The sequence below is a fragment of the Rhizobium sp. S152 genome (assembly GCF_030380735.1).
Lineage (GTDB): Bacteria > Pseudomonadota > Alphaproteobacteria > Rhizobiales > Rhizobiaceae > Rhizobium.
Window position 1 is genome coordinate 225425 of the sequence record NZ_JAUDRZ010000008.1, and the last position, 55017, is coordinate 280441.

Below are 55017 nucleotides of genomic sequence, written 5' to 3' on the forward strand. Positions count from 1 at the left end.
CGCTATCCGAATGTGCGGTTGATCTTTTTCGCTGCTATTCTCATTCTGTGCCCCGTCTGGCGTACGATCATCGTGTCGTTCGACTGGAGTTCTCCGGACCAGTCCACGCCATATACCTACCTGGCCTCGGAAACACGCTTCGACTCGATTGCCTGGGGCGCCTTGTTCGCGTTCGTTGCGCAACGCCCGTGGCGCATTGGCGAAGCCGCGCGCTGGGCCATGGGCACTGGCGGGCTTCTCCTGTTTCTCGTCGCCTTCCTGGTTCGCGACCCTGTCTTCCGCGAAACCATCCGCTACACGTTGCAGGGCATCGGCTTTTTCATGGTCTTCGCCTTCCTGTATCTCGGCAAACGCGAACTCTCGCTGATGCCGATCCTGGAAATGCCGCTTTTGCGCACGCTCGGGGTCCTCTCCTACGGAACCTATCTCTGGCACATGGAATACCCGTTTTTCGTCGAAAGGATCTTTCCTGATCTCGCCGACCAAATCGGAACCTCGGGCCAGATCATCTATGCTCTGATCGGCATGGCGGTCAGCTTTGGCGCCGCTTATCTCTCCTATCGCCTGGTGTTCACGCCGGTGGCCAGGATCAGATCGCAATTCGGACGGCACAACCCGCTTTCCGCAAGCTCGACCGCAGTCTGACGCCGAGTTCGCGAACGACCTGCTCTAACCGCGGTTTCCGATCTGGAACACGCGCAAAGACGAATGGATTTTGGAAGTGATCCTGAAGAGAACTGGTGCTGCCGAGTGGGATTGAACCACCGACCTCACCCTTACCAAGGGTGTGCTCTACCACTGAGCTACGGCAGCGAGGACCAGACGCTGCAACCGAACCGGCTGCGTTGCGTGAACGGAGGCGCTATTGCCATAGCTGGATGATAAGCGCAAGTCGCAATTTCATCTTCTTGCAGATTATGCGGTTGCCACTTTTGGATTGTCGCGTTTTCGGGTAAGGCTGCGGCATGAGTGAAGACACCGAAAATGCCCAGTCGGGCCGCAAGGCGGCCATCGAGCGCCAGGCGCAGCAGCGTCGCGATCGGGCGGCCGAAAAATTGCGGGAAAACCTTTCCCGCCGCAAACAGCAGACGCGTGCGCGCCGCTCCGGCCAGGCCGACGAGACAAATGGACTACCCGCCGCAAAAATGGACGAATCGTAATGTTCCGTCCGCTTCGAATTGAAGCCTCCGCGGATTTCGTCTACACCCGCATCCTTTTAAAAGACAGAGTTTCAGGAAAGGCGGGCATCGCCCGTAAGCGCACATGGATCGTATCAGAATTGTCGGCGGTAATGAGCTGAATGGCATCATTCCGATTTCCGGCGCCAAGAATGCCGCCCTGCCGCTGATGATCGCCTCGTTGCTGACCAGCGATACGCTGACGCTCGAAAACGTGCCGCATCTGGCCGACGTCGAGCAGCTGCTGCGCATTCTCGGCAACCACGGCGTCGATGTCGCAGTCAACGGCCGTCGCGAGCGCCAGGACGACGCCTATTCGCGCACCATTCATTTCACCTGCCGCACCATCGTCGATACCACCGCTCCCTATGAGCTGGTCTCCAAGATGCGCGCCTCCTTCTGGGTCATCGGCCCGCTTCTGGCCCGCGAGGGCCAGTGCCGTGTCTCGCTGCCGGGCGGCTGCGCCATCGGTACGCGTCCGGTCGATCTCTTCCTGGATGGTCTGACGGCGCTGGGCGCGACGCTCGATATCGACAGCGGCTATGTCAACGCCACCGCTCCCAAGGGTGGCCTGATCGGCGCCAGGTACACCTTCCCGAAAGTTTCCGTCGGCGCAACGCACGTCATGATGATGGCCGCCACGCTTGCCCGCGGCACGACCGTGATCGGCAATGCCGCCCGCGAGCCCGAGGTTGTCGATCTCGCCAACTGCCTGATCGCCATGGGGGCCAAGATCACGGGCGCCGGCACCTCCACCATCACCATCGAAGGCGTCACCTCGCTGTCGGGTGCCCGCCACCGCGTCCTGCCTGACCGTATCGAGACCGGCACCTATGCCATGGCGGTCGCGATGACCGGCGGCGATGTCGTGCTTGAAAACACCGACGTTGCGCTTCTGGACACAGCGCTTGAAACGCTGCGCCGCGCCGGTGCGGAGATTTCGCCGACCAACAGCGGCATGCGGATCCGTCGCAATGGCGCCGGCATCAAGCCGGTCGATATCGTCACCGATCCCTTCCCGGGCTTCCCGACCGATCTCCAGGCGCAGTTCATGGCGCTGATGACCCGCTCGAGCGGCATTTCGCACGTGACCGAAACCATCTTCGAAAACCGCTTCATGCACGTGCAGGAGCTTGCCCGCCTCGGCGCCAAGATCTCTCTGTCGGGCCAGACGGCGAAGATCGAGGGCGTGCCGCGGCTCAAGGGCGCGCCCGTCATGGCGACCGACCTGCGCGCCTCCGTGTCGCTCGTCATCGCCGGCCTCGCCGCCGAGGGCGAGACCATGGTGTCGCGCGTCTATCACCTCGATCGCGGCTTCGAGCGTCTGGAAGAGAAGCTGACCCGCTGCGGTGCGATCGTCGAGCGCGTCAGCGAGTAACGGAAGGGCGGCTTCGCCCTTCATCCCGGTTGCGCATCGCGTTGCCGCGTCCTATGTCCGTTGTCTGACGCATCGCCATCCCGGCGATGCCGTGGGATGGGGTTTTGCCTGCATGACTGACCTGAAGCTCGTTGCACTGGACGATGAAGACCTGGGCGTGCTGTCCGCGCATATGCAGGACAGCGTCTTCAAGGTCGCCGATATCGCCTGGTCGCCGCGCGACGCGCAGTTTTCCATTGGAGCCAACCGCTTCGTCTGGGAAGAAGCCGCGAGAAAGCGCAAGGGCTTCGAGCGCCGCCGCGCGGCACTTGTCTTCAAGCGGGTGCTCGCCGTTCGCTCTGTCGGCATCGATCGCAAGAACCGCGAGGAAGTCCTGTCGCTGCTCGCCGTCCGCTTCGCGCAGAAGGGCGAGGGTCCCGATGGGACCATCGAGCTTGCGCTCTCGGGCACGGCAAGCATCGCCCTTGATGTCGAATGCATCGAAGTGCAGCTTGCGGATATTGGCGGTGCGTGGGAAACCGCATCCAAACCGCGCCATCCCGGCGCCTGAGCGCATATCGTTTTAACGGAATAGCAAGAGGAAGACAGGCGTTGGCAATCTGGCTGGATCAGACATCGGATGGTTTCGAACAGCGCTTCGCTGCTTTTCTGACGACCAAGCGCGAAGTCTCGGAAGATGTGAACGTCGTCGTTCGCGGCATCATCGATGACGTGCGTAACCGCGGCGACGGCGCGCTGGCCGAATATTCGCGGAAGTTCGACGGCGTCGATTTCGCCAAGACGCCGATGCGCGTTACCGAGGCCGAGATCGAGGCTGCCGTCGAAGCCGTACCGGCGGAAGTTCTGGGCGCGCTGAAGGTCGCCGCCGTCCGCATCGAATCCCACCATCGCCGCCAGTTGCCCAAGGACGATATCTACGAGGACGACATGGGCGTCGGCCTCGGATCGCGCTGGACGGCGATCGAGGCGGTCGGTCTCTACGTGCCGGGTGGCACGGCGAGCTATCCGAGCTCGGTGCTGATGAACGCGATACCGGCCAAGGTCGCCGGCGTCGATCGCATCGTCATCGCCGTTCCGACCATGGGCGGTCTGGTCAATCCGGCCGTTCTGGCCGCGGCCAAGCTTGCCGGCGTTACCGAGATCTACCGTATCGGCGGCGCGCAGGCGATCGCGGCGCTGGCCTATGGCACGGAAACCATCGCGCCGGTGGCCAAGATCACCGGTCCCGGCAATGCCTATGTGGCGGCCGCCAAGCGCCATGTCTTCGGTACCGTCGGCATCGACATGATCGCTGGTCCGTCGGAAGTGCTCGTCATCGCCGACAAGGCCAACAATCCGGATTGGGTCGCGGCTGATCTGCTCGCGCAGGCCGAACATGACGTCAGCGCCCAGTCGATCCTGATCACCGACGATGCCGAGTTCGGCCGCGCCGTCGAGGCCGCCGTCGAGCGCCAGCTTCAGACGCTTAACCGGGCTGAGACCGCCGCCGCCAGCTGGCGCGACTTCGGCGCGATCATCCTGGTCAAGGATATCGAGGCATCCATCCCGCTCGCCAACCGCATCGCGGCCGAGCATCTGGAGCTTGCAGTCGCCGAGCCCGATGCACTGGTCGACAAGATCCGCAATGCCGGCGCCATCTTTGTCGGCGCCCATACGCCCGAGGTGATCGGCGATTACGTCGGCGGCTCCAACCACGTTCTGCCGACGGCGCGCTCGGCGCGCTTCTCCTCCGGCCTCTCGGTGCTGGATTTCGTCAAGCGCACCTCCATCCTGCGGCTCGGCCCGGAGCAGCTTCGCACCCTCGGCCCGGCGGCGATCGCGCTTGCCGTTTCCGAAGGGCTGGATGCGCATGCCCGCTCGGTGGCGATCCGTCTCAACCTGGAAAAATAGGCGATGGAGAAGGGCGACTTCCGGCTCTGCGACGTTGTCCTGGACGACACCATCGGCCGGTCGACGCCCGATGTCGAGCACGAGCGCGCGGTCGCCATCTTCGACCTGATCGAGGAAAACAGCTTCACGCCGATCGGCCATTCCGGCGGCCCCTACAGGCTGAACATCTCGCTCGCCGATTCCAAGCTGGTCTTTGCCATCGCCACCGAGGGCGGCGAGGCGGTCGCTACTCATATCCTGTCGCTGACGCCCTTTCGCCGCATCGTGAAGGACTACTTCCTGATCTGCGAAAGCTATTACGAAGCCATTCGCTCCGCCTCGCCAAGCCGTATCGAGGCCATCGACATGGGAAGGCGCGGCATCCACAACGAAGGTTCGCAAACCCTGAAGAACCGGCTGGGCGGAAAGATCGACATCGATTTCGATACCGCCCGCAGGCTCTTCACGCTGGTCTGCGTGCTTTACTGGCGCGGATGATCGCCATGGAAACTGTGGGAACGACGGGCGAGGGGGCAATGCCGGGGGCGATCCTCTTCATTTGCGGCATGAACGCCATTCGCTCGCCGATGGCGGAGGTCATCGCCCGTAGCATGCTGCCGTCGAATACCTATATACGCTCTGCCGGCGTGCGCGCCGGCGAACGCGATCCCTTCGTCGACGTGGTGCTTGATGAGATCGGCCTGTCGCTGGGGCGGCATCTGCCGCAAAGGCTGGAAGAACTCGAGGACGATTATTTCGATCTCATCGTCTCGCTCTCGCCGCCGGCTCATCACGCAGCACTGGAATTGACCCGCTCCACCGCCATCGATGTCGTCTACTGGCCGATGCCGGATCCGACGGTCGTCCAAGGCACGCGGGAACAGATATTGGAAGGCTATCGCGATGTCCGGGATCGCCTGACTGGCTTGATAGAGAGCCAGTTGGTCCGCCGAAATGGCATAGCCGCCCAGTCGGCGTGAAACAAATAACGGAAACCCGATCAATTCGGTTCACAAACCTCCCCTGATTGTGTAGTTTCCGCCCAAATTTTGAGGCGGCCACAGCCGTCATCTCAACCGATAGGAAGAAAACACCTGTATGCCTAAAGAAGAAGTTCTCGAATTTCCGGGTATCGTCACCGAACTTTTGCCGAACGCGACGTTCCGCGTAAAGCTCGAAAACGAGCACGAGATCATCGCTCACACGGCCGGCCGTATGCGCAAGAACCGCATCCGCGTTCTGGCGGGCGACAAGGTTCTTGTGGAAATGACGCCTTACGACCTGACCAAGGGCCGTATCACCTATCGTTTCAAGTAAGCTTGGCCTGAAAGCCGTGTCGGCTTTCGCTCCGTCTGCCCGGTGGTCGAGGATCCATGGCTCTCAAATACAAGCTCATTCTGGCATCCGGCTCGCCCCGCCGTGTCGATCTGCTCAATCAGGCAGGGATCGAACCATCGCGCCTGATGCCGATGGATATCGACGAGACGCCGAAGAAGTCGGAGCACCCGCGCTCGCTGGCCCGCCGCCTCTCCACGGAAAAGGCGGAAGCAGCCCTTGCCGCGATCAAGGGCGACATGACCTGGAAGGGCAGCTACATCCTGGCCGCCGATACCGTCGTCGCCGTCGGCCGCCGCATTCTCGGCAAGGCTGAGTTCGCCGACGAGGCTTCGGCCTCGCTCTACCTGCTCTCCGGCCGCAGCCACTGGGTCTATACCGGCGTCTGCCTAGTGACCCCCGATCGCAAGATCCGCCAGAAGATCGTCGAGACCAAGGTGCGCTTCAAGCGCCTCTCCGGCTTCGAGATCGAAAACTATCTCGCTTCCGGCCAGTGGCGCGGCAAGGCCGGCGCCTACGGCATCCAGGGATTGGCCGGAACCTTCGTGCAGAAGATGGTAGGCTCCTACACCAATGTCGTGGGTCTGCCGCTTTACGAGACCATCCTGCTTCTGACCGGTGAGGGCTTCGACGTCCACACCAGATGGCCCGAAGGCTGAACCTGCCGGGCCAGAACCCGAGAGACGACCATGTCCGACGAAAACAAGGTGAGTGCCAAGGTCGAGCCGCTACGCAAGGCAATGCCATGCCCGGAATGCGGCAAGCCCTCTCATCGCGAACACTACCCCTTCTGCTCGAACCGCTGCCGAGAACTCGATCTGTCGCGCTGGCTGAACGGCGCCTACGCCATTCCTGTCGGCGAGGACGAAAGCAAGGCGGAATACCCCGACGAGGAATAGCGGCCGCTTGTCCACAGGGAAGCCATTCATTTTGCTTGGGAATTCGGAAAATTTAGCAGGCTGTCAAAAAACTCTCATTTGGCGCTTGCCATGTCCGAACAAGATGTTATAACCCCGCTCGCTTCCGGGGAAAACCAAACCCCAGCGGTTCTTCAAAGCAGGGACCGGGCCGAAGTCGGTAAGCCCAGATAGCTCAGTTGGTAGAGCAGCGGATTGAAAATCCGCGTGTCCGTGGTTCAAATCCGCGTCTGGGCACCACTCTTACTTAAATCAAAGCGGCAGATGTTTTTTCAGAGGTCATCCAGTTAGCTGTCCTCGTTCCAGCGGACTTCTAGGCGTCCACCGAGTACTATTGCTGCTCGCCCTATGGCCTTATAGTTGGGGTAGTCACTACGGTAGCCGCGGGTCTGGAAATAACGCTTTGTTCCGGCTTCTTCATCCAGATCACGCATGGTCCATTTTATGTCATAGCAACGTCTTCTGCTTTGATCGAGCGAGAGTATGCCAGTAATCTTGTAAGGCTTTTTCGTTCGTCGATAGCCGTAGTATCGCGCGGCGGATTGAATTTTCTTCCATTCTACACCAGGAAAGGCCTCGCAGATTTCATCTCTATGTGCAGCGGGATATAATTTGCGTAATTGTTGCCGTGCTGCCCATTGCCAACTCTGTCGCGCCGGCACTAAGCCAAGCCTCTGACAACGAGTTTGTATTGCCTTCTTGGATCGAGTGTCCAGAATCTGGCATAGTGCAAAATAGTCAGGATAGAAGATCTGGCAGATCTTGTCTTCGTCGCTACTCCAAATTTTATGCCCGCTGATAGTGAAGCCTGAACGTAACAGCCTTAATCGCGCGCGTTCAGCTGATGCTACATTCTTTGCCAAGTATGCCAGATCCATCGCTGGTCCCCATCGTATGGTGGCTTCTATGGCTTTTTCACACTCATAACGCGGTAGGAATTGAAGGTGCCGGCCTTGTCGGTAAAAACGTCAACGAGCGGTTTGGGCAAACCGTTTAGTTCTCGAAGTTTATAGGCAAGTTCTGCAAACTCTAGCCTGAGCCTATCAATCTCCTGCATGCGCACCTCAAAGATGCGTGCTTCAATTTCTGCTTTCTGGCGGAGAAGATCATCTAGTTCGGACATTGACGAAGCTCCAATATCGTGTTGCTTTGATTTTGCTGAGAAGTGGCAGCGCGAAGCGCGAAGAACTTTGCTCATGAATGTCTCTAGGGGTGTTTCTTTGCATTTGTGTGAAGTCATTGTTTGCGGAAACTGTGCTCTTTCCGAATGATGTTCCGCTTGATATCTCAATTAATTGTAGTTACATTAAATGACGAAAATCGTCTGGGATGAACACAAGCGGCAAGCCAATCTAGAAAAGCACGGTTTTGACTTTGCTGATGTCAGCGATCTCGATTGGGCGACCGCGCTCATCGAGGAAGGCGGCTTGGACGCCCTGGGCAAGAGGCGGCTGAAAGCAATTGGCTATTTCCACGATGGAACGGCGGCTGTAACTTTCATGACTCTCGGAACGGAAGCTGTCTCGATCATCAGCTTTCGGCCTGCGAGCGCCAAAGAGAGAAAGAGACTTTCATGGCCCCAAAGACAGAGAGAGTGAAGACGTTCGAGCCGGGCCGAGGCTATACCAAAGACGACTGGGACGCTGTCGACTTTCCGGAGCTGACAGATGATGAACTCGCACGCATGCGTCCCGCGAGCGAAGTGCTGCCGCCTGATTTTTTCAAGGCCATGGATGAGCATCGCAGGTCGCGCGGACGTCCACCACTGGAACATCCGAAGAAACAGATCACCCTGCGGTTGGACGAAGATGTTGTCGCCAAGTTTCGCGCGGGCGGCAAAGGTTGGCAGGCTCGAATGAACGAGGCTTTGCGAAAAGCCGCGGGTATCTAGAAGTTCGGGAAGGGCACTCAGGCTACGTGGTCAATTGCCAACCAACGCTCGGTCTCAAGCCATCTTCCGCAACACATCCAATAGCGTCTGCGCGTCATCGTTGGCTCCAAGCGTCCGCAGGCGGTCTTCCGCGAGGTTCATGATCGCGTCGACGGTCTCGCGCTCGCCCCAGCCGGCCTTTCCGGCGGCGTCGAGGAGATCATGGAATGCGAATTGCAGTGCGTCCTGGCAGCGGACGTCCCGGTCGGGATCGTCGCTGGCGACGAATGGCCTGTAGATGTCTCTCATCTCATTCCTCCGCGTGACCTGCACGCGCCAAGTCTAGTCGATTGCAGTTTAAGAAAGTGCTGATGAAGCGTGGCGGCTTTAGGGACGCGTGAGCCCATTCTTTATTTTATTCGGAAGTGCTAATGCTGTTGGCGTCAACGGAGGGGACATCCAATGCCACGCATCTCGAAACTGTACTTCAAGACGGCGATCATCTTCCTGATCGTCGGGATTGGCATGGGCCTGAACATGGCGATCTCGCAGGATCACAGCGTCATCGGCGCGCATGCGCATTGCAATCTTCTGGGTTGGGTGACGATGGCCATCTTCGGCGGCTATCACGCTCTCAATCCGCGAAAGGCGGAAAAGCGCATCGCCTTTATCCAGTATTACGTCTACACGGCAGGCGTGACGCTGATGGTACCGGCGCTCTATCTCATGCTGCTCGGCAACATGGCGATGGAGCCGATCGTGGCCGCCGCCTCGCTCATCACCTTCGCCGGCGTTCTCATCTTTGCCTTCATCATTTTCTCGGGCGAAGACGTTTCGGTGGCGTCGCCGCGCAATCCAGTTGTCAACTGACCATCGGTCGGTTTGCGTTTGAAGGTTTTCTTGTCCTGCGTGGGCGGTGCCTGTGCTCATGTCGAAGCGCGTGTTGCGTTCAGTGAACGATCTGGATGCGGATTCGCTCTTTCTCCGCGTAAGTATGGCATTCGTCGGCGATATCGCCGACGAAGATTACATCGCCATCGGAATCGAACAGACCCCAGCACGCTTCGTCGTCCACATAGACTTTCCTGACATAGCCGAAGGGCTCGGCACTCAGATATACATTGGGCGCAACGGCAACAGTCGAATGTTCTCGCATGGAATGCTCCAATGAGTCGTTTCTGTTTTAGTGCACGTGCATATTGCCTGCGGATGCTGGCGCGGAGCTATCCTCAGAAATGGGCGGTCCAAACTGGGGTTGACGGGAAGACGATCTCGGGCAGGCGAGTCGCGGTGGATTTCCCGGCCACGACCTTCCGGCGCATTGCCGTCGGCGCACGGAGCGCTTATCTGAAGGCAATCATTTTGATCAAAGGATTTCCCCATGGCCGATCTCAAGGCTCGTACCCGCCCCGTTGGCGCAACCGCCGTACTTGGGCGCACCGGTTTCCCGCACGTAACCTCAGCCACCAAGGGCGAGCTTGATATCGTCACCTCGCCGTCGCAGCCGGGCTTCAATCCGCTGGATCTGCTCTACGCCTCGCTGTCGGCCTGCCTGGTGTTGAGCGCGCGGATGGCCGCGAGCCAGATGGGCGTGCTCGACAAGATCGCCGACATCACCGCCGACGTCACTGGTGTGAAGGCGACGGAAGGATTGTCCCGCGTCGAGACCTTCAATATTGTCTTCTCGATCAAAGGCGATATCGACGAAGAAACCCGCCATAAGATCATTCATGCCGCCGAGGACGAGATCTGCACGGTCAGCAACACCATTCGCGGCAACCCGTCCTTTTCGACGACGATCGCGGAGTGATCCGGGCGCGGCCGGCCGGCAGGCGGGAATAAGAGGTTCTTGCCTGCTTTTGTCGCGCACCGGCTATCTCGCGAAGCGGGCTTCTGCTAATCGGCTGGTCAGATCGCGCCGCCTGAAGCAATGGGCGGCGCAGAAAGCACCGAGTTCATGTCGCAGCCCGCCTCCACCGTCTCGCAATCCGCTCCGTCAGGCAATCGCATCGCTCTTGCGGCGCTGATCCTCGGAGGTGCCGCTATCGGCGGTTCGCCGATTTTCGTCCGCCTTTCCGAGGTTGGTCCGATGGCCACCGCCTTCTGGCGCGTGGCGCTGGCGCTAATCCCGATCTTCATCTTCTCGATCATCAAGCGCAAGAGTGCAGGCCCGGCACCGAGCACCCTGGCCGACTACGCCCTGCTGATCCTCCCGGGCGCCATCCTCGCCCTGGACCTTGCTGCCTGGCATCTGTCGATCACCATGACCTCGGTTGCCAATGCGACCCTGCTCGCCAACCTCGCTCCCGTCTTCGTTGCCCTGATCGGCGTCGCCTTTCTTGGGGCGTCGGTCACCCGCATCTTCACGGCGGGTCTGGTGCTGGCGCTCGTCGGTGTCGTGATCCTGAAGGGCGGTCCGGCGGCGCTCGGCAATGGCGATCTCAGGGGCGATGCCGTCGCGATCGTCGCAGCGGTGTTCTATGCGGGCTATATCCTGGCGATCGGCCAGCTGCGCAGCCGCTTCGATACGCTTCGGATCATGCTATGGAGCACGGCATCGGCCGCCGTCTGCATCTTTCCGCTGGCTTTCTTCTTCGAAGGTAACCTGTTGCCGGCAAGCGTCTACGGATGGTCGATCGTTTTCGGTCTCGCCTTCATCAGCCATGCCGGCGGGCAGGTGGCGATTGCCTATGCGCTCGCCTATCTGCCAGCCGCCTTCTCGTCGCTGACGCTGCTCCTGCAGCCCGTCGTCGCGGCAATCCTCGCGTGGGTCCTCCTGAACGAACCCCTTGGGCCGATGCAGGCCATCGGCGGCCTAGTGGTGCTCGCCGGGATCGCAATCGCCCGGCGAGGCTGATTTCAATCAGGCAACGGCCGCATGGCCGACGCGGCGCGCATCGAGAATGGCGAGCGCCTCGTCCACGGTCGCGGCCAGCTGCGCCTTGTCCGTGTTGCAGGTGTTCCACGCCTCGATGAAGCTGCTGGTCTTGCCGTAGCTGTTGTCGAGCACGCAATGGTCGGCGCCGATCAGCAGGCACATGATGTGGCCATGCATGCGGTCGGTGATCACCTGCTTGGCCGAGCCGAGCAGTGCCACGCCGCGGTCGAAGCGCTGCTGGGCGCGCTCGCGATAGGCGAGCTCGGTCATTTTCGCGCGGCCACCGATGCGGCCGCTGAGCAGGCCCTTCAGAATGGCCGCATGCTTGGTCTGGCGCTGGAAGTCCGCGGGCTCGTCCGGCCAGTCGGACTTCACCGTGCCGGAGCGCATCGTCGCCGCCGTCAGGTCCTGAGCGCCGCCCACTTCCTGGTCTTCGCGGAGATTGAGTAGCAACTCGTGCTGTGGCGCTGGCTTGGTGACAGGGCCGATGCAGAATGCCATGTCGGGGCACATGCGCACTTCGCACTGGAACCAGCGCTGCGCGAAGGCGAGGCTCTTCTTGTCGCGCACGAGCAACGTGAAATTGCCATGCCGCTCGATCGCGCGCGCCGTGCTATCGACGTTTTCCTGGTCCTTGAAATGGATCGTCTGCGGAAGCTGCACGATCGGACGTCCCTTGTGCCGGTCGAGCATGCCTTCGCGGAACTGCCGGTAACCGGCCCAGATGTCGCCGAAGTTGCCGCCGCCATGCAGGAAGATGCGCCCGTCGCCGATGGCACCGAGCATCCGCTCCTCGCTATAGGTCGGAATCTCGGTCACATAGTTCGGACGCGACCGCTTGCCGTCGAAATAGGCGAGTTCGCCGAGCCAGATAGCGCTGTCGCCGATATTGTAGTGGTTCGGGAAGTCCAGCAGCGCGTAGCGCTCGGATGGGTCGAACAGATCGGAAAGGCAATTGGCGATCAGGCCCTGAAGGCGGCTGATGATCGTAATATTGGATTCCATGAAAGGCTCCTTGTTTCAGGGACAAGAGGTCCGGATGAGAGGATGCGGCGTCATGCCTGCGCCCGCTTGCGTAGCGGATTGAGCGACATGGCGAGCGCGATGTAGGGGCGAATGGCGGACCGGCCGAAGACCGGCAGGAAGGCGAGATAGATCACGGCGCCGAGGCCGATGCTGACGCCGAGCGCGAGCCAGCGGTTATGGATGTGCTCGACGATCACGGGATGGGCGAACCAGACGCAGACAGCCATCAGCACCGAGCCGCAGAAGGGCAGGGCGACAGCCTTCAGCGTGCTCTTGGCATCGATGCCGGCAAAGCGCGCCAGCACATACTGCTGGTACGGCATGGTGAGCCAGGCGCGGATCGTGTAGCCGGCCGCAACGGCGACCACGCCATAGGGCACCAGCAGCCAGGTCAGGATCAGCGTGGTGACGAGCTGGAGTGCCGCGACCGAGAGCACCGATTCCGCCTTGTTGACGGCCGAGAGCGCCGAGGACGCGAAGAAGTTCATCACGAAAGGCACGGCCATCAACACCAATACCGTCGCGATATCGCCGGCATTGCCCCACTTGTCGCCGAACAGCATGGCGATCATGTCGGTGGAAAGCGCGCCGAAGCCGAGCAGCAGCGGGATCGCGCCAAGCGCAGCCGCGCCGACTATCTTGTTGTAGGCATTGCGGAAGGCGACGCGGTCGTTCTGCAGGCGCGACAGCGTAATTAGCGAGACGCTGCCGATCGGCGCGAGAACGGCCTGTCCGATCAGCTCGATCAGCCGCCAGGCGATACGGTAGCGACCGACTTCAACCGGCCCGTACCAGCGCGAAATGAAGATGTCCTGCACGCGGGCAAGCAGCATCCACATCAGCTGCGTGACGACGAGGCTGACGCTGAACAGGAAAACCGAACGGAACATCGGCACGTTGAAGCGGAACTTCGGCATCCAGGGGTAGGAGAACCAGCCAAGCAGCACGGTGACGATGGCGTTAACCGCGGTCTGCGCCACCAGCGCCCACACGCCCCACCCCATGAAGGCGCAGGCGACCGCCGTGATGCCGGAAAGCAGGCTTGCCGCGATTGCCTGTCCGGCGAGGCTCTTGTGGCCGAAGTCGCGGGCAAGGCGGGCGTTATGGATAACGGCGAGCGAGGAAATCGGCAGCAACGGCGCCAGCCAGCGCAGGATGTTGGCAACGGCCGGATCGCGAACGAGGTCGCCGTAATAGGGCGCAAAGACGAAGACCAGGCCGGCCACGATGGCGCTGAAAGCGATCGTCGCCCAGAAGGCGGTATCGGCAAGCTCTTCGTCGAGTTCGAGCTGCCGGGTCACGGCATCACCCAATCCGGCATAGGCGAGCACGCGGCCGATCTCCACCAAAAGGCTTGCCAGCGCGAAGGTGCCGAAATCGCCAGGCCCGAGGATGCGCGCGAGGATGACGAAGATCACGAAGGTGGCAATCGTGCTCCAGGCGACGCGGATCACCGACCAGAGGACGGACAGCGCGGTTTTTTTCTTCAGGTCGGCGTGGGCAATTGCCGTATCGGGCATTCAGTATCCAATCGACTGTGCGCGCGCAGGGCTGCGCGTTCGTTCAGGTGGTGGTGCAGAACGCTTAAGCTGTGTGTTCCGTCTTCGGGCCGCGCCAATAGGCGAGCATCCCCACTAGGTTGTCGCGCAGCTGGCTGCGGTAGGTCAGTCCCAGGTCGTCGCTGAGCTTGCGGCGGCCCATCGCTTCCATGATGGCCTGCCGGATATCCCAGCGTAGCATGCCGCGCATGTTGGAACGGCGGTCGAACAGGTACTTCGCGTAAAGCGCGCCGTTGCCGAAGGCGTAGCCGCTCTGAAGTTTCTTCACGTCGGCGATCTCGCGCCGTCCATGAAAGTGCTTAACAGCAAACTCTGGCAGATATTCGACACGCACGCCGGCATTGAAGGTCCGGTGCACATAGTCGGTATCTTCGCCTGAACGGAAGGTGGCGCCGGCACCGAAGCGGGTGTCGAACAGCCCGACCTTGTCGATCAACCCATGCGGAAACGCCATGTTGGCGCCGTGGATGAAGCCGCCGGCATGCAGGTCGCTGGTCAGCACCGCCGGCTCGAGTTCCGGCTTGATGGTGATAGGCAGGTCGCGCGCGTCCCCAAGCTCGATGCGTCCGCCGCGCATCACCATCTCGGTGTCGCTGGCGAAGAGCGCGGCGAGCGTTGCGAAGTAATCCGGGAAGATCTCGCAATCGTCGTCCGTGAAGGCGAGCACGCGGCCGCGGGCGGCCCTCATGCCTGTGTTGCGGGCAACGGCGAGGCCGGGCCGGCCTTCGAAAATCAGGTTGGTCTGGATCGGCGCCGTCAGCGCCCATGTGCTGACGATCTCGGAGGTGTCGTCGGTGGAACCATTGTCCACGAAGACGAGTTCCAGTCGCAGATAGGCCGCGTGGCTGGCGGCAACCGAGACGGCATCCAGGCAGTTCTTCAGTCCATAGGCCCGATTTCTCGACGAGATGATCAGGCTGATGTCCACGGGCCGAGGAGGCATGCAATTCCCCTTCTGCTATCGATGTCGAGGCGAGGATAGGGCGCAGGCCCCGCTTCGGCAAGGAGCTTTTTGCGTTGCAGCAAAATAGAACAGTTGCGGGTAAAAGCAGAAGAATGTGGTGATTTCTAGCCTCAAGATGAGGCATCCGTACTCATCTTTGGAAAACAAAAATAGAAATGTAATTTATGTTTGATTTTGTGTCTAAAATATATTTGCAAAAGTCAATGAATAGTAAGTTGTGTCGGAAATGAAGGTAAAAATAAGAAAAAGTGCGTAATGTATACTTATTATTCTGCGATCTTTACAATAAATATATTTTTGACGATGTATAGATCGTATCAGGGAGTGTTGTGCGAAAGGCCGATGCGGAAGAAGCGGACCTATCCTAGAATATTCGGCGAGAATGCAAGTTTAACGAAAGTTCACGCGCCAGCTTTGTCATGACCCGCTGCCGCGCCGTCAGCGTATTTTCTCAAAGTATCGAAACCGGTGCGCCCTGCTATGCCTCGATCGACAAAAATGACGGCGGGTGATGGTCGCGCGTGGAATCGGTTGGACCGAGCCCACACGCGAATCGCTTTCAGCGTTAGCGCTCTTCTCCGGCCAGCCACTTCTGGATGATCGGCACATCGGCATCGCCAAGATCGTGTCCGCCGGGAATGATGTCCGAATCAACCGTGGCGCCCGATGTCTTCAACCGCGTTTCCAAATCGCTGGCATATTTTCCGTAGGCATCCGTCTTGCCGCTGATCACGAGCAGGTCGGTTCCCTTGAGGTCGGCCTGCGGGAAGGCATTGAGGACGGGCATGGAGCGAAGCAGTACCGCCTTGTGCACGAGGTTAGGGTGCAGGTAGAGCAGCGAGTTGAGCAGGTTGGCCCCGTTTGAGTAACCAATGAACACGATCTTCTTCGGATCCAGCCCGTAGGATTTCACGGCGCCGTCGACAAATGCCGCGAAAGCCTCCGCCTCGCTCTTGATATCATCCTGATCGAAGGAAAAGGGCGTGATGCGCTTATACCAGCGCGGAATGCCTTCTTCGGTCGCGCGCCCGCGCACGCCGAGCAACGTGGCGCGCGGCGCCACCTTGTGGAGCAGCGGCATCAGCGTGGTCTCGTTGCCGCCCGAGCCGTGCAGCAGCAGGAACACGCTGCCATCCGGATCCGGCGGCGTATAGAAGCGGTGTACGAACGGCAGGTCGCGATAATTGACGCGCGGTTCGCCCGGCATCGAGAACTGCGGCAGCACCACCTTCAGGTCCTTGAGGTCGGTAATGGCGTCCTTCGGAACGAAGAGCTTGCTGCCGAGCGTCGGCGTCGGCTCGTCCACGGTCATGCCGGGCTTGTCCGTTGCCAGTTCGATCAGGGTGCCCGCCGGCTCGCGCACATAGAGCGAGCGGAAATATTTGCGGTCGTGCATGTTGGCGGCCGGTGTTCCGGCATCCGAAAGCGATTTTTCGACCCGCAGAAGTTCCGCGTCATCAGCCGCTCGGAAGGCGACATGGTCGAACGTGCCGGTGCCCGGCGCGCCCGGCCAGAAGCCCTTGGCATTGCGCACGTCAATGATGTCGCCGGATTGCGAGACGAGCCGGTCGATGCTGCCATGCGTGGCGTGATGCTTGTAGTCGAAATGCTTTTCCAGGAAGCCACGGCTTTCGGCCGGCGCTTCGGTGAGCATGGTCGCGCCGCGGACGCGCTGAACGGCGTGCTCCACCGGTATGCCTGCGCCGTCCCAGACGGCGGGCGACGTCAGCTGGCTATTGCCGGCAAGCTTGACGATGATGTTGTCGGGGTCCTTCAGCCGTAGCACCGGCTCGCCGAATTCGTCGGCAGGGCCTTCCGAGCGCAGGCCGAAACTCATGGCACGCGTCAGCCAATAACCGATGCTCGACGGATTGATCGCCAGAGAAAGCTCGTTGATCTGACCATAGCCAGCGCGGCCGGGCGAGCCGTCTTCCCAGACGAGGAAGGTCACCAGAGAGCCCGGCGTGCCTTCGGCATCGCCATAAAAGAGATGCAGCTGCGTGGCGTCTTCGAAGCCGGCGGTCTGCTTGACCAACCGCATGCCTAGGAATCCGGCATAAAAATCTACGTTCGCCTGCACCTTGCGGGTGATGAGCGTGATGTGATGAATGCCAGAAACCATTGAAGAAAGCCCGGATTGAAGTGGGGGCGCCGCAAGCGCCAGGATCAGTGTCAGTATAGGTATCATGCCGTTACGTTGCGAGGTTGCCTTCAAGGTTCTTCACATAGAACTAGGGCACTTTTGCGCTGCAGCAAACCATTCCGCCCGGCATGTCGGCTCGAGTGCGCAAAAAGGGCGCCGATCTCGCGATCGGCGCCCTTTTATATTTCGCATGAGCGAAGAGCGCTTCAGCCGGCCGTCTTGCGCGGCTCCGGCGGAATGATCTCCGCCTTTGCTTCGTTGCCGGCGACGACAGCGCGATGGCGCGTACGCCAGTCACCGAGGAACAGCAGGATCGGCGCTGCGATGAAGACGGACGATGCAGCCGCGACCAGAATGCCGAAGCACATCGGGATCGCGAAGCTTTCCACGGCGCTGCCGCCCCAGATCGCCATCGGCAGGAGGGCGAGGAAGGCGGTCGCGTTGGTGTAGAGGCTTCGTGCCAGCGTTTCGTTGATCGACTTGTCGATCAGTTCGCGCAGCGGCATCGACTTGTAGAGACGCATGTTTTCGCGCATTCGGTCATAGACGACGACCTTGTCGTTCACCGAGTAACCGACCAGCGTCAGGATCGCCGCGATGGCCGTCAGGTTGAAGTCGAGGCCGGTCAGCGCGAAGAAGCCGATCGCCTTGGTCACATCGAGGATCAGCGTCACGATTGCGCCGACCGCGAAGGGCCACTCGAAGCGGTACCAGATGTAGAACAGCATCGCGAGGCTGGCGATGACCACGGACAGGATACCCGCCCAGGCAAGCTCACCGCTGACCTTCGGGCCGATGACGTCGGTGCCGGTGATCGTTGCCGAGGGGTCGATCTTGACGATCTCGTCCTTCAGCTTCGTCACGGCCGCCGTCTGGGCTTCCTCGCCACCTTCCTGACGCTGCGCGCGCACCGCCATGGTGTTGTTGTCGCCGTAGGACTGCAGCGTAACCTCACCGAGGCCGAGGCTGTTCAGACCTTCGCGGAACTTGGCGAGATCGGCCGCTTCCTGCGTCTTCACCGACATCTGGATGCCGCCGCGGAAGTCGACGCCGTAGTTGAGGCCCGGGTGGATGAAGAGGACCACGGAGGCGATCGACAGCAGCGCGGAGACGGTCACGCCGAAGAAGCGCGCCTTCATGAACTGGATGTGCTTGTCGTAGGGGTAGAAGATCGGCAACAGCGGCTTGATGTTGATCGTCTTCAGCTTGAAGCGGCGGGTGATCTCGATCATCGAGACGCGAACGAAGGCGACCGAGGTGAACATCGAGATGATCAGGCCGAGTGCCATGGTAACCGCGAAGCCGCGAACCGGGCCGGAGCCGAACCAGAACAGGATGGCGGCGGCGATCAGTGCCGTCATGTTGCCGTCGATGATGGTCGAATACGCGCGGCGGAAGCCGGTGTCGATCGCGGCGAACGCACCCTTGCCCTTGCGGGTTTCTTCGCGAATGCGCTCGTTGATGAGAACGTTCGCGTCGACCGCGAGGCCGATACCGAGCACGACGCCGGCGATGCCGGGCAATGTCAGCGTGGCGCCGACAAGCGTCAGCGCCGAGAAGGTCAGGATCGTGTGGATGAGCAGCGCGATGTTCGCGAGAATGCCCCAGGTTCCATAGAGCAGGAAGATGAAGGCGGCGACGAGAATGAAGCCGACGATACCGGAATAGATACCCATCTGGATCGCGTCGGCGCCGAGGTCGGCACCCACGGTGCGTTCTTCGATGACGGTGAGCTTGGCAGGCAGGGCGCCGGCGCGCAGCATGGCGGCAAGCGTGTTGGCCGTATCGGTCGAGAAGTTGCCGGAAATCTGGCCGGAACCGCCGGTGATCGGCTCGCGGATGACGGGCGCGCTCAAGACCTTGTCATCGAGAACGATGGCGAAGGGATTGCCGACGTTCTGGCGGGTGATGTCGGCGAAGCGGGTCGCGCCGGCGCTGTCGAAGCGGAAGCTGACGACGGGCTGCGAGCTCTGGTCGAAGCTGACGCGGGCGTCGGAAAGACGGTCGCCGGAGATTTCGACGCGATCGAGAACCGGATAGGTATTGCCTTCGTCGTCCTTCATCATCGTCATGCCCGGGCCGGGAGCATTGTTCGGGGCCAGCATGTGGAATGACATCTTGGCGGTGGAGCCGAGAAGCTGGCGAAGACGGGTCGGGTCCTGCGCGCCCGGAAGCTGCACGAGAACGCGGTTTCCGCCGATGCGCTGGATCGTCGGTTCGGCGACGCCGACCTGGTCGACGCGCTGGCGAATGACTTCAAGGCTCTGCTGCACGGCGGAATCGACGTTGCTGGCGATGCCGGCCGGCGAGAAGGCGACGATGATGTTGCCGCCGTTGGTCGTGACCGAAAGGTCCGACTGGCCGGCAGAAAGGCCGGTGGCGATCGTATTGCCGAGCGTCCGCAACTGGGTGACGGCTTCGTCACTCTGTGCCTGGTCGTTCAGTGCCACGACGATCTGGTTCTGGTTGCGAACGATCGACTTCGTCTGAATGTTCTTTTCGCGCAGCACGCGGCGCGCGTCCTGCAGAAGCGACTGCAGACGCTCGCGCGTCAGGTCGGCTTCATCCACTTCGAGAACGAGGTGCGAGCCGCCGCGAAGGTCGAGACCCAGCGAGACCTGCTCGTGCGGAAGCCAGGAGGGCAGGCGCTGCAGCGTGGACTGCGGCAGCGCGTTCGGCAAGGCAATGAGGATGCCGAGGAGAATGATCACCGTATAGGTGGCCACCAGCCATGGTGAGGTGCGCATTGTGTTGTCTATCCTTGATAACGCTTGGGCCTGCGCTCAAGCGCAGGCGGGCGTGTCGTAAGTGCAATGGAGGGCGCCCATCAGGCGCGGATCGTCAGGCGGCGCCAAGCGGTGGGCCGTGCGAATCGTAGTCCTTGGTATCGGGCGCGCTACGCGCGGGATCGAAGGCGGTCGCCAGCGGAACGCTCTTGAGCGTCGCGACCGGCATATCCGGCGAGGCGGCAAGCATGGCCGGCCCGGAATCATGGGATGCGTATTTGGGAGCGGCCTTGCGCTCGGCAGCCAGAATGCCGCGAACGGCCTCGCGCACGCTGATCTGCAGCGGCTGACTGTCCTTGGCGGGCGATGAGACGGCGTTCGGTCCGCGTGCCGGGCTGATCGAGAAATTGCCGCCAAAGAGCAGGCCGAGATAGGCGAAGATCGCAAAGACAAGGGAAAAGGCAACGCGGCTAGCCATGCGGCGCGCGTCGAGCCTCATTTCCTGGTCCAGCGAATTATCAACTTCGGTCCGGCTCAACGGCGCAGTATTCTCTCACTGTTTTCTGGAGACGGTGTTTCCTCGGCGCGAATTGTATCAGCCTCGGCGTCGTCTTCATAGGCCGCACTGTCATGATGCACTTGCGCCGGTCGGTCAACCATCCCCATGGCGATTTCGCCTTTGTCATGATGACGGTATCGGCGCCGGATGCATTTAAGGAAGCGCGTTGAGCAAAAATGGTGGATGGGTTCAGCTTCCCACCACTCATCTAGTAACAATTCAACGTCGTTCCAGCGTTGCGTCACAACAACCGCAACAGCGTGTCATATCATCCATGCATGAATGCCGGGAATTAGAGAATACGCGGCCTTAGCGGGCGACGTACAGCCTCGATGCGATCTAGTAGTGTGATTGCGGCAAGAACAGCAATCGTAAGTAAGCAAGAGCCCATTCCCAGTACAATCATTCCCGTTCCTTTTGACGTCATGTCATGGTTAAGCTCGGGCTATATCACGAAGCTTGCGTCGAACTTGAATATGCCAAGCAACGCAAGGCCAGTAATTCGTAGATGGTAATTCGCATCCCCTCGAAAGCCCGCGTTCATAAAGCAGGTATTAACCTTCGGGCAAGGAATTAACCATAAGCATTGCACGACAAACGTCGGAATGGGAAGATTCGCTCGTTCCCCAGGCATGAAGCCGCACCGTCGTACCGGCCCGATCCGGAATCCATCTCATCAAGCAGCTCCTCAGCAGGTTCACTGATCGGGAGGCTTCGGCCAGCCGGCAAGCGCCGGTCACCATGGCCGTAGACCCCGTATTGTACTCAGCGAAGGCGCAGATTTTTCATCCGGGCCGCGCCCGGAACACGGTTGGGGAAAGACGTTGGTTCAGGAAGGGCCATCAGATCAGGCCAGAGGAGCGCAGGCAGGCAGCCTGCGTGATCGTCTGCGCTTTGCCGGTCTGGATGCCGACCAGTGCGAGCTTGTCCGTCGGGCCCGCCCGGCTCTTGAAGCCCATCTGAAGTCCGGCCTTCGCGATCTCTTCCAGCGCCTTCAGTCTTTCCCGGATGCCTCGCGCAATTTCGAGAGCGAGCGCCAGGTCGAGAGGCTGCACGATCTTCAATCGACGCATTGGGATGTGCTCACAGACGCGCGGTTCGACAGCCTCTACGCCGAGCGCGTCAAGGTATTGTCAGATACCGAAAGCAAGATGGGTCTCGACCCGCGCTGGCACGTTGCCGGTCACGGCGTCATGCTCGAGCACGTGATATCAGGTCTGACAGCCGACCTCGCCGGCCGCTCCTTCCTGCCCAGCGCCAAGCGCCGCGCGCGCGAGACCTCAGACCTCATCACCGCGATCATCCGCCTGGTGATGGTCGATGTGGAAATTGCCGTTTCGCTCCGTTTCAATGCCCTGCGCGCGTCGCAGCAGCGTGTGCTTGCCGATCAGCGAAGCAATGACAAGGCCGAGATCGCCCGCGTCTTCGCCGACGTGATCAACGGTCTCGCCGCCCGCGACCTCACCGTTCGCGCTATCGTCGAGCAGGGCGGGGCGCACGGCGATATCGCCGCGGCGCTGAACACCGCAATCGCCTCGCTGCAGAGCGAATTCCATTCGATCGGCGAACGCACGACCGCCGCCGAAACCTCGGTGCAGGCGCTTGGCGACGCCTCGCGGCAGTTCGCCGACAAGGCGTCGAGCCACGCCGAGCAGCTCCGCTCTTCCGCCTCGGCTCTTGCCGAACTCTCCAATAGCGTCCGCGTCGGCGCCGCCGAAAGCCGTGCCGCCGAGCAGGCCGCCGCCTCGACGCGGGCTGCCGCCGAGGAAAGCGGTCAGGTCGTCGGCCGCGCGATTGCCGCCATGGCCGATATCGAGCAATCGGCCGAAAAGATCGGCCAGATTATCGGCGCTATCGACGAGATCGCTTTCCAGACTAACCTTCTGGCACTCAATGCCGGTATCGAAGCGGCACGTGCCGGCGATTCCGGCCGAGGCTTTGCGGTGGTCGCTCAAGAGGTTCGCGCGCTGGCCCAGCGTTCGGCGGATGCTGCCCGCGAAATCAAGACGCTCGTCACCACGACCAAGGTACAGGTCGGCGCCGGCGTGCAGATGGTGGGCCGCACGCAGGAGGCGATCGGCAGCATCGTGCGCCAGGCCGCCGACATCAACACCGCCATCTCCAGCGTTGCCAGCCAGGCGAGCGAGCATGCGACAAGTCTCGACACTGTGACCAACGATGTTCGAGACCTCGGCGCCGGGCTTGCTGAAAATGCCAGTGCGGCCGCCAGCTCCGCCGAAGGCACCGATCATCTTCACAGCGTCATCCTCGAACTCGGCCAGACGATCCGCGAGTTTCGCATCGCGCGGCAGAACGCCGAGGCTGCCAAGCCGCCGGCCTTCTCCGCTCCGCCTGCCCGCACCATCGAGCAGCAGAGGCCAGCCGATGACGACGGCGATGATTTTGGTTTCACCCGGCAGATTGCCAGCTTCGGGAGCAACCGGAATGTTTACTAACGCAGTGCAATATGACGGCCGCTCACATTCGCTGAGCTGGTTTTAACGGGCAAGGACAGGCTGATGGCAGCAAAGAAAAGTGGAAAGACGTTGAGTTTGGCTGCGGTCCTCGACCTGAACGAGGCATCCGCATTGCGCGACAAGCTCATGTCGATGCGAGGCAGCGCGATCTCGATCGACGCCTCTGCGGTCGAGCGCGTCGGCGCCTTGAGCGCCCAGGTTCTAATGGCCGGCGCCAAGACCTGGGACCACGACAAGCTCGCGTTCACCTTCACCAAGGTTTCGGACGCATTCCAGAAAACAATGCAGCTGATCGGTGTCGATATTCACCATCTGCTCGCGAAGGAGATCCAGTCATGAAGAAAAAAGTACTTACCGTGGATGATTCACGGACCATCCGGAACATGCTTCTCGTAACCTTGAACAACGCCGGTTTCGAAACCATCCAGGCGGAAGATGGTGTCGAGGGCCTCGAAGTTCTCGAAACCTCCAATCCGGACGTTATCGTCACCGACATCAACATGCCGCGTCTCGACGGCTTCGGTTTCATCGAAGGCGTTCGCCGCAACGACAAGTACCGCGCCATTCCGATCCTGGTTCTCACGACCGAGAGCGATGCCGAAAAGAAGAACCGTGCACGTCAGGCCGGTGCAACCGGCTGGATCGTCAAACCTTTCGACCCCGCCAAGCTTATCGACGCCATTGAGCGAGTAACCGCTTAAACTCAGGAATTTCTTTTATGGATATGAACGAAATCAAAGAGATCTTTTTCCAGGAATGCGAGGAACAGCTCGCGGAACTGGAATCCGGTCTCCTGAAAATGAATGATGGCGATCGCGATCCGGAAACCGTCAACGCGGTCTTCCGTGCCGTTCATTCGATCAAGGGCGGCGCTGGCGCCTTCGGTCTGGATGATCTCGTCGCCTTCGCGCATGTTTTTGAGACCACACTTGATTGCGTTCGTTCCAACAAGCTCGAGCCGACCCAGGATGTCCTGAAGGTTATGCTGAAGTCGGCGGACGTGCTCGCGGACCTGACGAATGCCGCCCGCGATGGCGGCAGCGTCGACGAGAGCCGCAGCCGCGCTCTGGTCAAGGAATTGGAAGCGCTGGCAAACGGCGAGTTGCCGTCGCCATCCGCCGCGGTCGAAGCCCCCGTTGCCAAGCCGGCGGCTCCGGTCGCGGCAGCGCCCAAGCCCACCGACGACAGCGGCTTTGCACCCATTCCCTTCTCCTTCGACGATTTCGGCGACGATGAAGCCGAGATGCCGACATACGAGATCTCCTTCAAGCCGCGCCACGAGCTCTATTCCAAGGGCAACGACGCAACACTGTTGCTGCGCGATCTCAGCCGTCTTGGCGAGATGAGCAGCTATTGCAATACGGATGCGCTGCCGGGTGTCGATGAGATCGATCCCGAGGCCGCCTATTTCCATTGGGTGATCACGCTCAAGACGGACAAGGGCGAAGAGGCGATCCGCGCCGTCTTCGAATTCGCCGAGTGGGATTGTGAACTCGATATCAAGACGATTGAAGCGGCCGCCGCCGAAGCGACCGAAGAACTTCCGATGATTCCCGTTCCCTTCGACCTCTCGGCTCTGGACGAAGGTGCTTCCGAAGCTCCGTCAGCGCAGTCTCAGTCGGATGTCGAGGCAGCCGTCGTGGCCGCCGAGACGGCCTCGAACGTGACGAAGCTTGCCGCTGCCGCAGCCCGCGTCGAGAAGAAGGAAACCGCTGCTGCCGCCGCTGCAGCAGCCGCTGCACAGAACAACGCCGCCGCCGCTGCCGCTGCCGGCCAGACCATCCGCGTCGATCTCGATCGCGTCGACCGCCTGATCAACCTGGTGGGCGAACTCGTCATCAACCAGGCGATGCTCTCGCAGAGCGTCATCGAAAACGATGCGACCGGCACATCCGCCGTCAACATGGGCCTCGAAGAGCTGCAGCAGCTCACCCGCGAGATCCAGGATTCGGTCATGGCGATCCGTGCGCAGCCGGTGAAGCCGGTCTTCCAGCGCATGTCGCGTATCGTCCGCGAAGTGGCTGACATGGTCGGCAAGTCGATCCGGCTCGTAACGGAAGGTGAAAACACCGAAGTCGACAAGACGGTCATCGACAAGCTCGCCGAGCCGCTGACCCACATGATCCGTAACGCCGTCGACCACGGCATCGAAAGCCCGGAAAAGCGCACCGCCGCCGGCAAGGATCCTGAAGGCACGATCAAGCTCACCGCGAAGCATCGCTCGGGCCGCATCCTGATCGAACTGCAGGACGACGGGGCGGGTATCAACCGTGAACGCGTCAAGCAGAAAGCCATCGACAACGACCTGATTTCGCCGGACGCCAATCTGACGGACGAAGAAATCGACAACCTGATCTTCGCGCCCGGCTTCTCGACCGCCGACAAAATCTCCGACATCTCCGGTCGCGGCGTCGGCATGGACGTCGTCAAGCGTTCGATCCAGGCGCTCGGCGGCCGCATCAACATCACCTCGAAGCCGGGCCAGGGCTCCGTCTTCACGATGAGCTTGCCGCTGACGCTCGCCGTCCTCGACGGCATGGTCGTCACGGTTGCCGGCCAGACGCTCGTCGTCCCGCTCACGGCGATTGTCGAAACGCTGCAGCCGGAAGCCTCCGCGATCCACTCCTTCGGCGCCAGCCATCGCCTGATCTCGATCCGCAACTCGTTCTGCCCGCTGGTCGACGTCGGTCGGATCCTGAACTTCCGCGCCACCCAGGCCAATCCGGTCGAAGGCGTCGCCTTGCTCGTCGAATCCGAGGGCGGCGGTCAGCGTGCGCTCATGGTCGATGCCATCCAGGGTCAGCGTCAGGTCGTCATCAAGAGCCTCGAGGCGAACTACACCCACGTTCCTGGTATCGCCGCCGCAACAATCCTTGGTGATGGGCGCGTCGCGCTCATTCTGGATGTCGATGCCGTCGTGGGCGCATCCCGCGGTCAGGCGCTGAGACAGGAAGTGTCTCTGGCGGCGGTAGGATAACGTCATGTCTTATGCCGTGAAAAATCTGAAGGATGGGGATCGCGAGCTGATCGCGTTCCGCATCGGGGATCAGGAGTTTTGCGTGGACGTCATGTCGGTGCGCGAAATTCGCGGCTGGACGCCGGCAACGGCGATGCCGCACTCGCCATCCTACATGAAGGGCGTCATCAACCTGCGCGGCGCCGTTCTGCCGATCATCGACCTTTCGGCCCGTCTCGGCATGCCCGCGACGGAGCCGACGGCTCGCCACGTCATCATCGTCGCCCAGGTCAACCGCAAGGTTGTCGGCCTGCTCGTCGATGCCGTCTCCGATATACTGACCGTGACCGATGACAACGTTCAGCTGACGCCGGAAATCGCATCCGAACTGCAGCGCCAGTTCGCGCGTGGCGTCCTGGCGATCGATAAGCGGATGATCTGCCTTCTCGAGCTTGAGGCCATTTTCCCGGATACCGAAAGCGAAGCTGCATGAACATGCTGAGCGCAAAAGATGCGAGGCAGGGAAGCCCCGATGAAGTCCTGGCGAGCGGCGAATATCCGCTGACGCGTCGCGATCTCACGGAAATCGCGGCGATGATCTATTCGGATGCGGGTATCTACCTGAACGAGACCAAGGCTTCGCTCGTCTATTCGCGTCTGTCGAAGCACATTCGCAATCTCGGGCTCTCGGGCTTCCGCGAATACTGCTCGCTCGTGTCCTCGCCATCAGGTGCGGCACCGCGTCGTGAGATGCTCTCGCATCTGACGACGAACTTCACCCGCTTCTTCCGCGAAAACCACCATTTCGAGCATCTGCGCGATCACGTGCTGCCGGAGTTGATCCAGCGTGCGAAGATGGGCGGCCGCGTGCGTATCTGGTCAGCAGCGTCTTCCGACGGGCAGGAACCCTATTCGATAGCGCTGACCGTCTTGTCGATGATGCCCAGTATCGCCGACTACGACTTCAAGATCCTGGCGACCGACATCGACCCCAAGATCCTGGCGATCGCCCGCGCCGGCGCCTATGACGAGGGTGCGCTCGAAACCGTCTCGCCCGCCATGCGCAAGCAATGGTTCAGCGAAGTCGAGATCCAGGGGCGCCGCAAGTTCCAGGTGGACGACCGCGTCAAGCGGCTGATCACCTATAATGAGCTGAACCTGATGGCTCAGTGGCCGTTCAAGGGCAAGTTCGACGTTATCTTCTGCCGCAACGTGGTAATCTATTTCGATGAGCCGACCCAGATGAGGATCTGGTCGCGCTTCGCCGAGCTGCTGCCGGAAGGCGGCCACCTCTACATTGGTCATTCCGAACGCGTCTCGGGCGATGCCAAGCATCTCTTCGACAACATCGGCATCACCACCTATCGCTATACCACCAAGGGCATCGGGAGGAAGGCATGAGCGCACCCGCCAGGGTTCTTGTGGTTGACGATTCCGCCACCATGCGCGGATTGATCACCGCTGTCCTCAGTTCCGATCCCGACGTCAGTGTCATCGGCCAGGCCGGCGATGCGCTTGAGGCACGCGAAGCGATCAAGCAGCTGAACCCCGATGTGGTTACGCTCGATATCGAGATGCCGAACATGAACGGCCTCGATTTTCTCGAGAAGATCATGCGGCTGCGACCGATGCCCGTCATCATGGTCTCGACGCTGACGCACCGCGGCGCCGATGCATCGCTGGCGGCGCTTGAGATCGGTGCCTTCGACTGTGTTGGCAAGCCCCAGCCCGGCGACAGCAGGCCGTTCGGCGATCTCGCCGAAAAGGTCAAGGCCGCTGCCCGCGCACAGCGTCGCCAATATACGCAGCCGGCCCCCGTCGTTCCGCCTCCGTCCGTTGCGGAGTATCGCGTGGGCCGAAAGATCGTGGCGATCGGCTCGTCGACCGGTGGCGTCGAGGCGCTGATCACGGTACTGCAGAAGTTCCCGGCCAATTGTCCGCCGACTGTCATCACGCAGCACATGCCGTCGACGTTCACGAAGAGCTTTGCCGAGCGCCTCAACCGTCTGTGCGCGCCAGTGGTTCAGGAAGCGACGGATGGCGCGCGACTTGAGATCGGCAAGATCTACCTGGCCCCCGGCGGCGAGCGCCACCTGCAGGTCGCCAACCCCCATGCGCCCTGCTGCCGCCTCATCGAGCGTGACCCGGTCAATGGCCATCGGCCATCGGTGGATGTCCTGTTTGATTCGGTGGCTGAACTCGCTGGCCGCAACGCCGTTGGTGTCATCCTGACGGGGATGGGCCGCGATGGCGCGGCCGGTCTCCTGAAAATGCGTCATGCCGGCGCACAGACCCTCGGGCAGAACGAAAAGACCTGCGTGGTCTACGGCATGCCGAGAGTCGCCTACGAACTTGGTGCTGTCCAGCATCAGTTGCCGCTGAATGTCATCGGCGAAGAAATCTTGAAAATGACAGCCGCCCGTAAGGAAGGAACTGACTAATGTCACTAGCAGAGAAAATCAAAGTCTTGATCGTCGACGATCAGGTCACCAGCCGCCTGCTGCTCAGCGATGCGCTGACCCAGCTTGGCTTCAAGCAGATCACCTCGGCCGGCGACGGCGAGCAGGGCATGAAGATCATGGCCGCGCAGCCCCACCACCTCGTCATCTCGGACTTCAACATGCCGAAGATGGACGGTCTCGGTCTGCTGCAGGCGGTCCGCAGCAATCCGGCCACCAAGAAGGCGGCATTCATCATCCTCACGGCCCAGGGAGACCGTGCGCTGGTGACCAAGGCAGCGGCGTTGGGCGCCAATAACGTCCTGGCCAAGCCCTTTACCATCGAGAAGATGAAGGCGGCCATCGAGGCCGTATTTGGAGCGCTGAAATGACAATCGAGGTGGCACCCCGCCGCGTTCATATCATTCAGGGCGAATGGAAGGTCCTGAGTGATCCGAATGCGGTGTTGTCGACCATACTTGGCTCATGCGTGGCAGCCTGCCTGCGGGATCCCGTGGCGGGCGTGGGGGGAATGAACCACTTCCTGTTGCCGGGAACCGGAAATACGTCGATGAGCGGCGGGGACGCCACGCGCTACGGCGTCCATCTCATGGAGCTGTTGATCAATGGCTTGCTGAAGCAGGGCGCGCGCCGCGACCGGCTGGAAGCAAAAATCTTCGGTGGAGCGAAGACGATCTCGACATTCTCCAATGTCGGTGAGCAGAACGCGGCCTTCGCCGCCGAGTTCCTGAGGGACGAGGGAATCCCTGTCGTCGGCGGCAGCACCGGCGGCGACCATGGGCGCAAGCTCGAATTTTGGCCCGTGTCGGGAAGAGCACGGCAGTATCCGCTAACCGGAGCGGAAACACAGAGAACCGTCGCGCTGGAACAGCGTCCGGCTCCTGTTCAGAAACCTGTCGAATCCAGCATCGAATTCTTCTGATACGAGGACTGTCAATGACATTGAATGCCCCCATAGAGCCTTCGCCTGTCGAGGCCCTGCCGGATATCCTGATGCGGATCGTTTCCGAACTGCACGACGTCGCCTATCTGATCGAACGCATAGAGCCGCAATTGCTCGACCTCGGCGGTGGCGCCGAATTGCTCAAGTCGCCGGAAAGCATGAAGGTGATGCAGGGCATCGACCTGGCCGTGCAGAAGACCCGCGGACTGGCGGAATTCATCGACACGATCACCAGCGAAATTCCGCAGCATTGGGTCGTCGACGTCGCTACCGCACTCAGCCTCGTCAAGCTCAGCGAAATGCAAAAAGCCCTCGGCGGCGGCGTGCGCCATGGTCACTCCCAGCCCCTGAACAAGGCTGCCGGCGACTTCGACTTTTTTTAAACGGTTCCTTTATAAGGTCCCAAACGAAACGCTCGCACAAGTTTCGGCATCTATCGTGCAATGAGGCAGTAAGCCTGCTTTGTCAGTGATGATCGTGCGAGAACAGAATGAATCTGTTAAATCAATTAGTTCAAATTATTAAGAACTTCAGTTCGTTAGGTCGGAATCGGCTGCTGGCGTTGGCTGGCGTTGGTGTCGTTTCCGTCGCTCTCATTCTTGCCGCGGCATTCATTGTCAACAAACCCGCACAGGAAACTCTCTACGTAGGCCTGGAAACCGCCGATCTCAATCAGATCAGCATGGCGCTTGCCGAAGCCAATATCGGCTTTCAGGTCGGTACTGATGGCAAGAGCATCACCGTGCCCGCTGGCATGACCGGCAAGGCGCGTCTTCTGCTGGCTGAACGCGGCCTGCCGAACAGCGCCAACGCCGGTTACGAGCTCTTCGACAATGTCGGCTCCCTCGGCCTCACCTCGTTCATGCAGGAAGTCACTCGCGTTCGCGCGCTCGAGGGCGAGATCGCCCGGACGATCCAGCAGATCTCCGGCATCAACGCCGCCCGTGTTCACATCGTCATGCCGGAGGTCGGAAACTTCCGAAAGGCCGAGCAGAAGCCGACCGCCTCGGTCATGATCCGAGCGGGGGCCTCGGCTGGCCGCAATGCCGCTTCTTCGATCCGTCACCTCGTCGCCTCGGCCGTGCCGGGGCTTGATGTCGGTGACGTAACCATTCTCGATTCCGCCGGCCAGCTTCTCGCCTCCGGCGACGAAGCCAGCAACAGCTCGCTCAACAAGTCGCTCTCCATCGTACAGAACGTCCAGGGTGAAGTTGAATCCAATATCGACAAGGCGCTCGCACCGTTCCTTGGCATGGACAACTTCCGCTCCAGCGTTACCGCCGATCTCAACACCGACAGCCAGCAGATCCAGGAAACGGTCTACGATCCCGAGTCCAAGGTCGAGCGCTCCGTGCGCAGCACGAAGGAAGCGCAGCAGTCGCAACAGAAGCAGTCGGACAACGCCACGACGGTCGAACAGAACATCCCGCAGGCCGCCCCCGACTCCGGCGGCTCCAACGGACCGGAATCGCAGGACAAGTCCGACAAGAAGGAAGAGCAGACCAACTACGAGATCAACAGCAAGACCACGGCCACCACGCGCAACAGCTACAAGATCGAAAAGCTGTCCATCGCCGTCGTTGTGAACAAGGGGCGTATCGCCCAGATGGTCGGCGAACCTGCCGACCAGGCGAAAGTCGACGCCTACCTTGCCGAAATGCAGAAGATCGTCGCGTCCGCCGCCGGCATCAACGCCGAACGCGGCGACGTCGTCACGGTCACGGCCATGAGCTTCCTGGAGAACCAGCTCCTCGAGGAAACCGGCAGCGGCGTCCGCGTCATGGACATGCTGAGCCGCAATCTTGCAGGCATCATCAACTCGCTCGCCTTCGTCGCCGTCGCCTTCCTGGTGGTATGGATGGGCCTGCGTCCGATGATCCGCAGTGTGGCCGGCGGTGGCACCGCGGCGCTCGGCGACATGTCGCCCGAGAGCGCCGGTCTGGAACTGCCGGACTTCGCACCTGCTGTCGGCGCCGGCGCCGGCGGAGCTCTCATGGATGGCTTCGGCTCCGACTTCGGCTTCGACAGCACCGAAGATCTCCTCAGCCTGGGCGACGACGAAGGCAGCTTCAATCGCCGCGTCAAGGAAGGGCCGGAAAGGAAACTCTCCCGCATGGTCGAGATCAACGAGGAGCGCGCAGCGAAAATCCTCAGGAAATGGGCGGTCGAAAACGCCGCATAATCAAAAGGCCGGGAAACCGGCCTTTTCTTCGGACTGTATTTGAGGACGCGTGTATTGCTGGCTTCGTAACAGGTCAGCCAATACACGTTTTCGTGTTCTATATGACACTCAAAGATGAGTCCGCTCGCCTTTGACGCGAATCGCCTTGTCAGACGGCCTAGAATCAGCGTAACCCGGGCTTACTCAAGAGATAAAAGCGATGTGCGAATCAGCGCACGGAATTCGGCTAAAGTAAATCCCAAGAACTCGGAGATGGCGATATTTTGCTCATGTCGTAGTCTTGGATGATTCGCGGGCAGGTCGTATTTTGTTCAGTAGACCGCGAGTCTAGTATCTGTTGACACCGTTTCCAGGATGCAGGACTTGCCGATGGATATGCATATATTGCAAGCGCTTAGAAGCGACAAGCACACGGCGAATTTCGTTGGGATTGCCACGACGAACCTGTCTTCACGCGAAGAGCTGATCAATCAACTGCGCGATGTCTCTGGCACGGCAAGGTTGCAGCCGGGACTACGAGCGCTGACGGATTATGTCGGCGCCTCTCATTACCTGCTTGCCCGCGCCGATCTGGTGCAGGAAGCAGGTCTCGATTTCGTCGTTTCGTCCGATTGGCCTTTCGATCTCGTCACCAGCCTTGCCGGCACTTTCGTTGGCGGCTTTGCCCGCGCCACGGAACTGGAAAAATGCATGCAGCTTTTCCAGCCGACCTTTTCTATTCTTCCTGAGACGGCCGACGTGCCTGATGGTGCGAGCCGCCAATATTGCTCCCTCCTTTTCAACGTCGGGCGCTCGAGGCTCGCATTGATGTTCCTGTTCGACGACGGTTTCATCCTGTCGCAGGAGCGGCTGAGGGATGTGGGGCTCCTGACGGCCTATTTCGCGAGCTTCTTGCAATGCGGCGGCAGCAAGTCGGATCGCGAGTTCGAGCTGACCGAGCGCGAGCTGGAATGCCTGTTCTGGATTGCCGAGGGCAAGACGAGCGATGAAATCGCGATGATTCTCGGCATCTCGCGCAACACGATCAATAACTACATCACCAGCGTGATGCGTAAGACGGCCACGAAAACCCGCTCGGAAGCCATTGCTTTTGCGGTCCGGAATAATCTGGTCTGAGAGGCGGCGTCATGGAGTACGTAATGGGCAGATCGCTAGGCAATGCGGATATGGGTCGGACCGCTCGGACCAATAAGGTTACGAGCCGCTCGGACCTCTTTCCCCGGCTGATTGCCATGCAGAAGCTGGCCGATGCCCAGAACTTCGCAGTCTATCGGCTTAGCGGAGCCGGTCTACCCTCAAAGCAGCGGCTCATCTGCGAACTCGAGAACTGGGGGCCCGCCAATCCGGGCTTCGCCAAGGCCTTTGCGGATGCCTACGGCGACGCAATGATCGAACATCTCGACAAGTCTCTCCTGCCTTTGAGCTGGGCTGGCGGTCACGATCGCGCGGCGCCGGGCCTAGATGGCATCACACCTTTCATGTCGCGGCTGAAGGACGGCCTGCTGCCGTTTTCGGGCATTGCCTTTCCTGTCCGCCTCGGTGCCGTCGGAAACGGCTTCGTCGTCTTCTCCGGCGACGATATCGATCCGTCGAGCGACATGATCGTGGAACTGCATGCCCGCTCCTGCCAGATCATGATCGATCTGCTTTCGCTCGACGAGCGCCGTGCCGCCACCGCCGAAGCTTTGAGCGAACGCGAGATCGCTTGTCTGCAGCTTGCCGGCGATGGCCGCATAAGCGAAGAGATCGCCGACAGACTCGGGTTGTCGGTCCACACCGTCAACGCCTATCTCGGTTCTGCGACGATCAAGCTCGATTCGGTCAACCGTATCCAGGCGATCGCCAAGGCGATAAGGCTCGGCTACATCAGCTAAATGACGAGGTCGGCCGAATTTTCGTTCGGCCTGCTGTCAGTCTCGTGAGCGCATGGATCAGCTGGCCATAGCCTGCAATGGTTCGACATTGTAGCGCGACTGGCGGAGACTTTGCTCCAGGTAGGCCGTGTTCTCGTCGGGATCGTCCGACGCGTTCTGGAACGCGATATGATTGATCTCGATGCCCGCATGCTCCTCTGCAAGCGTAAGCTGCGCGTAGACAGTAACGCCGCGCGGCTTGATTTCGAGGTCGAGGACGACCTCGGGCTTACCTCCCCATTCCAATGTGTAGCTGCCTCCATGGCCGAAATTCACCGTCCCCGGGTGAAAGAAGAGCTCGGCCGCGGAGGAAACCAGATCGGATAGATTGCCATAATACTCGAAGCGCAAAAGGGAAATGAGGTCCGAAGCGTCCAGAAGCCGTAATTCGGTGGCAACCGGGCTGATCGCTTCAGCTAGGATTTTTTCACGCTGGGCAGAGTAGGGGCATTTTTTCATTCGACTTATCTTACCCGTTTGTTCTTTGCTTGCGCCGCGTAAACCCGATGAATGAGCTCCGCGACGGCCTTGTAAAATACAGACGGGATGACACTATCCACCGAGACTTGCGCAAACATGGAGCGTGCAAGTGGCGGATCTTCGAACACGGGAATGCCGTTGGTCTCGGCGATCTCCCTGATTTTCAATGCAATAAGGTCCTGGCCCTTAGCAACCACGATGGGCGCGTCGTTTTCCTCGCGCACATAACGCAACGCGACGGCGAAGTGAGTCGGGTTGGCGATCACCATGGTGGCGCGCGGCACGTTGCCCATCATGCGGCGCCTTGCGCGGTCGCGCATGAGCGAGCGCTGGCGGCTCTTGACGAAAGGGTCACCCTGCGACTGCTTGTTCTCCTCCTTCACTTCGTGGCGGGTCATCTTCAACTCGGTGAACCAGTGGTAGCGGGTCCAGAAGAAGTCGGCGATAGCGACGATGGCGGTGGCGAACAGCACGACGATCGTGATCTTGCGCATCGCCGACATCATGTGGGTGAAGATCGTCGAGGGATCGGAGAACATCGCATCGATCGCGCCGAAATACTCGCTTTTCAGCACGAAAAAGATGATGACGCCGACAATAACGATCTTCGCCAGCGACTTGCCGAACTCGATCAGGCCCGGCAGGCTGAAGATGCGGGTCCAGCCCTTGGCCGGCGAGATGCGCGAGACCTGGGGACGAATGCGCTCGAGCACCGGTGTCGGCAAATGCTGGGAGATCGAGGCGATGAGCCCGAAGGACATGAAGAGAAGAAAGGCCGGGGTCAGCAACGCGCCACATACCCATCCGAGATGGATGAAGAGTGAAAGCACATCCGGGCCGGTTTCGATCTTCCACTGATCCGGCTGCTCGAAGATGTCCTTCAGCTCCGCGCCTACCTTGAGCATGCCGTCTGGCAGGAAGAAGATGATGTAGACGAAGGTGGCGAGAACGGTGGCGAAAAGCGGCACTTCGCGTGAGAAGGGTAGGTTGCCTTTCTCGGCAGCGTCGCCTTTCTTTTTCGCTGTAGGATCTTCTGTTTTGCTGTCCTTGTCGTCGTCAGCCAACGGCGAGGCCCTCCATCAAATGAAACGGCCGCGGCAATGCGCGGCCTTTTCCAAAGGGTATCTCTCTTTTGCCGCCACGATCAACCGTGGCGCGGGAGTGCAGGGGCTTCGTGCACAACAACAGCGGCTTAAGCCGCCGCCGCACCTTCGCCCTCGGTTTCCTTGAGCTGGATCTGGCCAGAATTGGACAACCGAATCGCTTCCTGGGCGATCGCGCGGCGCGCGATGGCGATCTCGCGTGGATTGATTCCGGTCGTGCCGCTCTGCAGATCCGATTCGATCATTCTGCGCTGACGCGGGCTGATCGAGGCGAGGACCGTCTCGCGCATTTCCGCGGAGGATCCGCGCAGCGACATGGTCAGGATATCTGCCGAGACGTCGTTCAGCAGCATGACGCGGCTGCGCTGCGGGATGAGCAGGAGGTCTTCGAAGAGGAAGATCTTCGGGCGAACCTTGTTGACCGATTCGCGGCTGATCGATTCGAGCGAGGTGAGCAGGGTATCGACCTGCGGCTTGTCCATCTCGTTCATCAGTTCGGCGACCTTCGTCGAGCCGATCGAGTTCTTCTCGGCGTCGATTTCGGCGAGCAGGTTCACGACCTGCTTTTCGATGATCTGTGCGGCCTTGGGGCTGACGGACTTCAGGTTGACTGTACGGTTCATGATGTCGGCGCGCCGGCCGTCGGGGATCTGCATCAGCACCTTGGCGCCGAAGGACGATGGCATCATGGAAAGGATGTAGGCGACGGTCTGCGGATGTTCGCGCAGCAGGAACTTGCCGATAAAGGCCGGGTCGCCTTCGCCGAGTCGATCCCAAATGGAGGTTTCGTAGGCCTGGAAGGTTGTGCGGCGTCCGAGCAGGCTGTCGACCTCGTCGGGGGTCAGGCCCTCTTCAAGAATGCTTTCGATCGCCTTGGCGTTGTCCATGAGGCCGGCACCCTCGGTGAACAGGTCCTCGAACTCTGCGACGAGTCCGAGGAGTTCATCCGGGGGGATGGCGCGCAGCGTCTGAGCCGATCCGATGATCGTCTGCAGCTCGGCCTGCGTGAAATATTTCAACAGCCTGCCAGCAACCCCTTTCCCCATGGCGAGGAGTACGGCCGCTGCTTTCTCAGCCTGGGTCAACGGTTTCTCGGCAAGAGCGCCGCCGAAATCGTCAAAGTCCATCATGGTCTAACCTCTCCGTCCCTACACCGGGATCAGGCTTTTTTCGTACTCAGAACTTCTATCAGTTTGACACCGAAACGGGTGTCGTCATTCTCCAGGACGGTAATCTCGCCGCGTCCGATCTTGCGGCCGTTTACCATGATTTCGACCGGCTCGCCGATCTTCTTGTCGAGCGCGATGGTCGCGCCTTCGTTGAGATTCATCAACCCCGAAACCTGCATGCGGCTGCTGCCGAGCATGATCTGCACATCGATCGGGATGTCCATGATCAGGTCGAGGTTCGACTGCATGGCACTGCCGAGCGGCGCGGGTTCCGAGGGGGACGCGCCGAACGACGTATCGCCGAAATCCGAAGAGCCGCCGAAGTCGGATGTGCCACCGAAATCGGAGCCGCCGAAGGCCGTGTCGGCGCTGTCGTCGAGGCCGCCAAAGGCCGAAAGGTCGGTGCCGCCGCTGAATGCGTCGGAATCGCCGAGGTCGGGCAGGCCGCCGTCGGAATCTGTCTTCAGAACGCCGCGCAGATCGTCGATGGCCTGGTCGAGTTCGGCTTCATTGCCGGGCAGGTCCATCGAAAGGTCGTCGTTCTTTGGTGTTTTCTTCGTCGCCATGAAATCACTATTCCAGTTGAAACTTGCCTCAAGCTGCCGTCCGGCAGATCGGTGGAAAATGCCTCAATTCATCAAGTGGCGGATGAGCTCGTCATCCGAACTAATCGTATCCTTCACACGGACGGTATAATTCTCGCCCGAACGCCCGAACTCGCACACATACAACTCCTTGCTGTTGGCGCTGACATCGACGCGAACGTCGCCAATATCGTGAAATGGGATCACGTCGCCTGCCGCAAGTTTGGAGATCGTCCGCAGTGTCAGGTCCTGCAGCCGGATCTTGGCATCGAGCGTGACGTTTGAACGGCGGACCTGTTCGCTCAGCTGGTCGGTCCACTCGGCTGATTTGGCGGACTGGTTCTTCGCCTTCGGTGCCGCGACCGTCGTCTTGAGGAGAGCGGCCTGGGGCACGACGAGCGCAAAATCGGATGTGATGCCAGCGAGCGTGATTGACATGTTGATCGTCGCGGCGAACTCGTCGGCCTTGTCGTCGGTCGGCTTCGGCCGCTCCTCGCCCGCATGCGGCGGCTCCAGCGTCGGTTCGAAACCGCCGGGCGCGTTGACGGCGGAGCGCAGCACGTTGGCGATCTTGTCGAACACGGTAACGGCGAGATCCCGCTCGATGACCGAAAGCAGCCGGTCGGCCGGCGGCTCGATGGTCTCGGGCGTTGCGCCCAGCAGATGCTCCATCAGTGTGATGATGAAGCCGTTGCCGCAGGACAGCGTGATATTCTGCGACCAGTTGCGCAATGTCGCGTCGACCAGCGTGATGTTGTCGCCGAGGTCGGCGATCAGGTCGTTCTTGTAGCCGCTGTCGCAGCCGAGATAGGCGACGGCGACGTCGACATCCGTCTCGCTCTTGATGACATCGGGCAGGAACTCGCTGTAGACGAGGCCGAAAGCCGCACAGATCTTGTCGATCGTCGCCTTGTCGCCGAGCCTGCCGGTCAGCTTTGCGAGGAGGGCATCGTCCATCGGGGAGTTGCTTTGAGCGCTCATATCCTTATGCCGCCTTGTTCTCGCCGCCCGGGTTCATCATTTCCTGCTCGACCGAGTCGATCGACGGCCGCTCGTAGTTGGAGATCGTCTTGCGTCCGTATTCGAGCGCGACCTGCGGAACCGAGCCGTTCATGTAGGCCAGCAGGGTTTGCTTGACTATGATGTAGAGGCGGTGCTGCTTGTTGCGGACGATCTTGATCTGTGAGGTCAACGGGTTACACAGGCAATAGGACAGAAAGATACCGAGCATCGTGCCGACGAGAGCGGCACCGATCAGGCCGCCGAGCACCTCCGGCGACTCGTTGATCTTGGCCATGGCCTTGATGACGCCGAGAACGGCGGCGATGATACCGATGGCCGGAAAGCTGTCGCCGACTGCCGTTATCGAATGATACGGCTTCATCTTGTCGTGCATCATCGTTTCGATTTCCTCGTCCATCAGCGCCTCGATCTCGTGGCTGCGGGCGTTGCCGATGATGATGAGCCGAACATAATCGCATATGAAGGACGTAAGCTCTTTGTTCTTGAGCACTGTTGGAGCCGACTGGAAGATCGGGGATTCGTCTGGATTGTCGATATGGGCTTCGATCTCGTTGCGCGACTTGGTGCGCAGGTCGCGCATCAGCGAGTAAAGAACGCCAAGCACATCGAGATAATGACGCTCTTTCGGGACCGCGTGCTTAAATGCTTCGGCAATTGCCTTGCCCGAATCCTTTACGACTTTCAGCGGGTTGCCCATGATGAAGGCGCCGACGCCCGCGCCACCGATGATCACCAGTTCGAACGGCTGGATGAGCGCTTGCACATGCCCGCCCATCGCCATGAAGCCACCAATAATGCAGCCGACGGTAATTACAAATCCGATAATGATATTCATCGTCAGTCCAAACCCGATCGTTATTTTCAACTGAAGGGATAGGGCTGCTGGCTTGCGTGAGGCTGATGGTTGGCCGCCCGCGTCGGGCTTTCTCGGTACCAGTTTCGCGCAAGGAACCGTTGGCAGATTGAGGAAGACGAATGGGCACCCGTGCCTGTTTTTGACATGCCGTCTTAGCGAGATCCGAGTTCGAATTCCACGAAACCGGCTTCGTTCCGTTCATCGCCAATGCCAGGAGCCTACCGAGATGCAATCCGGTCTTTATGTTTCACTGTCGTCGCAGATCGCACTCGAACGTCGCCTCACCACCATCGCCGACAACATGGCGAACGTGAACACGACGGGCTTCCGCGCTACCGAGGTGAAATTCGACGAGATGCTGGGCAACACCGGCAACAAGATCAATGCCAAGGTTGCTTACGTGTCTCAAGGCAACGACTACCTTTCCGGCGACAACGGCGAACTGCAGCAGACCGGCAACATGCTCGACTTCGCTGTCAAGGGCGATGCCTGGTTCGCGCTCGAGACGCCTGCCGGCCGCGTCTTGACGAAGGACGGCCGTTTTACGATGACCGACAATGGCCAGCTGGTTTCCGTTCGCGGCTATCCTGTACTCGATGCCGGCGGCGCTCCGATCCAGCTGAATACGGCGGGCGGCGAGCCGAAGGTTGGCTCCGATGGTCTCATGTATCAGGACGGCAAGCAGATCGGCTCCCTCGGCCTTTTCGAGGCCGATATCAGCAAGGGCTATCTGCGTTACGAAAACAGCGGCATCATGACGACCCAGGCGCCGCAGGCCGTGACCGACCGCTTCAACGTTGGCGTTCGTCAGGGCTATGTCGAGAATTCCAACGTCAACGCGATGCGCGAAATCACGCAGCTGATCGAAGTCAACCGCGCGTTCGAGAGCATGACGTCGCTCAGCAAGGACAGCGAAGCCTCCTTCAGCGAAGCGATCAAGACGCTTGGCGGCAGCCGCTAGCGGAGTTAGCCGATGAGCCATACTCCGCTTTCCGAAAGCGTTCTTTCACCGAAGCTCCCGCATCTGGCGAGCCTGGTCGCGCGCTACACCAGTCCGGATTTTCTGGTTGCCCCCGGCGGCCACGTACAGACGATCGCCGCCGGCCACTACACGGTGAGCGGCCTCTCGCGGCATGTGCGGCTGGGCGAATTCGTGGCGCACAAATCGGCGACCGGTGTCCATCTCGGCGAAGTCGTTCGCGTCGAGCCGGAACTCACTTACGTCTGCCCGATCGAACCCGGCGAGCCGATCGGTATCCACGACACCGTCATTCGCAAGGGTGCGTTCCGCATCTCGCCGGATGACAGCTGGTGCGGCCGCACGATCAGCTCTCTCTGCGAGCCCATTGATGGCCTCGGGCCCATCGTCGATGGCCTCAGCCGACGCTCGATCTCCAATACCGCGCCACCTTCAATGACGCGAAAGCGCGTCGAAACGGGCTTCAAGACCGGCGTGCGCGCCATCGATCTCTTCTCGCCGCTCTGCCTTGGCCAGCGTCTGGGCATTTTCGCCGGCTCCGGCGTCGGCAAGTCCACGCTTCTGTCGATGCTTGCCCGTGCGCACGCCTTCGACAAGGTGGTGATCGCGCTCGTCGGTGAACGCGGTCGCGAAGTGCGTGAATTCATCGAGGATACGCTCGGCGAGGACATGAAGAAGTCGATCGCCGTCGTCGCCACCAGCGACGAAAGCCCGATGCTGCGCAAGATGGCGCCGCTGACCGCGGTGACGATCGCCGAGCACTTCCGCGATCAGGGCGACAACGTGCTTCTGATCATCGACAGTGTCACGCGCTTCGCCCACGCAATCCGCGAAGTGGCGACCGCTTCCGGCGAGCCACCGATCGCGCGCGGTTATCCGGCGTCCGTCTTCACCGAACTGCCGCGCCTGCTCGAGCGCGCCGGTCCCGGTCCTGAAGGCACCGGCACCATCACCGCTATCATCTCGATCCTCGTTGACGGTGACAATCACAACGATCCGATCGCCGACTCGACCCGCGGCATTCTCGACGGCCATCTCGTCTTGCAGCGCAGCCTCGCCGAGGAGGGCCGCTATCCGCCGATCGATCCGCTGGCCTCGATCTCGCGTCTCGCTCGCAAGGCCTGGACGCCGGACCAGGAGAAGCTCGTGTCGCGGTTGAAGACGCTTATTCACCGCTTCGAGGAGACGCGCGACCTTCGTCTGATTGGTGGCTACCGGCAGGGCGCCGACCCGGATCTCGACATGGCCGTCAAGCAGGTGCCGATTATCTATGACGTCCTCAAGCAATCACCGGGCGAACCCGGTTCTCCTGATTCCTTCGCCGACCTTGCCACCGCTTTGAAGGCTGCCGCCGGCATCGGTAACCAGCCTGTCCGCAGATAGAAAGATAGACCGTGACCAATTTCGACGACGATGATGAGAGAATTGCGCCGCTGAAGCCCGAAGCCCGGCGAAAGTCGGTCGTGCTCGATCGCGCAATGACCGTCGCCGGGCTGGTGCTCGCAGGCGCAGCCGCATTCTTTCCCTGGTACGTCTTCTTCAACGAAGACAAGTTCGGCATCAATGTCGCCCAGGGGGAACGTACTCGCGATCTTCCGAACTGGCCGGCCCGCAACGTCTTCAGCGTTTCGCCACTGGCGATGGTCAACAAGAACCCGGACGGAAACAAGCCCGAGCTGCCGTTCGATCCGTTGACCACGGCGACCGTATCGAACATCGGCAAGGAGGACGACAAGGGGCCGCCGGCGACGGAGCAACCTTTCCCCGGCAAGTCCGGCTTCCGCTTGCTGCACGTCTCGAACGGCCGTGCGCTGATCGAGGATCCGTCGGGCATGTACGTGGTGCGCGTCGGCTCCATCCTGCCCGACCAGAGCCGTCTGGCGACGCTCGAGCAGCGCGACGGCAAATGGGTGATCGTGACGTCTAAGGGCGACGTCTACTAGGGCTTGGCCAGTGATGCGCGCCGTTCATCATCAAGGCTCCGTCGGACCTTCCGCCGGAGCCTTTTCTTTGCCGCCGGCTTTTGGGCCACCGCCGTCAAAGCCGGATCATCCGTAAGTCTGACGCAAGATTACCGCCGTAGGTTCGCCTCAGTAAAAACGGAGAGTTCCCATGCAACCGATTCAACTGTTCGACTTGGCCTCGCGGCAGGCGGAATGGCTGACGATTCGTCAGGAAGTCGTTGCCGGCAACATCGCGAACGCCAACACGCCGAAATACCGCGCCAAGGACATCACGCCCTTTCAGTCGGTTCTGGACAAATCCGACGTGACGATGGCGCGCACCAATGCCGCGCATCTGACCGGCAACGATCTCAACACGAAGGGCGATATCGACGTCAAGGACGCCGCGCTCGACCAGGAGATCGGTGTCCAGGAATCGGGCAACACGGTGGGCCTGGCAGAAGAACTCTCCAAGTCCGGTGAAATCAAGCGCCAATACGAGCTCAACACCTCGCTGGTCAGCTCCTTCAATCGACTGATGCTCATGACGGTGAAGACGTAATCATGGATCCTTTGACCGCAGCCTCGAAAATCGCAGCGTCCGGTCTGGAAGCGCAATCCACGCGCCTCCGGATCGTGTCGGAGAACATCGCGAACGCCCGTTCTACCGGCGACACGCCCGGCGCCGATCCCTATCGTCGCAAGACCATTACCTTCGGCGAGACCATGGACCGCACCACCGGCATCAAGACCGTCAACGTCAAGAAGCTCGGTGTCGACGAGTCCAAGTTCAGCACGGAATATGATCCAACCAATCCAGCAGCCGATGCGAAGGGTGTGGTCAAGATGCCCAACGTCAACATGCTGATCGAGATGGGCGACATGCGCGAAGCCAATCGCTCCTACGACGCCAATCTCCAGACCATCAAGCAAACCCGCGATCTCGTCTCCGCGACAATCGACCTTCTGAAGAGCCAGTAATGATCAACAGCGTCAACAATATCAGCTCCCTGTCGATGACCCGCGGCCTCGCCGCGATCGAGCCGGGCAAGTCCGCCGCCTCCTCGGCGGCCGAAAGCGCTGCCAACGACGGCAGCTTCAGCGCTGTGCTGAGCAACGTCGCGAGCGGCGCCGTCAGCACGCTGAAAAATGCCGAAGCAATGTCCTTCGCGGGCATCCAGGGCTCCGCCACCACGCGCGAAGTCGTCGATGCCGTCATGCAGGCGCAGCAGACGCTTCAGACCGCCATTGCCCTTCGCGACAAGGTCGTCACGGCCTTTCTCGATGTCACCCGGATGCAGATTTAGTTGATTTGAGGACGAAGCCATGAGAGCTCTAGCTATTGCTGCGACGGGTATGGATGCCCAGCAGACCAATCTTGAAGTCATCGCGAACAACATCGCGAACATCAACACCACGGGTTTCAAGCGCGCCCGCGCCGAATTCACCGATCTGCTCTATCAGACCGAGCGCGCCAAGGGCGTGTCGAACCGCGCCAACCAGGCGATCGTTCCCGAGGGCGCCAACATCGGTCTCGGTGTCCAGACGTCGGCCGTGCGTAACCTGCATATTCAGGGCGAACTCGCACAGACCGGCAACGATCTCGACCTGGCCATCGTCGGTCGCGGCTTCTTCCAGATTCAGTCGACGGACGGCACGACGGTCTATACCCGCGCCGGCGCGCTGAACAAGAACGAGACCGGCCAGATCGTCACGGTCGACGGCTACACCGTCGCTCCAAATATCACCATCCCGCAGGGCTCGACCGAGCTCACCGTCAGCCGCTCCGGCGAAGTTTCCGCGAAGCTTCCTGGCGCCACGGATCCGACGGTCCTCGGCCAGCTGCAGATCGCCGACTTTGTCAACGAGGCCGGTCTCCAGCCGCTCGGCGACAACCTCTACGCCCAGACGCCGGCCTCCGGCGATCCCGTCGTCGGCACACCCGATGAAAACAGCATGGGCTACCTGAAGCAGGGCTACCTGGAATCGTCGAACGTCGATCCCGTCAAGGAAATCACCGAGCTGATCTCCGCCCAGCGTGCCTATGAAATGAACTCCAAGGTCATCACCACCGCCGACGAAATGGCCTCCATCGTCAGCAAGAACCTGAAGTAGCAGGGAAGGGCCGAAACATGATGTTTTGCCGGGTCAGAAGCATTCTCCGACGGGCCGCACCAGCGGCGATCGCGCTCCTCGCGTTCGCCTCGGCTCCGGTATCCGCGACCGAGATGGGCTATGCCGTGGTTCCGACCACGACCATCTACCCCGGCGAAACAGTGTCCGGCGACCGCCTCCAGGAAGTCGAGGTCACCAATCCGAACCTCAAGGGCGACTACGCCAAGTCGATCGGCCAGGTTTCCGGCATGATTTCCAAGCGCACGCTGCTGCCCGGCCGCACGATCTCTGTCTCGGCCTTGCGCGAGCCCTACACCGTCACGCGCGGCTCTTCGATCCGCATGATCTTCACGGTTGGCGAGATGACGATCTCGGCGGCCGGATCACCGCTTGAGGACGGCATGACCGGCCAGCTCATCCGCGTCCGCAACATGGATTCGGGTGTGATCGTCAGCGGCACCGTACTCAAGGACGGCACCATCCACGTGGCTACAAAATGAAGATATTGTTTCGTCTTTTCATAGCGCTCGTCTTCCTGGCGCCGAATTTCCTGGCTGTTGCGCCCGCCTCGGCCATGTCCTCGCGTATCAAGGATATCGCTTCCCTGCAGTCGGGACGTGACAACCAGCTGATCGGTTACGGCTTGATCGTAGGCCTGCAGGGGACCGGTGACGGTTTCCGCGCGTCGCCGTTTACCGAACAGTCGATGCGCGCCATGCTGCAGAATCTCGGTATCTCCACGCAGGGCGGCCAGTCCAATGCGAAGAACACGGCGGCCGTCATGGTCACGGCCAATCTGCCGCCCTTCGCCAGTCCCGGCAGCCGGCTCGACGTCAACGTCAGCTCGCTCGGCGACGCTACCTCTTTGCGCGGCGGCACGCTCATCATGACATCGCTCTCCGGCGCCGATGGGCAGATCTATGCCGTTGCCCAGGGCTCCGTCGTTGTTTCCGGCTTCACGGCCCAGGGCCAGGCTGCGACCGTGACCGAAGGTGTCACCACCGCCGGTCGCGTTCCCGGCGGCGCGATCATCGAGCGCGAGCTGCCGTCCCGCTTCAAGGATTCCATCAATCTGGTGCTGCAGCTGCGCAATCCGGATTTCTCGACCGCGGTGCGTATCGCCGATGTCGTCAACGGTTATGCCCGGTCCCGCTTCGGCGGTCCGGTCGCCGACGCGAAGGACGCCCAGGAAGTCATCGTCCAGAAGCCGCGCGAGGCCGACCTGACCCGCCTGATGGCCGATATCGAAAATCTGATCGTCGAGACGGACACTCCGGCCAAGGTCGTGGTCAACGAAAGAACAGGCACCATCGTCATCGGTGCCGACGTCCGCGTCTCCCCGGTCGCCGTCAGCTATGGTACGCTCACGGTCCAGGTGACCGAGACGCCGCAGATCATCCAGCCCGAACCCTTCTCGCGCGGCGAGACGGCGGTACAGCCGCAGACGGATATCTCCGCGCTGAAGACCGGCGGCAAGGTGGCATTGCTTGATGGTCCCGATCTCAAGACGTTGGTGGCCGGCCTCAACAATATCGGCGTCAAGCCGGATGGCATCATCGCGATCCTCCAAGGGATCAAATCAGCCGGGGCGCTGCAGGCGGAGCTTGTGCTGCAATGATGAAGATCCTGGATCCTAAAATGTCTGTCGTCGAACTGGCGCGGCGTCTCGCGCTGCCCGCCGCCGCCGTTGTCCTGCTGTCAATCCCCGGCGCATTCGCCCAGGAGGCGGAGGCGCCGGCCGGCGATGTCGTCTCTCAGGATGAGATCAAGCAATTCTGCACGAATATTGCCGACCCCGCGCGAGACCAGCGCTATCTGCTGCAGAAGCAGGAGCTGGAAAAGCTCAGGGCCGATGTCGATACCCGTATCGCCGAGATGGAAAAGCGCCGCGACGAATATCAGGACTGGCTGAAGCGTCGCGACACCTTCCTGAAGCAGGCGGAAGCCGGGCTCACGGACATCTACAAGAAAATGAAGCCGGACGCAGCCGCATCGCAGCTGCAGGAAGTCAAGATCGAGGTTGCGGCAGCCGTCATCATGCGGCTCAGCGCGCAGCAATCGAGCCTGATCCTCAACGAGATGGATCCGCAGAAGGCGGCCGTCATCGCCAACATCATCGCCAGCGCGTCCGATCCCAATACGTCGAAGGACCCCTCATGAAGAAGCGTTTCCCGGTCGCGATCGCTGCCGTCGCCGTTCTTGCCGGCTGCCAGTCTCCGCAGGCGATCAACGAGATCGGCCGCGCGCCGGCCATGAGCCCGATCGGCAGCGGCCTTGCCTATGGCCAGACGCAGCAGATGTCGATGTATCCGAAGCAGCCGCGCCAGGTCGCCCAGGGCTATTCGCTCTGGAGTGATTCCCAGGCGGCACTCTTCAAGGATGCCCGCGCGCTCAACATCGGCGACATCCTGACGGTCGATATCTCGATCAACGACAAGGGTTCGTTCGAAAACAACACCAACCGCAGCCGCACGAACAGCAGCGGCCTGAATTGGGATGCACAGGCCAACATCCTCGGCTGGAATCCGGCGTCGAAGACCGATGTGACCTACGGTTCCGACACCAGCACCGACGGCAAGGGCAAGATCGAGCGTACCGACAAGCTGCAGCTGATGGTCGCCGCCGTCGTGACTGGCATCCTCGAAAACGGCAATCTCGTCGTCAGCGGCTCTCAGGAGGTGCGCCTGAACCAAGAGCTCCGCATCCTCAACGTCGCCGGTATCGTTCGTCCGCAGGACGTGACGGCCGAAAACCAGATTTCCTACGAGAAGATCGCCGAGGCGCGCATTTCCTACGGTGGTCGCGGCCGCCTGATGGAGGTGCAGCAGCCACCGCGCGGCCAGCAGGCCGTCGATCTTCTCTCGCCGCTCTGAGGCTGAACCATGGCAGACGCAGAAGGCACGGAAGGCCAGCCGAAGAAAAAATCGGCCGCAATGATGACCATCATCGGCCTCGCCGTGCTGACGCTGCTCGGCGCCGGCGGCGGCTGGGTCGTTGGCGGCATGATCGCTCCCAACATCAAGGGTGCGCAGCAGGAAGAGCATGCCAAGGAGGCAAAGGCTGCCGAGGGCGAGAAGAAGGAAGGCGAGGCGGGACTGCCTCACATTTCCACCGAAGCCAACAATGTCGTGCAGCTCGAGCCGATCACCTCCAACCTGGCGTACCCCTCGGAGAATTGGGTTCGGCTTGAAGTCGCACTCCTTTTCAACGGTCCGCCGGATGTGAAGGTCGCCGAGGATATCCACCAGGATATCATGGCCTATATCCGCACCGTTTCCCTGCAGCAGATCGAGGGTCCGAGAGGCTTCGATTATCTTAGGGATGACATCCAGGAACGTGTTGACCTGCGCGCTCAGGGCCGCGTATCGAAGGTGATGTTCAGGACCTTCGTCATCGAATGATTCGATTCCTTCTCGTTTTCGCTGCCATGATGGCGGCACCGGAGCTGGCGCACGCCCAGCAACTGCCGACCGATCTTTTGAACCTACCGGTCGATGGCTCGGTGGCGGCGTGGATCATTCGCACCTTCGGCCTGCTGACCATTTTGTCGGTCGCGCCCGGCATCCTGATCATGGTGACGAGCTTTCCTCGTTTCATCATCGCTTTTTCCATTCTTCGCAGTGGCATGGGCCTATCGACGACCCCGTCGAACATGATCCTGCTGTCGCTGTCGCTGTTCATGACTTTCTACGTCATGCAGCCGACCTTCAATCAGGCCTGGCAGAGCGGCGTCCAGCCGTTGCTGTCCAACCAGATCAACGAGCAGCAGGCTGTCGAGCGCATCGCCGAGCCTTTCCGCACCTTCATGGCCAACAACACCCGCGACAAGGACATGGCGCTGTTCGTCGACCTCGCCCGCGAGCGCGGCCAGGATGTCCAGACGGGGGAGAAGATCGATTATCGTGTTCTGCTGCCGGCCTTCATGATCTCCGAGATCCGCCGCGGCTTCGAAATCGGTTTCCTCGTGGTCCTGCCGTTCCTCGTCATCGACCTGATCGTCGCCACCATCACAATGGCCATGGGCATGATGATGTTGCCGCCCACCTCGATCTCCCTGCCGTTCAAGATCCTATTCTTCGTTCTGATCGATGGCTGGAATCTGCTCGTCGGCAGTCTGGTGCGATCCTTCCACTAACGCGGCCTTTGGCGCACACGCCTGAGTGCGACGCGTGGTGTCACCCGTCGCCTTGCGCTCGTTACTGTCATTTGCCTTAATCAGCCAAAACAGAGCCCCGCCGGCGTGCCGGCGGGGCTCTGTCATGAGGGTATACCGAAGAACGTTAGTCCAGCGAGACGAAAGGCTCCGTACGCGCCGGCAGCGCCGGTACCGCGATATGATCCGGGCCAAGACCCTGCTTCGCGCGCTCGATCATCAGCTCGTAGGCCTTTTCCAGATGCTGACGGAAGCGGTCTGAATCGAACAGCGGCATGATGCCTGCGTTCTGCTTCAGTCGCTGCCTGTAGCCGTTCAAGCGCTCAGGGTCCTGAGCCAGCCCGACTGCCATGTCTTCGTAGGCCTGGAGATCGGCGGCAACCAACTCCGGCAGGCCTACGGCGTTCAAGAGGCTTTCGCTGACGCGTGAAGCGAAATTGGTACCCTTCACCGTAAGCACCGGCAGGCCGCCCCAAAGCTGTTCGGACGTCGTCGTATGGCCGTTGACGGGGAAAGTGTCGATGCCGAGATCGGCAGCGCTCTGACGGTTGATGTGTTCCTGGTATTCGACGCGCTCGCAAAAGATCACGCGATCCGCACCGATACCTTGCTTGCTCATGTAGTTCACCATGTTGGTGCGCACCCGCGCCGACGACAACATGAGCCAAAGTACGCTGCCGGGTGTCCGCTTGAGGATATTGCACCAGACATCGAGCGTCTCGGCCGTGATCTTGCGGTTGGCGTTGAAAGAGGCGAACACGAAGGCATTCTCCGGAAGCCCGAGCTCAGCGCGCGACATCGGCTTCGGCCTCGGGCGGTTCGCCGTGTCGTTCGGCTGGTAGCTGTCCGGCATATGCACGAATTTCTCGTGGTAATGCGGCGCCGAGCTCATCGGCAGCACGAAGCGGTCGCCGATCGCGTAGTCGAGATCGATGTTGACGATGCTGCCGGGGAAGCCCAGCCACGCGACCTGGATGGGAGCTGCGCCGAAGTTGAGCACGTCCGGCCGCCCGCCGGCCGTGTAGCCCTTGAGATCGACAAGGATGTCGATCTGCTTCTCGCGGATCGCGGTGGCGGTCTCTTCATTCGACAGATCACGAATGGTGCAGACCTCGCCCCAAGCCGACCGGTCCGTCTTATTGGTCGCGATGTAATTTTCCGGTGTGTGGCAGAAGAGTGTGACTTCGAACCTGTCGCGGTCATGCAGTTCCAGAACGTTCTGCAGCAGCTTCATGGTGGCATGGTTTTCCCAGAAGTCGGACGACATGTAGCCGATACGAATCTTTTTGCCCCAGCTGTGCGGCACCGCCTTGCGGCGGGCGGCCAGCTGTTCCAGTGGCAGGTTCTTGAACGAGGCAAGCTGATTGAGCTTTTCGTCAGCGCACCAGTGAAGATGATAGAAGGGATTGTCCTTCTGCAGGATCGAATAATCTCCGCTCTCGATCATCTCGCGCACGGGCGCAAACAGCTTCTCGACCAGCTCGTAGTCGCAGACTTCGCGCGTGAAGACGAGATTGAGCAGGCGAAGCGCCGGAATATGCGGAAGCTTCTTGAACAGGTTCTGGACCAGCGTCCAGTTGGTGACGTCGACCAGTTCATCGCTGAGCAGGCGCACGGCCAGAACGACGTGCTCCGGATTGCTGCTCTCTGACAGGACTTTGCGATAGGGACTGATGAGATCCTTGCGTCCCTGCTTCAGGTGGATGGAGGCAAGAATATAGGCCAGGTCAGCCTCGTTGCGCGCGCGTTGCATGACGCGCAGACCGTTCAACAGCGCCTCCTCCTCGTTTCCGATCTCGTAGTACAGGAGTGCGGCTTCGCGGGTGTAGGCGGATTCCGGCTGGCTGTCCAAGCCACCTGCCAGAGCATAGGCGCTGGCCGCCTCGTTCTTGAAGCCCAGCTTGGCAAGGTTCTTGGCGAGCAACACATAGGTCTTAACGTCTTGCTGCGTGTCCACCAGCTTGTTCAAGATCTCCAGAGATTTGAGATACTGGCCCTTCTGGTAGTCCTTGGATGCTGCGGCAAAAGAGATGTTGGTGTTCAAGACCCCACTCCGTATCGGATTTCATAGAGAGGCGAGCACGAACCGAGCGCGATCGGACGGATTCGTTGCCTAGAATATTTCATTCTATGCACACGAAGCTTGCTTGAAACCGGTGAAACCCTCTGAACCCCCTGGAAAATAACGGGATTACGAACTGTTAACCACTCCCCTACCGGAACGCATTTCAGTAATTGTTTTAATCACTTCGCAATGAATGCCTGCGAAATTGACCCTCGACATGACGGGTTTGGCGGCCAGAATGATGGCGCCGAGTAGCATGAAGCTGGTCCGTCATCGCCGGTATAGAAGTCCGGTATGTCCTCCTTTTTTATCTCGTTCAGGGGACAGACTCATGACAAGCATTAACACAAACAACTCGGCGATGGCCGCACTCCAGACTCTGCGCAACGTCAACCAGGGTCTGACAGATACGCAGAAGGCCGTTTCGTCCGGCCTGCGCGTTGGCAAGGCTTCCGACAACGCTGCCTACTGGTCCATCGCCACCACCATGAAGTCCGACAACAAGGCCCTCTCGGCTGTTTCGGACGCACTCGGCATGGGTGCTGCCAAGCTCGACACAGCTTACACCGCTGTTGACAGCGCGATCGATATCGTCGGCGAAATCAAGGCCAAGCTGGTCGCTGCTTCTGAAAAGGGCGTCGACAAGGACAAGGTTCAGGACGAAATCACGCAGCTCCAGGCACAGCTTTACAGCGTTGCCCAGTCTGCTTCGTTCAACGGCGAGAACTGGGTCAACAACGCCGGCGGCACCGTCAGCGTCGTTTCCTCCTTCGTTCGCGGCACCGACGGCACCGTTTCGATCAAGACCACCGACTACGTTCTCGATGGCACCAACACGCTGTTTAACGGCGGCACCAGCGGTGGCATCCTGGGTGCTGATGGTACTGCATCGGACAAGTCGGTCTACAGCTTCACGATCGGTTCCACCACGACGCAGGGTGACATTGACGACCTGCTCACGGACGTCGAATCTGCTCTGAAGTCGATGACGACGCTCGGCTCGCAGCTCGGTTCGCTCCAGAGCCGCGTCGATATCCAGACCGACTTCGTATCGTCGCTGAGCGACTCGATCGACTCCGGTATTGGCCGTCTCGTCGACGCCGACATGGAAGAGGAATCTTCCAAGCTCAGTGCCCTGCAGACGCAGCAGCAGCTGGCTATCCAGTCGCTGTCGATCGCTAACTCCTCTTCGCAGAACATCCTCTCGCTGTTCCGCTAATAGACGGTCCGAGATCGTTACGAAAACAATGGCGGCCGGGTATTTCCCGGCCGCTAATATTTTAAGGATGGGTTAACGTGGCAGCTCCTAACCCACGGAATTTTATATTAATTTCCATTATCCAATTTAAGCTTTCTTAACCATATTGGGGTTTTATGTGCTCATCGAAACGGTGAGTTGACCCTGCCAAGGAGCGGTCAACAGGCATGACGCTGACCACCGTTCCCGGTAGAAAACCCGGAATGTCCCTTCATATCAATTCTGCCAAAGGGGCAAATTAGATGACCAGCATTCTGACCAACAATTCCGCAATGGCCGCGCTCCAGACGTTGCGCAGCGTCAACAGCGACCTGTCGACGACTCAGGGCCGCGTGTCTTCCGGCCTGCGCGTTGGCAAGGCTTCCGACAACGCTGCCTACTGGTCCATCGCCACCACCATGAAGTCCGACAACAAGGCCCTCTCGGCTGTTTCGGACGCACTCGGCATGGGTGCCGCAAAGATTGATACGGCTTACACCGCTGTTGACAGCGCCATCGACCTGGTTGGCGAAATCAAGGCCAAGCTGGTTGCTGCCTCTGAAAAGGGCGTCGACAAGGGTAAGGTTCAGGACGAAATCACGCAGCTCCAGGCACAGCTTTACAGCGTTGCCCAGTCTGCTTCGTTCAACGGCGAAAACTGGGTCAACAATGCCGGCGGCACCGTCAGCGTCGTTTCCTCCTTCGTTCGCGGCACCGACGGCACCGTTTCGATCAAGACCACCGACTACGTTCTCGACGCCACGAACACGCTGTTCAACGGTGGCACCGAAGGCGGCATCCTGGGTGCCACCGGCGTTGCATCGGACAAGTCGGTTTATGGCTTCACGATCGGCTCCACCACGACGCAGGCCGAAATCGACAATCTGCTCACGGACGTCGAATCTGCTCTGAAGTCGATGACGACGCTCGGCTCGCAGCTCGGTTCGCTCCAGAGCCGCGTCGAAATCCAGACCGACTTCGTATCGTCGCTGAGCGACTCGATCGACTCCGGTATTGGCCGTCTTGTCGACGCCGACATGGAAGAGGAATCTTCCAAGCTCAGCGCCCTGCAGACGCAGCAGCAGCTGGCGGTTCAGTCGCTGTCGATCGCGAACTCCTCTTCGCAGAACATCCTGTCGCTGTTCCGCAGCTAATAATCGGAGCGCCCGATGGCGCTCTGAAAAGCTTGGATCGCCGGTCTTTCCGGCTGTTGCAATCGAAAGCCGTGCTCACCCGAGCACGGCTTTTTTCGTGCGTTAACCTTTTGTTAACCGAACTGCTGTCTTTTGCGGTCAGCGAAACGGTATGTTAACCAAACTTAAGAAGCGGTTAGCAGGCATGAAGCTGATTTCCGTTACCGGTAACCGACCGGAATGTCCCTTTTAAAATTTGCCATCAAGGGGCGATCTTTTCATGACGAGTATTTTGACGAACGTCGCGGCGATGTCCGCGCTGCAGACTCTTCGCGGCATCAACAGCAACCTTCAGGACACGCAGGGGCGGGTATCTTCCGGCTATCGCGTCGCCGAAGCCAAGGACAATGCCGCATACTGGTCGATCGCTACCACGATGCGTTCCGACAACAAGGCTCTGTCCGCCGTCTCGGATGCCCTCGGATTGGGCGCGGCCAAGGTTGATACGGCTTACTCCGCGCTCGACAGCGCGATCGATATCGTTACGGAGATCAAGGCAAAGATCGTAGCCGCAACGGAAAAGGGCGTCGACAAGGCGAAGATCCAGGATGAGATTGGCCAGCTTCAGCAACAGTTGCTGAGCGTGGCGCAATCCGCGTCGTTCTCCGGTGAAAATTGGGTCGCCGGTAACACGACAAAGAGCGTGGTCTCATCCTTCGTGCGCGACGCGAATGGCGAAGTTTCCGTCAAGACGACGGAATATGTTCTGAACGACGCGTCCAGCGGTAATGTTCTGTTCGGAATGACGAGCGTTGGGGGAATCGATACCGAAACCGGCATCATCGGCACTTCCTATGCCAGCGTTGGCTCCATTTTTGAGATGGATATCAATACGTTCAGCGTGGACGATATCAACGTGGCGTTGACGACGGTCGAGTCCGGTCTAGGCGCCCTGACCAAGGCGGCATCGCAGCTGGGTTCCATCTCGACCCGCATCGACCTGCAGGAGAGCTTTGTCTCCAACTTGAGCGACTCGATCGACTCGGGCGTGGGGCGTCTTGTTGATGCCGACATGGAAGAGGAATCCAGCAAACTGACGGCGCTGCAGACGCAGCAGCAGTTGGCAATCCAGTCGCTGTCGATCGCGAATTCGAGCGCCCAGAACGTTCTCACGCTCTTCCAGAACTGATAGCGAATGGCCGCAGGCGGCAACGCCTGATATACGAAAGCATACGGAAAGCCGCACTCTTGCGATGCGGCTTTCTCTTTGTTTTTGAAACATTATTCAAGATTGCGCGAAGCTTGCGGCGCTGGTCCTCTGGCTCTTGCGGACCCGGCATCGCTTGTTTACCTTCGCTTAACAGTTGATTTGTTTTCAGCGACAAGCCGGCTCGGGAAACCAGTCGGCGGGCATGACGCCAGGTCAGTCGCTGCCGGTAGTCCGGTCTTTCCCTCGCATCCCATTAAGAGCTTAACGATGACCTATAGAATTTCGAGCGCCGGGCAGGTCAATGCTCTGGCAGCACTGCGCATCATCAACAGGGATACCGCGACCGTACAGCAGCAGACCTCGTCCGGGGCCCGCGTCGAAACCGCTTCCGATGATGCGACCTACTGGTCCTATGCCAGCGTGATGCAATCGGACAGCAGTTCGCTCAACAATATTCACGATGCGCTCGGCGTCGGCGCTTCGAAGGTCGATACGGCTTATACCTCGATGAACAGCCTGATCGATCAGCTCGGCGATATCCGCTCCTTGCTTGTGAGCGCGCAGGAGGCGGGCGTCGACAAGAACAAGCTCAACACAACGTTGAGCGAACTCAAGAGCCAGATGCAGACGACGGTCCAGACGACCAACTTTGCCGGGGAGAATTGGCTGCTGAACCGCGACACGAACCTGCCCACCTCGCGTTCGGTCATCGGTGGTTTCGTGCGTGGTCCGAACGGCGACTACCAGATGCAGAACATCTCTTTCCCCGCCGGAGATACCGTCATGATCGACATGAACGATGCAAGCCGGGGCCTCCTGACCAAGGCGGTCAATGCCAATACCGACGACACCACGCCGGCTCGCAACTACTACCTGCTCAATGCCGGTTCTTCTGCCGGAGCGGCCGGAAACGAGATCGCGCTTGACAGCAATACGACCGACGAACAGTTGAAGGACATGCTCGGCGTTGTCGACCAGCTGCTCGGCACCCTGACGACGACGGCAGCTGGCCTTGGCATCATGAGTGCGCGTATCGACGACCGTGTTACCTATACAAAGAACATGGCCGATCTCACGGACAAGGGCCTCCATGCCCTGATCGATACCGATATGGACGAAGCCTCCGTTCGCCTCAAGTCGCTGCTCACGCAACAGCAGATGGGTACCGAAGCCGTCTCCATTTTGAACACGGCGGCAAGCAAGGTTCTGATCCTTCTGCAGTAATCGGGCATCGCCGTCAGCGTCAGGCGTTCTGGTGGCCTTCATCCTCGCGCAAGTTTGACCTCCTAGTTTCGAGCCGTGATGGCGCTGTGTGAAAATCGCGCCTGAGCGTTGTCTGATTGAAATGGGGCGCGGCATGTCGCAGTTGTCTGTTGGTACGAGGTGGTTTTTGTGAGCGCACAGCTTTCTCGCTACCTGAAGGATTTCGGCGAGCCGGTGGCGGTCATTCCTGCCGTGGAACCGGATGATCTCGCCGTCGACTTCGGCGTGCTGCTTGATTTGCCGCCGGCAGAGCCGGAAATCGACGTCGACGCCGAAAAGCAGGCCGCTCACGCGGCCGGACTTGCGGAAGCAACGGCGGCGCTGACGCAGAAGTACGAGGCCGAGGCCGAAACCATTGCGGCTGTGCACGAA

At 60.3% G+C, this 55017-nt stretch carries 63 protein-coding genes and 2 tRNA genes (2 of these 65 only partly in view); 47 read left to right on the plus strand and 18 right to left on the minus strand.

Annotated features, from left to right (window positions below; all coding sequences use genetic code 11):
* Positions 1 to 645, plus strand: partial view of an acyltransferase family protein gene (locus QTL95_RS10580; protein ID WP_289719926.1) — the 3' portion only. It extends 477 nt beyond the left edge of the window; 645 of the gene's 1122 nt are visible here — the last part of the coding sequence; its start codon lies beyond the left edge, outside the window; its stop codon occupies positions 643 to 645.
* Between the two features lie 93 nt (positions 646 to 738).
* Here the strand turns inward: QTL95_RS10580 and QTL95_RS10585 are convergent.
* Positions 739 to 813, minus strand: a tRNA-Thr gene (locus QTL95_RS10585).
* 152 nt (positions 814 to 965) lie between these two features.
* Between QTL95_RS10585 and QTL95_RS10590 the strand changes: the two genes are divergently transcribed.
* The 10 genes from QTL95_RS10590 (at position 966) to QTL95_RS10635 (ending at position 6917) form a co-directional block, all read left to right on the plus strand.
* Positions 966 to 1160, plus strand: coding sequence for a hypothetical protein (locus QTL95_RS10590; protein WP_037187546.1), 195 nt, complete (start codon positions 966 to 968; stop codon positions 1158 to 1160).
* 103 nt (positions 1161 to 1263) lie between these two features.
* A complete protein-coding gene (gene murA, locus QTL95_RS10595; RefSeq protein ID WP_037187543.1) occupies positions 1264 to 2556 on the plus strand; it encodes a UDP-N-acetylglucosamine 1-carboxyvinyltransferase in 1293 nt (430 codons plus the stop codon).
* Positions 2557 to 2668: 112 nt separating this feature from the next.
* The gene (locus tag QTL95_RS10600; RefSeq protein WP_289719927.1) at positions 2669 to 3106 is read left to right on the plus strand and encodes a DUF2948 family protein; all 438 of its coding nucleotides are present in this window, start codon (positions 2669 to 2671) and stop codon (positions 3104 to 3106) included.
* Positions 3107 to 3147: 41 nt separating this feature from the next.
* Positions 3148 to 4446, plus strand: a complete 1299-nt coding sequence (hisD, locus tag QTL95_RS10605) for a histidinol dehydrogenase (RefSeq protein ID WP_289719928.1) — start codon at positions 3148 to 3150, stop codon at positions 4444 to 4446.
* A gap of 3 nt (positions 4447 to 4449) precedes the next feature.
* Positions 4450 to 4923: a UPF0262 family protein gene (locus tag QTL95_RS10610; RefSeq protein WP_289719929.1), complete on the plus strand. Its 474-nt coding sequence runs from the start codon at positions 4450 to 4452 to the stop codon at positions 4921 to 4923.
* The gene (locus QTL95_RS10615; RefSeq protein WP_442981282.1) at positions 4920 to 5405 is read left to right on the plus strand and encodes an arsenate-mycothiol transferase ArsC; all 486 of its coding nucleotides are present in this window, start codon (positions 4920 to 4922) and stop codon (positions 5403 to 5405) included. Before QTL95_RS10610 ends, QTL95_RS10615 begins: the two co-directional genes overlap by 4 nt.
* 118 nt (positions 5406 to 5523) lie before the next feature.
* Positions 5524 to 5742: a translation initiation factor IF-1 gene (gene infA / locus QTL95_RS10620; RefSeq protein ID WP_003545338.1), complete on the plus strand. Its 219-nt coding sequence runs from the start codon at positions 5524 to 5526 to the stop codon at positions 5740 to 5742.
* A gap of 56 nt (positions 5743 to 5798) precedes the next feature.
* Positions 5799 to 6419 carry a Maf-like protein gene (locus QTL95_RS10625; protein ID WP_037187528.1) on the plus strand — a complete coding sequence of 207 codons (621 nt, stop codon included), beginning with the start codon at positions 5799 to 5801 and terminating at the stop codon, positions 6417 to 6419.
* 30 nt (positions 6420 to 6449) lie between these two features.
* Positions 6450 to 6659 carry a DNA gyrase inhibitor YacG gene (yacG, locus tag QTL95_RS10630; protein WP_289719936.1) on the plus strand — a complete coding sequence of 70 codons (210 nt, stop codon included), beginning with the start codon at positions 6450 to 6452 and terminating at the stop codon, positions 6657 to 6659.
* 182 nt (positions 6660 to 6841) lie between these two features.
* A tRNA-Phe gene (locus QTL95_RS10635) sits at positions 6842 to 6917 on the plus strand.
* Positions 6918 to 6964: 47 nt separating this feature from the next.
* Here the strand turns inward: QTL95_RS10635 and QTL95_RS10640 are convergent.
* Positions 6965 to 7555: a hypothetical protein gene (locus QTL95_RS10640; RefSeq protein ID WP_289719937.1), complete on the minus strand. Its 591-nt coding sequence runs from the start codon at positions 7553 to 7555 to the stop codon at positions 6965 to 6967.
* Between the two features lie 26 nt (positions 7556 to 7581).
* On the minus strand, positions 7582 to 7875 hold the full coding sequence (locus QTL95_RS10645; protein ID WP_289719938.1) for a hypothetical protein: 294 nt from the start codon (positions 7873 to 7875) through the stop codon (positions 7582 to 7584).
* A 112-nt stretch (positions 7876 to 7987) separates the two neighbouring features.
* Between QTL95_RS10645 and QTL95_RS10650 the strand changes: the two genes are divergently transcribed.
* Together QTL95_RS10650 and QTL95_RS10655 are read left to right on the plus strand one after the other, a co-directional pair.
* On the plus strand, positions 7988 to 8275 hold the full coding sequence (locus QTL95_RS10650) for a BrnT family toxin (RefSeq protein WP_289719939.1): 288 nt from the start codon (positions 7988 to 7990) through the stop codon (positions 8273 to 8275).
* The gene (locus tag QTL95_RS10655) at positions 8251 to 8568 is read left to right on the plus strand and encodes a BrnA antitoxin family protein (RefSeq protein ID WP_289719940.1); all 318 of its coding nucleotides are present in this window, start codon (positions 8251 to 8253) and stop codon (positions 8566 to 8568) included. The genes QTL95_RS10650 and QTL95_RS10655 overlap by 25 nt, the downstream gene beginning before the upstream one ends.
* A gap of 54 nt (positions 8569 to 8622) precedes the next feature.
* Here the strand turns inward: QTL95_RS10655 and QTL95_RS10660 are convergent, their stop codons facing one another.
* The gene (locus tag QTL95_RS10660) at positions 8623 to 8856 is read right to left on the minus strand and encodes a hypothetical protein (protein ID WP_289719941.1); all 234 of its coding nucleotides are present in this window, start codon (positions 8854 to 8856) and stop codon (positions 8623 to 8625) included.
* 153 nt (positions 8857 to 9009) lie between these two features.
* Between QTL95_RS10660 and QTL95_RS10665 the strand changes: the two genes are divergently transcribed.
* Positions 9010 to 9417: a hypothetical protein gene (locus QTL95_RS10665; protein WP_289719942.1), complete on the plus strand. Its 408-nt coding sequence runs from the start codon at positions 9010 to 9012 to the stop codon at positions 9415 to 9417.
* 79 nt (positions 9418 to 9496) lie between these two features.
* Here QTL95_RS10665 and QTL95_RS10670 read toward each other — a convergent pair whose 3' ends face one another.
* Positions 9497 to 9703, minus strand: coding sequence for a hypothetical protein (locus tag QTL95_RS10670; RefSeq protein ID WP_289719943.1), 207 nt, complete (start codon positions 9701 to 9703; stop codon positions 9497 to 9499).
* 225 nt (positions 9704 to 9928) lie between these two features.
* Here QTL95_RS10670 and QTL95_RS10675 point away from each other — a divergent pair, with 225 nt between their 5' ends.
* Positions 9929 to 10357: an OsmC family protein gene (locus QTL95_RS10675; RefSeq protein ID WP_289719944.1), complete on the plus strand. Its 429-nt coding sequence runs from the start codon at positions 9929 to 9931 to the stop codon at positions 10355 to 10357.
* Positions 10358 to 10504: 147 nt separating this feature from the next.
* Positions 10505 to 11404: a DMT family transporter gene (locus QTL95_RS10680; RefSeq protein WP_289719945.1), complete on the plus strand. Its 900-nt coding sequence runs from the start codon at positions 10505 to 10507 to the stop codon at positions 11402 to 11404.
* Positions 11405 to 11410: 6 nt separating this feature from the next.
* Here the strand turns inward: QTL95_RS10680 and QTL95_RS10685 are convergent, their stop codons facing one another.
* The 6 genes from QTL95_RS10685 to QTL95_RS10710 form a co-directional block, all read right to left on the minus strand.
* The gene (locus QTL95_RS10685) at positions 11411 to 12430 is read right to left on the minus strand and encodes a polysaccharide pyruvyl transferase family protein (protein WP_289719946.1); all 1020 of its coding nucleotides are present in this window, start codon (positions 12428 to 12430) and stop codon (positions 11411 to 11413) included.
* Positions 12431 to 12480: 50 nt separating this feature from the next.
* Positions 12481 to 13971 (minus strand): lipopolysaccharide biosynthesis protein, encoded by a 1491-nt coding sequence (locus QTL95_RS10690; protein WP_289719947.1) that lies wholly within the window; start codon positions 13969 to 13971, stop codon positions 12481 to 12483.
* Between the two features lie 64 nt (positions 13972 to 14035).
* Positions 14036 to 14953, minus strand: coding sequence for a glycosyltransferase family 2 protein (locus QTL95_RS10695; RefSeq protein WP_289719948.1), 918 nt, complete (start codon positions 14951 to 14953; stop codon positions 14036 to 14038).
* A gap of 586 nt (positions 14954 to 15539) precedes the next feature.
* Positions 15540 to 17096 carry a VOC family protein gene (locus QTL95_RS10700; RefSeq protein WP_289719949.1) on the minus strand — a complete coding sequence of 519 codons (1557 nt, stop codon included), beginning with the start codon at positions 17094 to 17096 and terminating at the stop codon, positions 15540 to 15542.
* Between the two features lie 227 nt (positions 17097 to 17323).
* Positions 17324 to 19864, minus strand: a complete 2541-nt coding sequence (gene secD / locus QTL95_RS10705; protein ID WP_289719950.1) for a protein translocase subunit SecD — start codon at positions 19862 to 19864, stop codon at positions 17324 to 17326.
* Between the two features lie 94 nt (positions 19865 to 19958).
* Positions 19959 to 20342: a hypothetical protein gene (locus QTL95_RS10710; RefSeq protein WP_289719951.1), complete on the minus strand. Its 384-nt coding sequence runs from the start codon at positions 20340 to 20342 to the stop codon at positions 19959 to 19961.
* 884 nt (positions 20343 to 21226) lie between these two features.
* On the opposite strand from QTL95_RS10710, the gene QTL95_RS10715 reads away from it, so the two are divergent.
* From QTL95_RS10715 to visR, 13 genes are all read left to right on the plus strand, one after another.
* The gene (locus QTL95_RS10715) at positions 21227 to 22858 is read left to right on the plus strand and encodes a globin-coupled sensor protein (protein ID WP_289719952.1); all 1632 of its coding nucleotides are present in this window, start codon (positions 21227 to 21229) and stop codon (positions 22856 to 22858) included.
* Between the two features lie 63 nt (positions 22859 to 22921).
* Positions 22922 to 23218, plus strand: coding sequence for an STAS domain-containing protein (locus tag QTL95_RS10720; protein WP_289719953.1), 297 nt, complete (start codon positions 22922 to 22924; stop codon positions 23216 to 23218).
* Entirely contained in the window at positions 23215 to 23580 is a 366-nt protein-coding gene (gene cheY1 / locus QTL95_RS10725; protein ID WP_037187494.1) for a chemotaxis response regulator CheY1, read from the plus strand. The genes QTL95_RS10720 and cheY1 overlap by 4 nt, the downstream gene beginning before the upstream one ends.
* A gap of 17 nt (positions 23581 to 23597) precedes the next feature.
* The gene (locus QTL95_RS10730; protein WP_289719954.1) at positions 23598 to 25856 is read left to right on the plus strand and encodes a chemotaxis protein CheA; all 2259 of its coding nucleotides are present in this window, start codon (positions 23598 to 23600) and stop codon (positions 25854 to 25856) included.
* A gap of 4 nt (positions 25857 to 25860) precedes the next feature.
* Entirely contained in the window at positions 25861 to 26328 is a 468-nt protein-coding gene (locus tag QTL95_RS10735) for a chemotaxis protein CheW (RefSeq protein ID WP_289719955.1), read from the plus strand.
* Positions 26325 to 27236: a protein-glutamate O-methyltransferase CheR gene (gene cheR / locus QTL95_RS10740; protein ID WP_289719956.1), complete on the plus strand. Its 912-nt coding sequence runs from the start codon at positions 26325 to 26327 to the stop codon at positions 27234 to 27236. The genes QTL95_RS10735 and cheR overlap by 4 nt, the downstream gene beginning before the upstream one ends.
* A complete protein-coding gene (cheB, locus tag QTL95_RS10745) occupies positions 27233 to 28276 on the plus strand; it encodes a protein-glutamate O-methylesterase CheB (RefSeq protein WP_289719957.1) in 1044 nt (347 codons plus the stop codon). Before cheR ends, cheB begins: the two co-directional genes overlap by 4 nt.
* A complete protein-coding gene (locus QTL95_RS10750; RefSeq protein ID WP_037187482.1) occupies positions 28276 to 28665 on the plus strand; it encodes a response regulator in 390 nt (129 codons plus the stop codon). Before cheB ends, QTL95_RS10750 begins: the two co-directional genes overlap by 1 nt.
* Positions 28662 to 29216 (plus strand): chemoreceptor glutamine deamidase CheD, encoded by a 555-nt coding sequence (gene cheD, locus QTL95_RS10755; RefSeq protein WP_289719958.1) that lies wholly within the window; start codon positions 28662 to 28664, stop codon positions 29214 to 29216. The genes QTL95_RS10750 and cheD overlap by 4 nt, the downstream gene beginning before the upstream one ends.
* A gap of 14 nt (positions 29217 to 29230) precedes the next feature.
* Positions 29231 to 29620 (plus strand): chemotaxis protein CheT, encoded by a 390-nt coding sequence (cheT, locus tag QTL95_RS10760; RefSeq protein ID WP_289719959.1) that lies wholly within the window; start codon positions 29231 to 29233, stop codon positions 29618 to 29620.
* Positions 29621 to 29727: 107 nt separating this feature from the next.
* Positions 29728 to 31419, plus strand: coding sequence for a flagellar basal-body MS-ring/collar protein FliF (fliF, locus tag QTL95_RS10765; RefSeq protein ID WP_289719960.1), 1692 nt, complete (start codon positions 29728 to 29730; stop codon positions 31417 to 31419).
* Positions 31420 to 31788: 369 nt separating this feature from the next.
* Positions 31789 to 32535, plus strand: a complete 747-nt coding sequence (gene visN / locus QTL95_RS10770; protein WP_289719961.1) for a transcriptional regulator VisN — start codon at positions 31789 to 31791, stop codon at positions 32533 to 32535.
* A gap of 11 nt (positions 32536 to 32546) precedes the next feature.
* Positions 32547 to 33293, plus strand: a complete 747-nt coding sequence (visR, locus tag QTL95_RS10775) for a transcriptional regulator VisR (RefSeq protein WP_289719962.1) — start codon at positions 32547 to 32549, stop codon at positions 33291 to 33293.
* Between the two features lie 57 nt (positions 33294 to 33350).
* Here visR and QTL95_RS10780 read toward each other — a convergent pair whose 3' ends face one another.
* The 6 genes from QTL95_RS10780 to motA all read right to left on the minus strand — a co-directional run bounded on the left by QTL95_RS10780 (position 33351) and on the right by motA (position 38526).
* Positions 33351 to 33791 carry a hypothetical protein gene (locus tag QTL95_RS10780; protein ID WP_289719963.1) on the minus strand — a complete coding sequence of 147 codons (441 nt, stop codon included), beginning with the start codon at positions 33789 to 33791 and terminating at the stop codon, positions 33351 to 33353.
* A gap of 5 nt (positions 33792 to 33796) precedes the next feature.
* Positions 33797 to 34876, minus strand: a complete 1080-nt coding sequence (gene flhB, locus QTL95_RS10785; RefSeq protein WP_289719964.1) for a flagellar biosynthesis protein FlhB — start codon at positions 34874 to 34876, stop codon at positions 33797 to 33799.
* A gap of 128 nt (positions 34877 to 35004) precedes the next feature.
* A complete protein-coding gene (gene fliG, locus QTL95_RS10790) occupies positions 35005 to 36045 on the minus strand; it encodes a flagellar motor switch protein FliG (protein ID WP_289719965.1) in 1041 nt (346 codons plus the stop codon).
* A gap of 29 nt (positions 36046 to 36074) precedes the next feature.
* Positions 36075 to 36650, minus strand: a complete 576-nt coding sequence (gene fliN / locus QTL95_RS10795) for a flagellar motor switch protein FliN (RefSeq protein WP_289719966.1) — start codon at positions 36648 to 36650, stop codon at positions 36075 to 36077.
* Positions 36651 to 36713: 63 nt separating this feature from the next.
* Positions 36714 to 37625, minus strand: coding sequence for a FliM/FliN family flagellar motor switch protein (locus QTL95_RS10800; protein ID WP_442981283.1), 912 nt, complete (start codon positions 37623 to 37625; stop codon positions 36714 to 36716).
* Positions 37626 to 37653: 28 nt separating this feature from the next.
* Positions 37654 to 38526: a flagellar motor stator protein MotA gene (gene motA / locus QTL95_RS10805; RefSeq protein WP_289719968.1), complete on the minus strand. Its 873-nt coding sequence runs from the start codon at positions 38524 to 38526 to the stop codon at positions 37654 to 37656.
* Between the two features lie 247 nt (positions 38527 to 38773).
* Here motA and flgF point away from each other — a divergent pair, with 247 nt between their 5' ends.
* From flgF to fliP, 13 genes are all read left to right on the plus strand, one after another.
* Positions 38774 to 39508: a flagellar basal-body rod protein FlgF gene (gene flgF / locus QTL95_RS10810; RefSeq protein WP_289719969.1), complete on the plus strand. Its 735-nt coding sequence runs from the start codon at positions 38774 to 38776 to the stop codon at positions 39506 to 39508.
* A 12-nt stretch (positions 39509 to 39520) separates the two neighbouring features.
* Positions 39521 to 40909: a flagellar protein export ATPase FliI gene (gene fliI, locus QTL95_RS10815; protein WP_289719970.1), complete on the plus strand. Its 1389-nt coding sequence runs from the start codon at positions 39521 to 39523 to the stop codon at positions 40907 to 40909.
* A gap of 11 nt (positions 40910 to 40920) precedes the next feature.
* On the plus strand, positions 40921 to 41469 hold the full coding sequence (locus tag QTL95_RS10820) for a flagellar protein (protein ID WP_289719971.1): 549 nt from the start codon (positions 40921 to 40923) through the stop codon (positions 41467 to 41469).
* Between the two features lie 169 nt (positions 41470 to 41638).
* A complete protein-coding gene (gene flgB / locus QTL95_RS10825; protein ID WP_037187451.1) occupies positions 41639 to 42031 on the plus strand; it encodes a flagellar basal body rod protein FlgB in 393 nt (130 codons plus the stop codon).
* A 2-nt stretch (positions 42032 to 42033) separates the two neighbouring features.
* Positions 42034 to 42450: a flagellar basal body rod protein FlgC gene (gene flgC / locus QTL95_RS10830; protein WP_037187448.1), complete on the plus strand. Its 417-nt coding sequence runs from the start codon at positions 42034 to 42036 to the stop codon at positions 42448 to 42450.
* Positions 42450 to 42776, plus strand: coding sequence for a flagellar hook-basal body complex protein FliE (locus QTL95_RS10835; RefSeq protein ID WP_289719972.1), 327 nt, complete (start codon positions 42450 to 42452; stop codon positions 42774 to 42776). The genes flgC and QTL95_RS10835 overlap by 1 nt, the downstream gene beginning before the upstream one ends.
* A 19-nt stretch (positions 42777 to 42795) precedes the next feature.
* Positions 42796 to 43584, plus strand: a complete 789-nt coding sequence (gene flgG, locus QTL95_RS10840) for a flagellar basal-body rod protein FlgG (protein ID WP_289719973.1) — start codon at positions 42796 to 42798, stop codon at positions 43582 to 43584.
* 17 nt (positions 43585 to 43601) lie between these two features.
* Positions 43602 to 44084 (plus strand): flagellar basal body P-ring formation chaperone FlgA, encoded by a 483-nt coding sequence (gene flgA, locus QTL95_RS10845; RefSeq protein ID WP_289719974.1) that lies wholly within the window; start codon positions 43602 to 43604, stop codon positions 44082 to 44084.
* Positions 44081 to 45202 carry a flagellar basal body P-ring protein FlgI gene (locus QTL95_RS10850; RefSeq protein WP_289719975.1) on the plus strand — a complete coding sequence of 374 codons (1122 nt, stop codon included), beginning with the start codon at positions 44081 to 44083 and terminating at the stop codon, positions 45200 to 45202. Before flgA ends, QTL95_RS10850 begins: the two co-directional genes overlap by 4 nt.
* Positions 45199 to 45744: a MotE family protein gene (locus QTL95_RS10855; RefSeq protein ID WP_289719976.1), complete on the plus strand. Its 546-nt coding sequence runs from the start codon at positions 45199 to 45201 to the stop codon at positions 45742 to 45744. Before QTL95_RS10850 ends, QTL95_RS10855 begins: the two co-directional genes overlap by 4 nt.
* Positions 45741 to 46457: a flagellar basal body L-ring protein FlgH gene (flgH, locus tag QTL95_RS10860; RefSeq protein WP_289719977.1), complete on the plus strand. Its 717-nt coding sequence runs from the start codon at positions 45741 to 45743 to the stop codon at positions 46455 to 46457. The genes QTL95_RS10855 and flgH overlap by 4 nt, the downstream gene beginning before the upstream one ends.
* A gap of 9 nt (positions 46458 to 46466) precedes the next feature.
* Positions 46467 to 46985: a flagellar basal body-associated FliL family protein gene (locus QTL95_RS10865; protein WP_289719978.1), complete on the plus strand. Its 519-nt coding sequence runs from the start codon at positions 46467 to 46469 to the stop codon at positions 46983 to 46985.
* Positions 46982 to 47719: a flagellar type III secretion system pore protein FliP gene (fliP, locus tag QTL95_RS10870; RefSeq protein ID WP_289719979.1), complete on the plus strand. Its 738-nt coding sequence runs from the start codon at positions 46982 to 46984 to the stop codon at positions 47717 to 47719. The genes QTL95_RS10865 and fliP overlap by 4 nt, the downstream gene beginning before the upstream one ends.
* Before the next feature lie 145 nt (positions 47720 to 47864).
* Here the strand turns inward: fliP and QTL95_RS10875 are convergent, their stop codons facing one another.
* Entirely contained in the window at positions 47865 to 49781 is a 1917-nt protein-coding gene (locus tag QTL95_RS10875; protein ID WP_289719980.1) for an O-linked N-acetylglucosamine transferase, SPINDLY family protein, read from the minus strand.
* 352 nt (positions 49782 to 50133) lie between these two features.
* Between QTL95_RS10875 and QTL95_RS10880 the strand changes: the two genes are divergently transcribed.
* The 5 genes from QTL95_RS10880 to QTL95_RS10900 form a co-directional block, all read left to right on the plus strand.
* The gene (locus QTL95_RS10880; RefSeq protein ID WP_289719981.1) at positions 50134 to 51021 is read left to right on the plus strand and encodes a flagellin N-terminal helical domain-containing protein; all 888 of its coding nucleotides are present in this window, start codon (positions 50134 to 50136) and stop codon (positions 51019 to 51021) included.
* 281 nt (positions 51022 to 51302) lie between these two features.
* Entirely contained in the window at positions 51303 to 52193 is an 891-nt protein-coding gene (locus tag QTL95_RS10885) for a flagellin N-terminal helical domain-containing protein (protein ID WP_289719982.1), read from the plus strand.
* Positions 52194 to 52452: 259 nt separating this feature from the next.
* Entirely contained in the window at positions 52453 to 53361 is a 909-nt protein-coding gene (locus tag QTL95_RS10890; RefSeq protein ID WP_289719984.1) for a flagellin N-terminal helical domain-containing protein, read from the plus strand.
* Positions 53362 to 53649: 288 nt separating this feature from the next.
* Positions 53650 to 54606 carry a flagellin N-terminal helical domain-containing protein gene (locus tag QTL95_RS10895; RefSeq protein ID WP_289719985.1) on the plus strand — a complete coding sequence of 319 codons (957 nt, stop codon included), beginning with the start codon at positions 53650 to 53652 and terminating at the stop codon, positions 54604 to 54606.
* Between the two features lie 168 nt (positions 54607 to 54774).
* Positions 54775 to 55017 carry the 5' portion of a hypothetical protein gene (locus tag QTL95_RS10900; protein WP_289719986.1) on the plus strand. 396 nt of this gene lie beyond the right edge of the window, so 243 of the gene's 639 nt are visible here — the first part of the coding sequence; it begins with the start codon at positions 54775 to 54777; its stop codon lies off the right edge, out of view.

Bases quoted from the DNA above. Each gene is read 5' to 3' on its own strand.
- flgF (WP_289719969.1), top strand. From the start codon at position 38,774: ATGCAATCCGGTCTTTATGTTTCACTGTCGTCGCAGATCGCACTCGAA.
- QTL95_RS10685 (WP_289719946.1), bottom strand. From the start codon at position 12,430: ATGGAATCCAATATTACGATCATCAGCCGCCTTCAGGGCCTGATCGCC.
- fliP (WP_289719979.1), top strand. From the start codon at position 46,982: ATGATTCGATTCCTTCTCGTTTTCGCTGCCATGATGGCGGCACCGGAG.
- infA (WP_003545338.1), top strand. From the start codon at position 5,524: ATGCCTAAAGAAGAAGTTCTCGAATTTCCGGGTATCGTCACCGAACTT.
- flgH (WP_289719977.1), top strand. From the start codon at position 45,741: ATGAAGAAGCGTTTCCCGGTCGCGATCGCTGCCGTCGCCGTTCTTGCC.
- QTL95_RS10690 (WP_289719947.1), bottom strand. From the start codon at position 13,971: ATGCCCGATACGGCAATTGCCCACGCCGACCTGAAGAAAAAAACCGCG.
- cheB (WP_289719957.1), top strand. From the start codon at position 27,233: ATGAGCGCACCCGCCAGGGTTCTTGTGGTTGACGATTCCGCCACCATG.
- QTL95_RS10675 (WP_289719944.1), top strand. From the start codon at position 9,929: ATGGCCGATCTCAAGGCTCGTACCCGCCCCGTTGGCGCAACCGCCGTA.
- QTL95_RS10865 (WP_289719978.1), top strand. From the start codon at position 46,467: ATGGCAGACGCAGAAGGCACGGAAGGCCAGCCGAAGAAAAAATCGGCC.
- QTL95_RS10895 (WP_289719985.1), top strand. From the start codon at position 53,650: ATGACCTATAGAATTTCGAGCGCCGGGCAGGTCAATGCTCTGGCAGCA.
- visN (WP_289719961.1), top strand. From the start codon at position 31,789: ATGGATATGCATATATTGCAAGCGCTTAGAAGCGACAAGCACACGGCG.
- fliG (WP_289719965.1), bottom strand. From the start codon at position 36,045: ATGATGGACTTTGACGATTTCGGCGGCGCTCTTGCCGAGAAACCGTTG.
- fliI (WP_289719970.1), top strand. From the start codon at position 39,521: ATGAGCCATACTCCGCTTTCCGAAAGCGTTCTTTCACCGAAGCTCCCG.
- QTL95_RS10680 (WP_289719945.1), top strand. From the start codon at position 10,505: ATGTCGCAGCCCGCCTCCACCGTCTCGCAATCCGCTCCGTCAGGCAAT.
- flgC (WP_037187448.1), top strand. From the start codon at position 42,034: ATGGATCCTTTGACCGCAGCCTCGAAAATCGCAGCGTCCGGTCTGGAA.
- QTL95_RS10850 (WP_289719975.1), top strand. From the start codon at position 44,081: ATGAAGATATTGTTTCGTCTTTTCATAGCGCTCGTCTTCCTGGCGCCG.
- QTL95_RS10610 (WP_289719929.1), top strand. From the start codon at position 4,450: ATGGAGAAGGGCGACTTCCGGCTCTGCGACGTTGTCCTGGACGACACC.
- QTL95_RS10695 (WP_289719948.1), bottom strand. From the start codon at position 14,953: ATGCCTCCTCGGCCCGTGGACATCAGCCTGATCATCTCGTCGAGAAAT.
- QTL95_RS10665 (WP_289719942.1), top strand. From the start codon at position 9,010: ATGCCACGCATCTCGAAACTGTACTTCAAGACGGCGATCATCTTCCTG.
- QTL95_RS10670 (WP_289719943.1), bottom strand. From the start codon at position 9,703: ATGCGAGAACATTCGACTGTTGCCGTTGCGCCCAATGTATATCTGAGT.
- QTL95_RS10655 (WP_289719940.1), top strand. From the start codon at position 8,251: ATGGCCCCAAAGACAGAGAGAGTGAAGACGTTCGAGCCGGGCCGAGGC.
- secD (WP_289719950.1), bottom strand. From the start codon at position 19,864: ATGCGCACCTCACCATGGCTGGTGGCCACCTATACGGTGATCATTCTC.
- QTL95_RS10625 (WP_037187528.1), top strand. From the start codon at position 5,799: ATGGCTCTCAAATACAAGCTCATTCTGGCATCCGGCTCGCCCCGCCGT.
- QTL95_RS10780 (WP_289719963.1), bottom strand. From the start codon at position 33,791: ATGAAAAAATGCCCCTACTCTGCCCAGCGTGAAAAAATCCTAGCTGAA.
- QTL95_RS10660 (WP_289719941.1), bottom strand. From the start codon at position 8,856: ATGAGAGACATCTACAGGCCATTCGTCGCCAGCGACGATCCCGACCGG.
- yacG (WP_289719936.1), top strand. From the start codon at position 6,450: ATGTCCGACGAAAACAAGGTGAGTGCCAAGGTCGAGCCGCTACGCAAG.
- QTL95_RS10615 (WP_442981282.1), top strand. From the start codon at position 4,920: ATGATCGCCATGGAAACTGTGGGAACGACGGGCGAGGGGGCAATGCCG.
- QTL95_RS10590 (WP_037187546.1), top strand. From the start codon at position 966: ATGAGTGAAGACACCGAAAATGCCCAGTCGGGCCGCAAGGCGGCCATC.
- QTL95_RS10700 (WP_289719949.1), bottom strand. From the start codon at position 17,096: ATGGTTTCTGGCATTCATCACATCACGCTCATCACCCGCAAGGTGCAG.
- cheT (WP_289719959.1), top strand. From the start codon at position 29,231: ATGACATTGAATGCCCCCATAGAGCCTTCGCCTGTCGAGGCCCTGCCG.
- flgA (WP_289719974.1), top strand. From the start codon at position 43,602: ATGATGTTTTGCCGGGTCAGAAGCATTCTCCGACGGGCCGCACCAGCG.
- QTL95_RS10800 (WP_442981283.1), bottom strand. From the start codon at position 37,625: ATGGACGATGCCCTCCTCGCAAAGCTGACCGGCAGGCTCGGCGACAAG.
- QTL95_RS10645 (WP_289719938.1), bottom strand. From the start codon at position 7,875: ATGAGCAAAGTTCTTCGCGCTTCGCGCTGCCACTTCTCAGCAAAATCA.
- QTL95_RS10890 (WP_289719984.1), top strand. From the start codon at position 52,453: ATGACGAGTATTTTGACGAACGTCGCGGCGATGTCCGCGCTGCAGACT.
- QTL95_RS10600 (WP_289719927.1), top strand. From the start codon at position 2,669: ATGACTGACCTGAAGCTCGTTGCACTGGACGATGAAGACCTGGGCGTG.
- QTL95_RS10750 (WP_037187482.1), top strand. From the start codon at position 28,276: ATGTCACTAGCAGAGAAAATCAAAGTCTTGATCGTCGACGATCAGGTC.
- QTL95_RS10885 (WP_289719982.1), top strand. From the start codon at position 51,303: ATGACCAGCATTCTGACCAACAATTCCGCAATGGCCGCGCTCCAGACG.
- QTL95_RS10835 (WP_289719972.1), top strand. From the start codon at position 42,450: ATGATCAACAGCGTCAACAATATCAGCTCCCTGTCGATGACCCGCGGC.
- QTL95_RS10720 (WP_289719953.1), top strand. From the start codon at position 22,922: ATGGCAGCAAAGAAAAGTGGAAAGACGTTGAGTTTGGCTGCGGTCCTC.
- QTL95_RS10855 (WP_289719976.1), top strand. From the start codon at position 45,199: ATGATGAAGATCCTGGATCCTAAAATGTCTGTCGTCGAACTGGCGCGG.
- flgB (WP_037187451.1), top strand. From the start codon at position 41,639: ATGCAACCGATTCAACTGTTCGACTTGGCCTCGCGGCAGGCGGAATGG.
- QTL95_RS10710 (WP_289719951.1), bottom strand. From the start codon at position 20,342: ATGAGGCTCGACGCGCGCCGCATGGCTAGCCGCGTTGCCTTTTCCCTT.
- motA (WP_289719968.1), bottom strand. From the start codon at position 38,526: ATGAATATCATTATCGGATTTGTAATTACCGTCGGCTGCATTATTGGT.
- QTL95_RS10880 (WP_289719981.1), top strand. From the start codon at position 50,134: ATGACAAGCATTAACACAAACAACTCGGCGATGGCCGCACTCCAGACT.
- QTL95_RS10650 (WP_289719939.1), top strand. From the start codon at position 7,988: ATGACGAAAATCGTCTGGGATGAACACAAGCGGCAAGCCAATCTAGAA.
- flgG (WP_289719973.1), top strand. From the start codon at position 42,796: ATGAGAGCTCTAGCTATTGCTGCGACGGGTATGGATGCCCAGCAGACC.
- murA (WP_037187543.1), top strand. From the start codon at position 1,264: ATGGATCGTATCAGAATTGTCGGCGGTAATGAGCTGAATGGCATCATT.
- cheY1 (WP_037187494.1), top strand. From the start codon at position 23,215: ATGAAGAAAAAAGTACTTACCGTGGATGATTCACGGACCATCCGGAAC.
- cheR (WP_289719956.1), top strand. From the start codon at position 26,325: ATGAACATGCTGAGCGCAAAAGATGCGAGGCAGGGAAGCCCCGATGAA.
- QTL95_RS10730 (WP_289719954.1), top strand. From the start codon at position 23,598: ATGGATATGAACGAAATCAAAGAGATCTTTTTCCAGGAATGCGAGGAA.
- fliN (WP_289719966.1), bottom strand. From the start codon at position 36,650: ATGGCGACGAAGAAAACACCAAAGAACGACGACCTTTCGATGGACCTG.
- fliF (WP_289719960.1), top strand. From the start codon at position 29,728: ATGAATCTGTTAAATCAATTAGTTCAAATTATTAAGAACTTCAGTTCG.
- QTL95_RS10640 (WP_289719937.1), bottom strand. From the start codon at position 7,555: ATGGATCTGGCATACTTGGCAAAGAATGTAGCATCAGCTGAACGCGCG.
- visR (WP_289719962.1), top strand. From the start codon at position 32,547: ATGGAGTACGTAATGGGCAGATCGCTAGGCAATGCGGATATGGGTCGG.
- cheD (WP_289719958.1), top strand. From the start codon at position 28,662: ATGACAATCGAGGTGGCACCCCGCCGCGTTCATATCATTCAGGGCGAA.
- QTL95_RS10735 (WP_289719955.1), top strand. From the start codon at position 25,861: ATGTCTTATGCCGTGAAAAATCTGAAGGATGGGGATCGCGAGCTGATC.